The sequence below is a fragment of the Streptomyces termitum genome, assembly GCF_014650175.1.
GTDB classification, from domain to species: Bacteria; Actinomycetota; Actinomycetes; order Streptomycetales; family Streptomycetaceae; genus Streptomyces; species Streptomyces termitum.
In genome coordinates this window covers 56571-112718 of sequence record NZ_BMUL01000009.1, presented here as the reverse complement: position 1 = coordinate 112718, position 56148 = coordinate 56571, and the positions used below count along the sequence as shown (strand labels likewise).

Here is a 56148-nt window from a genome sequence, read left to right as displayed (position 1 = left end):
GTCCTCGCCGCCTGCGGGGTGGACGGCTCCACGCCGGCCGCCGCCGGGGCCGCGCTGGCCGCCCGCCGGGCCTCGCTCGCCGGGCGGCTGGTGCCGCCGTGCGTGGTGGTGGACGGTCCGCGCGGGCCGCTGCCCCGGCTGCCCCGGGGCGCCCGCGCGGAGGTGCTGTGCGCCGACGGGCGGCGGCGGGGCCTGGCGGACGGGCCGCTGCCGGCCGGCACGCACGCGCTGGCGGTGGAGGCCGGCGGGCGGCGGGAGACGGCGGTGCTGCTGGTCGCGCCGGAGCCGCCCGCGCCCGCCCCGTACTCCTGGGGGCTCCTGGTCCAGCTGTACTTCCTGCTGTCCCGCCGCTCCTGGGGCATGGGCGACCTGGGCGACCTGGCCGGGCTGGCCTCCTGGGCGGGGCGGCTGGGCGCCGACTTCGTGCAGCTGGGACCGCTGCACGCGATGGAGCCGGGGCGGCTGCCCGACCCCTCGCCGTACCGGCCGAGCAGCCGCCGCTTCCCCGATCCGATGCACGTGCGGGTCGGGGACGTACCGGAGCACGCGGGTCTCGCGGACGGGCCGCTGGCCCTGGTCCGGCGGCTGGCCGGCCGCGCCGAGGCGCTCAACGCCGCCGTCCTGGAGGGGCGGGCGCTGATCCGGCGGGAGGAGGTGCGGGCGCTGAAGCTGCGGGCGCTGCGCGAGGTGTACGAGGTGCCGCGCACCCCGGAGCGGGAGGCCGCGTTCGCCGCCCACACCGCCCGGGAGGGCGCGGACCTCACCGACTTCGCCACCTGGTGCGCGCTGGCCGAGGTGCACGGTCCGGCGTGGCGGTCCTGGCCGGCCGGGCTGCGCGATCCGCGCTCGGCGGAGGTCGCCCGCGCCCGGCGGACGCTGGCCGACCGGGTCGGCTTCCACCGCTGGCTCGCCTGGATCACCGACGAGCAGCTGGCCGGCGCCCAGCGGGCCGCCGAGGAGGCGGGCATGCGGATCGGCCTGGTGCACGACCTGGCGGTCGGGGTGGCCCCGGAGGGGGCGGACGCCTGGGCGCTGCGGCACTGCCTCGCCGAGGGCATGTCGGTGGGCGCGCCGCCGGACGACTTCAATCCGGCGGGGCAGGACTGGAACCAGCCGCCGTGGCGGCCGGACGCGCTGGCCGCCGAGGGGTACCGGCCGTTCGCGGCGCTGCTGCGAGCCGGGCTGCGGCACGCGGGGGCGCTCCGCGTCGACCACGTGATGGGCCTGTTCCGGCTCTGGTGGGTGCCCGAGGGCCGCCCGCCGTCGGAGGGGACCTACGTGCGCTACGACGGGGCGGCGATGCTGGCCGTCCTCGCGGCGGAGGCCGCCGCCGCCGGGGCGCTGGTGATCGGCGAGGACCTGGGCACGGTCGAGGCGGGCGTCCGCGAGGCGCTGGCCGGGCGGGGCGTGCTGGGGACGGCCGTGCAGCGCTTCGAGTACGAGGGCGGTTCCGAGGGCCGGCTCGGCCCGCTGCCGCCGGAGAAGTGGCGGGAGCACTGCCTGGCCACCCTCACCACCCACGACCTGCCGAGCACGGCCGCCTGGCTCGGCGGGGAGCACGTCGAACTCCGCGACCGGCTGGGGCTGCTGACCCGGCCGGTGGCGCAGGAGCGGGCGGAGGCGGCGCGCGAGCGGGACGGCTGGCTGGCCGAGCTGACCCGGCTCGGGCTGCTGCCGGACCCGGCGGGCGAGACCGCCGCCCTCTACGCGTACCTGGGCCGGACCCCGGCCCGCATGATCGGGGTCTGGCTGCCGGACCTGACGGGGGACCTGCGCCCGCAGAACCTGCCGGGCACGGCGGGTCCGCACCCCAACTGGTGTCTGCCGGTCGCCGACGGGGAGGGACGGCCCGTCCCCCTGGAGGAGCTGACCGGGGCACCGCTCGCCCATCACCTGGCCGAGGCGTTCGCCGGTCGGCCGGAAGCACACCGAGACATCGAGGAGAGGCATGCCTAGCCGGGTTCTTGCTGACGGGGAACGCCTGCCGGGCGTCCGGGAGGACGCCGACGGTTTCAGTCTGCTCGCGCCGGACGGCACCGCGTACCGGGCGGAGCTGATCTCCGGGGTGCTCTCCCCGGAGAATCCCGCGCTGGCGCGGGCGATCGGCGGACGGCGGGTGGTGGCCTTCACCGGGCCGACCGTCGGCGGTCTGTACGGGGAGGCGCTGCGGCACTATCTGGAGGCGCGGCTCGCGCCGGGCACGTGGACGCTGCACACGGTGCCGACCGGGGAGCGGAACAAGACGCTGGCGGCGGCCGAGCGGGTCTGCGCGCTGGCCAAGGCCGACGGGCTCGACCGGCACGGGGTGATGCTGGCCCTCGGCGGCGGGATCGTCGCGGACGTGGTCGGCTTCGCGGCGTCGATGTACGCGCGGGGCGTCCGGCACGTCCGGATCAACACCACGCTGGTCGGCCAGGTGGATGTGGGCGTGGGGGTGAAGACGGGGGTGAACGCGCTGCGCACGAAGAACATGTTCGGCGCCTACCACCCCTCGCACGCCTCGCTGAGCGATCCCGCCTTCCTGGCCACGCTGCCGGTGCGGGAGGTCCGCTGCGGTCTGGCCGAGATCGTGAAGATGGCGGTGATCCTGGACGAGGGGCTGTTCGCGACCCTGGAGCGGTATCCGGACGCCTTCCGGTCCGGCGGGGTGCCGACGCCGCCCGAGGTGGAGACGTACGTGCTGCGCACCTCGATGCGGCTGATGATGGAGGAGCTCTGCCCGAACCTGCGGGAGAAGGAGCTGGCCCGTCTGGTGGACTTCGGGCACACCTTCAGCCCGGTGATCGAGACGGCCGGCGACCACCGGCTCGAACACGGCGAGGCGGTCTCCGTCGACATGGCGCTGTCGGCCTGTCTGGCGCTGCGGCTGGGGCTGCTCGACGAGGCGTCGTGCGAGCGGATCGTCGCCCTCCTGGCCCGGATCGGGCTGCCGGTCCTCGACGCGGCGACCTGTGTGCCGGAGCTGATGACCCGGGCCCTGGAGGAGTCGTGGGAGCGGCGGGGCCGGCGGCTGCACCTGGTGGTGCCGGCGGCGGTGGGCAAGGCGGTCTTCGTGGACGAGCTGGCGGACGTGCCGGCCGGGGTGCTGCGGGACGCGCTGGCCGACCTGGCGCGGCGCGCGGAGCGGCTCGGCGCCGAGGGGGTGCGGGGATGAGCGGCGGTGCGCGGCCGGTGGTGAACCTGGCGGAGCTGTTCGTCCCGAAGGAGCGCGACCACGGCGGTCGGGGCACGATCCTCGCCCATCGGATCCTGGCCCGGGGCGACGGGAGCCCGGGGGCGTCCTTCATCGACCTGGCGGTGCTGCCGCCGGGCACGTCCATCGGCCGGCACCGGCACGGCCGGGACCGGGAGACGTACGTGGTGCTGAGCGGCAGCGGCGTGATGCACCGGGACGGGGCCGAGTTCCGGGTGTCGGCCGGGGACGTGGTGGTGAACGAGCCGTACGGCGAGCACGGTCTGAGCAACGACTCCGGGGCCGACCTGGCGCTGCTCGTCTTCGAGGAGGAGGTGCCCGATGGGGCTGCCGGGGCGTGACGGCGGTCCGGCGCGGGCCGGGCGGCGGATCACCGTGATGGACGTCGGGGGGACGACGCTGCGCGTCGGCACCTTCGACGCCGGGGCGGGCGGCCTGCTGCCCGGGGTGCGGCGCACCCCGGTGGACGGCCTGGCCCGCTTCCCGGGCGAGCCGGTGGAGGCGCTCCAGCGGCGGGTGGTGGAGCAGATCGCGCGCGAGGCCGGCCGGCCCGGGGTCGCGGGGGCGGACGGGCTGTGCGTCGCCTTCGCCGGTCCGGTGGACCGGGACGGGGCGGTGCGGGGCGCGCCGACGGTGTGGGGCGGGGGCGGCGGGGTGCTGCCGCTGCGGGAGCTGCTGGCGGCCCGGCTGCCGGTGCCGGTGCTCGTCGTCAACGACCTGACGGCGGCGGCCTGGCGGTACGGGGCGGCGTCCCCGGAGCCGTTCTGCCTGCTGACGATCAGTTCGGGCATCGGGAACAAGGTGTTCCGGGGCGGCGAGGTGCTCCTCGACGACGAGGGGCACGGCGGGGAGCTGGGTCACTGGACCTACGACCGGTCGCCGGACGCGCCGCGGTGCGACTGCGGCGGGCGGGGCCATCTGGGGGCGCTCGCCTCGGGGCGGGGGGTGCTGGCCGCCGTGCGGCGGGCCGCGCTGGCCGATCCGGCCGGGTACGCGCGCTCGGCGCTGGGCGGTCTGCCGGAGCCGGGCAATCCGGCGATCGCGGCGGCGGTCCGGGCCGGGGACCCGTTCGCCACGGAGGTGCTGCGGGGCACGCTGGTGCCGCTGGCGGCGGCGATCGGCGGGGTGTTCGCCTCGATCGGGATCCGCCGGTACGTGCTGATGGGCGGCTTCGCCCTGGCGGTCGGCGAGCGGTACCGGGAACTGCTGGCGGCGGAGCTGGTCCGGCAGGGCTGCTTCGGCCTGACGGACGCGGAGGCCGGGGCGATGGTGGTGCTCGGCGCGGACGACGACGACCACGGGCTGATCGGCGCGGGTCTGCTGATGGACCGCCGGCTGGGCGCGGCGGCGCGGGAGGTGGCGGTCTGATGGGGGCGCGGACGGCGGCGGGCGGGCCGGTGCTGGTGGTCGGGAGCGGTTTCGTCGGCACGGAGACCGCCCGGCGGCTGGCCGGGGAGGGCCGGGCGGTGACGCTGGCCTCGCGCGGCCGGCCGGCGAGCCCGCCGGAGGCGTACGGGGCGGGGTGGACGGCCCTGGACGCCACCGATCCGGCGGCCTGCGCGCGGGTGGTGGCGGAGGTCCGGCCGCGTGCGGTGGTCCTGGTGCACGGGCCGTCGGACGTGACCTGGTGCGAGGCGCATCCGGTGGAGGCGGCGCGGGCGCACGCGGCGGCGACGGCGTCGTTCGCCGCGCTGCCGGGGCTGGACCGGCTGGTGATGATCTCGACGGACAACGTCTTCGACGGGGTCGCTCCGGTGTGCGTGGAGGAGAGTCCGACGGCTCCGGCGAACGCGTACGGGGCGGCGAAGCTGCGGGCGGAGGAGCTGCTGCTCGCCCGCGCGGTGTCCCCGGCGACGGTGCTGCGGGTCAGTCTGGTGTACGGCCACGAGCCGGCGGACGCCGGGAAGTGGCTGAACTTCTTCGCGTCCTGCGCGCACCGGCTGCTGCGGGGCGAGCCGGTGGAGGCCCCGGACGATCAGTGGACGACGCCGGTCCCGGTGGCCGATGTGGCGGCGGTGACCGCGCTGCTGCTGCGGCCGGGCGCGGCGGTGCCGGAGCTGCTGCACCTGGGGGGTCCCGAGCGGGTCTCCCGGGCCGGGTGGGCGCGGGAGATCGCGCGGGCCCTGGGCGTCCCGGAGGAGCTGGTGCGGCCGGTGCCCCGGGCCTCGGGCCGGTACGCCTCCCGGCCGGAGAACACCTGTCTGGCGAGTACGCGGCTGGGCGCGATGCCGGGGATGGAGGCGGTGGCGCTCCGGGGGGTCGCGGCGGCGGCCCGGGAGCTGGCCGGGGCGTTCGGCCGGGGCTGAGCGCGGGCCGTCGGCGCCCCCGGTCAGCGCAGGGCGGCGCCGACGGCCCGGTGGACGGCGCGGGCGAGCCGGGCGCCCCAGAGGGAGCGGGGGCCGGCGAAGGCGTCGGCGGGGCCGCCGGGCCGGGGGGCGCGGGCGAGGACGCAGACGGCGTCGGTGGGGGTGCCCGAGCAGTCGTGGCCGGCGTCGAGGAGGGCCTGGACCTTGGCCTCGGTGGCGGTGGCGACGGCGTTGACGAGGGCCGCGTCGGTGAGCGGCGCGGGGACGGTGACGACGATGTTGATGGTGCCGGGCGGCGGGGGCGCGGGGAGCGCGGGTCCGGGGGCGGCGGCCCAGCCCCGTACCTCGATCCCGGCGGTGGCGACGGCGGTGACGCCGCCGTCGGTGCCGGTGCCGGGTCGGGCGACCTCGGCCGCGGTCATCAGGCCGACGCCGGGCCCGTCGAGTCCGGCGGCGGCGGCGAGGTCGGCGAGGTGCCGCTCGGGGTCGGTGCGGGTGTAGCCGTGGGCGACCTGGGCGTTGACGACCCAGTGGCGGGGGCCGATGCCGCCGCCGAGGACGGCGCTGCTGGCGGCGCGCCAGCCGGGTCCGGTCCGCCAGAGCAGGGCGCCGAGCCGCAGCCCGTCCTCGTCGCGTTCCAGCAGCAGCGGCGGGGACGGTTCCACCAGGACGGTCACGGGCGGCTGCTCCTCGTTCGGCGGTGCGTCCCGGTGATCCTACGGGGCGGCCCGCGGCGGCCTGTGCTCCGGTACGGCGGCGGCGCCGAGGACCAGGCCGACCGCGATGGCGGTGACGACGAGGACGAGTTCGAGCAGGTCGGTGAAGCCGTCGACGACGTGGCCGCCGGCCAGGGTGGTCAGTCCGCGCATGCCGAGCGAGCCGACGGTGAGGGTGAAGAAGCCGGGCAGGACGAGGATCAGCCGGGGCGGCCGGTCCGGTCCCCGGGACAGCAGCGTCGCGGCGGCGGCGAGGACCGCCGCCGCGACGAAGGTGCCGCCGGTCTCCCCGATCAGCTTGGTGGCCGCCGACTGCACGCCGACCGTCAGGTAGACGAGGGCGAGCAGCGGGAGGAGGAAGCGGCGGGGGATGGCGAAGGCGAGGACGGTCCCGGCGGTGAAGACCGTCCAGGAGGCGAAAAAAAGCCACCGGGGCAGGTCGGCCTCGGCCGCCGTGTCGAAGAGGGCGCCGGTGGGGGTGCCGGTGACGTAGGCCCCGAGGAGGACGCCGACGCAGAGCTGGACCAGCAGGAAGACCGCGTACACCAGCCGGACCGCGCCGGTGGTGAGGAGTCCGGCGCCGAGTTCGGCGGCGGCGGCGCTGAGGTAGTCGCCGGGGACGAAGAAGAACAGCGCGGGCAGCATCAGGAGCACCGGTCCGCCGCGCGCCGGGTCGTCGGCGAGGAGGGCGAGGGTGACGACGGAGACCGTCACCGAGGCGACCAGGGGCAGGACCAGGGCGAGCCGGGGGCGGCGGTCGGCGGCGACCGCGAGGGCGGCGGTGAGCGTGGCGAGGAGGGCGGTGGCGGCCAGCTCGTAGCGGGTGGGCTGCATCAGCGGGGCGAAGCCCAGCGAGAAGAGCACGATCCCCGCCATCTTCAGCCACCACGGGTACGGGGCGGGGGCCGCCTCGATCCGGTCGAGGCGGGCGTTGGCCTCCGCGGCCCCGGCCCGGCCCGCGCACACGTCGGCGACGAGGGGTTTCAGGGCGGCGATCCGGTCGAGCCGGGCCACCTCGGGGACGGCGTGCACGAGGACGGTCCGGGTCCGCCCGTCCGGCAGGGCGACGGAGAGGGTGGCGGTGTCCATCACGAGGAGGAGCTCCACGTCGGCGCCCAGGGCGCGGCCGGCCGCCATGACCTCGCGCGCGATCAGTTCGGCGCCCTCGCCGGAGGTCCGCAGCAGCAGTCCGGTCAGCCGGGCCAGGAACCCGCAGACGGCGTCGTCCCCGCCGGTTCCCGGTCCCCCGGGCTCCTCCCGCTCCTCCCGCTCCTCCGGTCCCCCGGGTTCCCCCACGGGTCGTGCCACGGCCGCCTCCTCGGGAGCAGGGTGACGAGCGCCCAGCATCTCCCGTCCGGCCGCGCCCGGCATCCGGCGCGGTCCGCCGGGGGCGCCGACCGCGCCCGTGTCACCCGGACGGCCGCCGCCGCCCTGCGTCCGGGCTCGCCGTCGCGGAGGCTGGGGCGGATCCCGCCGTATCCCCGCTCCCCCCGGGAGGGCCCGTGGCATCGATGGACGTCCCCGCCGATCTGCCGAAACCCCGCGCCGCGGCGCGGCCCGCGACCGCGCCACCCACGATCACCTGGGTGACGCTGGCGCTGATGACCACCGCGTCGGTGGCCAGCCTGCGCGCCGCGCCGACGATGGCCGTGTACGGCCTCGCCTGCGTCTTCCTCTACCTGGTGCCGGCCATCGTCTTCCTGCTGCCGACGGCCCTGGTCTCGGCCGAGCTGGCCTCCGGCTGGTCCGGCGGCGTCTACCGGTGGGTGGCCGAGGGTCTGTCGAAGCCGCTGGGCTTCCTCGCGGTGTGGTGCCAGTTCGCGATGACGATCTTCTACTACCCGAGCCTGCTGGCCTTCGTCGCCTCGACGATCGCCTTCGTGATCGATCCCTCGCTCGCCTCGAACGGCCTCTACACGGCCATCGTGATCATGGTCCTGTACTGGACCGGCGTCTGGGTCTCCTCGCGCGGCACGAAGGCGCTGGCGGGCCTGTCCAGCTGGGGCCTGATCATCGGCACGCTGGTGCCCGGCACGGTCCTGGTCGTGCTCGGCATGGTCTTCCTCGGCCAGGGCAACCCCTCGGCGGCCCCGATGGACGGCAGCCACCTGCTCCCGCAGTGGACCGGCCTGGCGAGCCTGGTGCTGATCGTCAACAACTTCCTGTCGTACTCGGGCATGGAGATGAACGCGGTGCACGTCTCCTCGCTGAAGAACCCGGCGAAGGAGTACCCGAAGTCGATGTTCCTGGCGATGGGCCTGGTGCTGCTGATCTTCATCCTGCCCGCGCTCGCCATCAGCTGGGTCGTCCCGGCGGACCAGCTGAGCCTGACGGCCGGCGTGATGCAGGCGTTCGACGCGTTCTTCTCGTACTTCGACGTGGGCTGGATGACGCCGATCGCGGCGATCATGCTGATCTCCGCCTCGCTCGGCGGCATGCTGACCTGGCTGGCGGGCCCGTCGAAGGGCCTGCTGGAGATCTCCCGCAGCGAGGGCTACCTGCCGCCGTTCCTTCAGAAGCTCAACAAGTTCGGCATCCAGCAGAACATCCTGGTCACGCAGGGCGTGGTGACCTCGGTCATCGCCCTCGGCTACGCGCTGCTCCCGAACGTCTCCAGCGTGTACTGGATCTTCTCGACCATCACCACGCAGGTGTACCTGATCGTCTACCTGCTGATGTTCGTCGCGGCGATGCGGCTGCGGAAGCTCAGGCCGGACCACCCGCGCGGCTACCGGGCGCCCGCCCTCGGCCTGATCTGCACGGTGGGCCTGCTGGCCTCGCTCGCGGCCATGTTCATCGGCTTCGTGCCGCCCTCGCAGTTCGGCAGCGGCAGCGTCTGGTCGTACATCCTCATCGTCGGCGGCGGCCTGGTGATCCTCGGCCTGCTCATCCCGTGGGCCTTCCTGAAGCTCCGGAAGCCGCAGTGGCGGACGGCCGCCGCCGGGACCGAGGAGGACTCCGCATGAGCCCGACCCGTTTCGCCTCCGAGCACAAGTGGATCTACTGGGGCGCGATCGCGATCCTGCTGGGGCTGGTGATCACCGGTCTGATCCGGTACAGCGGCTTCAAGCGGACCCAGGAGAGCTCCCGGAAGGCCGACCAGCTCAGCCAGGAGCTGGTCAGGGCCGGCTATTCCGCGCCCGACAAGGACACCGTCGAGCGGCTGCTCGGCACCGACGGCGGCCAGGTCTGCGAGTCCCCCGGCAACGCCCTGAAGAAGGCGCTCTACCGGATCGACCAGCTCTCCAACGGCGCCACCGGCCCCGGGAGCCGCCCGGTCATCGCCGACACGAAGGCCGTCGAGGCCGAGCGGATCGTGCTCCAGGTCTACTGCCCCGACCAGGTCCCGGCCTTCGACCAGGCGGTCGAGGACCTCAAGACCGACGACACCGTACGGCGCTGAGCCGCGGGCGTCACGGCGCGTCGGGAGCGGTGTGGACCGGGAAGCTGAAGGTGCGGCCCTGCTGCTTCAGCCAGGGCAGCACCTCCCGCAGCGCGGTCACGCTCTGCGAGCGGTCGCCGCCGCCGTCGTGGAAGAGGATCGTCGGACCGTTGGACAGCTCGTTCTTGACGGTCCGGACGATCGCGTCGGAACCGGGCCGCTCGAAGTCCTTGGTGTCCACGTTCCAGCCCAGCGGCCGCATCCCGGCGGCGGCGGCGATCCGCCGGCTGTCGGGGGTGAACGCCCCGCCGGGGGCCCGGTAGTACAGCACCGGGGCGCCGTCGGCCGCGTCCTCGATCAGCTTCACCGCGTCGAGGATCTGCGTCTTCTGGTACGCCACGGGCTTGCGGTCCATCGTCGTGTCGTGGGTCATGGTGTGGTCGCAGAGCCGGTGCCCCTCGGCCACCACGCGCTTCACCAGGTCCGGGTACCGCTGCGCCTGCGGCCCGACCATGCAGAAGACGGCCTTGACGTCGTTCTCCTTGAGGATGTCGAGCATCTTCGGCGTCCACCGCGGGTCCGGCCCGTCGTCGATGGTGATGTTGACGGCCCGTCCGCCCGCCTCGGCCGCGTGCGCGATGCCCTCGGGGACCTTGACGGTCGGCTTCGCGGGCCGGTCCGCCCCGCCCTGCTGCTGACCCGGCATCTGCTGGCCGCCCGCCGCTCCCGGCGGGGCGGCCTCCTCACCGCTGCCCACCAGCGCCGTCGCCCCCCATGCCGCCAGACTCAGTCCGACCGCCGATGCCAACACGGCCACGTGCGCGGTGTACTTGCCCCTCAGGCGCATGTGCCCCTCCGATCTCGCGTTCCCTGTCCGGCCCGCACGGCCCCCTCCGGGTCCGTGCGCGGCCACCGGGAGGGAGGACGAACAACACCTCGAACAGGTTTCACTCTTTCGGTGGATGTGACAGAGCTACTGTTCTGCTGCGATTCCGCTGCCGTACGGATGGTGCGCCGGACGGGGTTCCGGTGCAGACTGTGCACCACACTGGTCGAGTTCCCGTATGGAGGCCGGAAAGAGTGAGTGGCGGCAGCGGCGGACGGCGCCTGACCGGCAGGGTCTCGGCCGGACGGACCACGGCGGTGTACCGGTCCGCGGCGGTCCGCGCGCGGCGGCGGCGCGCCGCCGGGGGCGTTCCGCTCGACCGGCATTCCACCGGCGGCCGGCTCGCCTGGCTCAACGCCGCCGGCACCCGCATCGGCACCACCCTGGACCTGGAGCTGACCGCGCGGGAGCTGGCCGAGTTCACCGTGCCCTCCTTCGCCGACGGCGCGGCCGTCGACATCCTGGAGAGCGTGCTGCGTGGCGAGGAGGGCTCGCGCTGGACCGGCAGCGGGGTGCCCCCGATGCGGGCGGTGGCGCTGTCCTCGGTGGAGAGCATGGCCGCCCTGGAGCCGGTGCCGGTCGGCGAGACCTTCGTCCGCGACCAGACGTGGCACGAGACGCTGCTGCACCAGTACTGCCTGCGGCAGGGCAAGCCGGTCCTGGTCGCCCGGATGCGCGAGGGCGACTTCGAACGGGTCTCGCCCTCCGCGAGCGGCGCGGCGAAGATGCGCGCCCTGGGCGTCCACAGCTATCTGGCGGTGCCGCTGATCGCCCGCGGGCTGCTGCTCGGCAGCGCCGACTTCGTCCGGGGGCCGGGCAGCCCGCCGTTCTCCTCCACCGACCTGGCCCTGGCCGAGCAGCTCGCCTCCCGGGCCGCCGTCTTCATCGACAACGCCCGGCTGTACGGCCGGGAGCGCGAGCACGTCGTCACCCTCCAGCGCAGCCTGCTGCCCCGCGCCACCCCGGTGACCCCCGGTCTGCGGGTGCGGGCCGAGTACGCCCCCTCGGCGGCGCGGAACGCGGTGGGCGGCGACTGGTACGACGTCATGTCCCTGCCGGGCGGCCGTACGGCCCTGATGGCGGGCGACGTGATGGGCCACGGACTGCCCGCCGCCGCCACCATGGGCCGGCTGCGGGCCGTCGCCCGGACCCTGATGACCCTCGACATGGCGCCGGAGCGGGTCCTCGCCCGGCTCGACCTCGCCACCCGCGACCTGGAGGACGACCAGGTCGCCACCTTCCTCTGCGCGGTGTACGACCCGGCGGACGGGCGCTGCACCCTGGCCGGTGCCGGGCACCTGCCGCCGCTGCTGCTGGACGGGCGGGGCGGGGCCGAGTTCGTCGCGCTGCCGGCCGGGGCGCCGCTGGGCGCCGGTGTGATCCCGTACGACCCGGTGACGGTGACCGTCCCCGAGGGCGGCGGGCTCGTGCTGTACACCGACGGCCTGGTGAAGGACCGGGGCGCGGACCTGGAGGAGCAGCTGGGGCTGCTGCGGTCGGCGGTGCGGGAGCTGCCGCCGGGCTCCCTGGAGGGCGGCGGGCTGATCGCGGCGGCCCCGGCGGGACCGGGCCGCTTCGACGAGGCGGTGCTGCTCACCGCGCGGACGGTACCGCTGGAGCCGGGGACCGGGCTGCGGGTGTGGCCGCTGTCCGGGGACGGCCGGGCCGCCTCCGAGGCCCGCCGGCTGGTCACCCGGCAGCTCGCCGAGTGGGGCCTGGACGACCTCGCGGACGTGTGCGAGCTGGTGGTGTCCGAGCTGGTCGGCAACGCCCTGCGGTACGGCAACGGCCCCGGCGAGCTGCGGCTGCTGCGCGGCGAGCGGCTGGTGGTCGAGGTGTCGGACACCGGCCCCGACCTGCCGCAGATCCAGCACGCCGACCTGAGCGACGAGGGCGGCCGGGGGCTCCAGCTGGTCAACATGCTCTGCCGCCGGTGGGGCTCCTGCCGCACCTCCGGCGGCAAGGTGGTGTGGGCCGAGCAGAACCTCCCCTCCTGACGCGTCCGGCGGGACCGGGGCCGTACGTCACCGGCGGCCGGGACGTACGGCCCTGCCGTCCGTCCGTCCGGCTCGGGCAGGGTGGCCGGTGAAGGCAGCCGCGATCCGACCGAGGGAGAGTCATGTCCGCGGACCCCACCGTGCCCGTCCGCCCCTCCGGCCCCGCCGCCCGCTCCGCGCACCGCGCGGAGCTCCGGTACGCGATCGGGCGGGTGCTGCCCTTCCTGGTGATCGTGCTCGCGACCCTCGCGGACCTGCTGACCTCTCCGGAGGAGCGGTTCGACCGCTTCCTCATCGCCGCGCCCGCGCTCGCCGCCGCCACCTGGTCCGCCTTCGGGACGGTCCTGATCGGCTCGCTGGCCATGGCGACCACGGCGCTGCTCACCGTCCGCGACGGCAATCCGTACCCCACCCTGGTCGCCGGGCAGGCGGTGCTGGCCGTCGTCATCCTCGCGGCGGGCGTCTCCAGCCACGCCCGGCAGCGCCGCGAGGAGGAGCTGCGCCGGATCAGCGCGGTCGCGGAGGCCGCCCAGTCGGCGGTGCTGCGCCCGCCGCCCGCCCGGCTCGGCACGGTGGGGCTGCGGCTGCTGTACGAGGCGTCCGACGAGGGCGCGCACGTCGGCGGCGACTTCTACAAGGCGCTGAAGGTGCCCGGCGCGGTCCGGATCGTGGTCGGCGACGTCCAGGGCAAGGGGCTGCCGGCGGTCGAGGCGGCGTCGGTGCTGCTCGGCTCCTTCCGGGAGGCCGCGTACACGGCGCCGGACCTGCCCGCGCTCGCCCGGCGGCTGGAGACCAGCATGGCGCGGTACGCGGAGCGGGCGCCGGAGTCGGAGGGGGCGGACCGGTTCGCGACGGTGCTGCTGGCCGAGGTCCCCGACGACCGGCCGGTGATCCGGCTGCTCAGCTGCGGGCATCCGGCGCCGCTGGTGCAGCGGGGCCGGACGGTGTCGGCGGTCGAGCTCTCCGCGCCGTCGGTGCCGGTGCACCTGCCGGTGCCGGTGGACGCGGCGTTCACCGTGGAGGAGGTGCCGTTCGGGGCCGGGGACCGGCTGCTGATGGTCACCGACGGCGTCACCGAGACCCGGGACGGCGGCGGGGCGTTCTATCCGCTGGAGCAGCGGCTGCGGGACTGGGCCGGGGAGCCGGCCGACCTCATCCCGGGCCTGCTGCGGGAGGACCTGGAGCGGTTCGGCGCCCACGGCCTGGACGACGACACCACGGCCCTGCTGGTGGTGCGGGAGGCGGTCGGGGCCCCGGCGGACCGGACCCCGGCGCCGCGGACGGCCGCCGTCCGGTCCGCCGGGGCCCCGTGCTAAGAAGGTCCGATGACGCTCACACGGGGGCTGCGGGTACGCCTGGCGGTCGATCTGAGGGTGGCCGGCGCGGTCACCGTGGCCGGCGACCCGGCCGGGGCTCCGGCGGAGGTGGCCGGGGCGCTGCTGCTGGGCGCCGGGGCGGAGGGGGTCGTGGAGCGGGTCGACGCGCCGGACGAGCCGGTGCCGGACCCGGAGGCGGCCGAGTACGAGCGGCTGTCCTCGCTGCTGGAATCCTTCGGCGCCCAGATGCCGGCGGCGAGCCGGGAGCGGCTGGCGGAGCAGGTGCGGGCGCTGGAGCCGGCGTGGGCCGCGTTCCGCGCGCGGCGGCCGGTCGTCACGGCCCGGGTCCGGCTCGACGGCGGCCTGGTCCTCGACCGGGTGCGCGAGGACGTCCTCTCCCCCGTGTGACCTTCCCCGGTACGGCTGCCGGGGGCGGCGCGGTCCGGGTCAGTACCGGCCGCCGCCGCCCGTGCGGTTGCCGCGCCCGCCGCCCCGGCGGCCCCGGCGGGGCGGGCGCGCGGCCCCGGGCTCGGCGGCACCCGCGTCCTCCGGGGAGGAGAACAGCGCGGGCACGGCGGGGGTAGGGGCGGCGCCACCCGGCGCGGTCCTCGGCTCCGGCACCCGCTCGGGGCGGGGCCCGGCGGGGTCGGCCGCGCGGGCCACGACCCGGGCGTGGGTGATCAGCGGGGCGCAGCCCGCGCAGATCTCGGCGAGCGTCCACACCTCGCCGATCGCCGGATTGTGGATGAGGACGAGCAGGGTCCGCCCCGCGCAGAGGGCGCGGGCCCGGTGGTGCCGGCATCCGGCGCCGCCGCAGGCGCAGGCGGCGTTCGGGCGCGGGGTCGCCAGGCGGGCGTGGGCCCGTACGTGCTCGGCGGCGAAGGCCCGCAGCGCGCGGACGTCCTTGGAGCGCTCGGGCATGCGGCAGCCGGGGGTCGTACAGCTGACCCGCGCCGAGTGGTCGGGGTGGCCGGTGAGGCGAATCGTCCAGGTCCTGCCTGGCACACGGGGTCCGAGAGGCATGCTCAAGGCGCACGGGTCCGTTCGGGAGAGGGGGTGTTCGCTCTCTGTTTACCCCGAAGCCCGGGCTCCGACGCGTCCCCCCGACCCGTGTCCCGTTCCTTCCGGTCCCCGCCTCCGCCGGACAGTCCCTAGCCCTGGTCCTCGTCCTCGCCGCGCCGGATGGAGCGGGCGACCAGGACGGCGCCCCAGATGCCGAGCACGCTGATGGGCCAGTAGAAGTGGAACTCGCCGTCGCGGATGCCGTTCACGCCCCAGATCGCGGTCAGGATGACGGCGACGGAGGCCCAGCGGCGCCATTCGGCGAGCCGGGAGGCCCGCCGTCCCCGGGCCAGCTCCTCGCGTCCCGGCCGCAGGGCGGGCAGGTCGGCGGTGAGGACGGCGAGGTCGGCGGCGGTGCGGGCGCGCAGGGCGGCCTCGGTCCGTTCGGCGTGTTCCTGCGGGTCGAGGCGGCCCTCGGCGAGGGCGGCGGCGAGAACGCCGAGGGCGACGTCCCGCTCCCGGTCGGAGACGCGCAGGGCGGGCTTCGCCTCCTCCGCCTTCCGCTCGGGCTTCTTGCCGAAGTCCACGGGCCGGTCGGCCGGCTGGTCGGGCAGGTGCTCCATGGCGCGTTCCCCCATCTCGTCCACTCACTTTAGAATACGACCGTATCCCGGAAATGTGGAGGGTGACGATGCCCAGGAGCGTCGACCGGCCGGAGCAGCGCCGCCAGATCGGGGCCGCCCTGCTCCGCCTCGCCGCCGAGGAGGGGCTGTCCCGGGTCAGCGTGCGCACCGTGGCGGCGGCCAGCGGCCGCTCCCCCGGCGCCGTCCAGAAGTACTTCCGCACCAAGGAGGAGCTGCTGCTGTTCGCCGCGAAGCTCGCCGGGGAGCGGACCGAGCGGCGGATCGCCTCGGTGGACCCCGGCCTGCCGCCGCGCGAGACGCTGCGCGCGCTGCTGCTCACCACCCTGCCGCTGGACGAGGAGCGGCGCGCCGAGGCCACCGCCCAGCTGTCCTTCGCCGTCCACGCCGCCCACCACCCCCGGCTCGCCGAGACGCGGCGGCGGATCGACCGGGAGGTGCGCGAGGCGCTGGCCCGGCGGCTCGGCGCGGCGGGCTGCCCCGAGCCCGGGGCCACCGCCGACGCGCTGATCGCGGTGAGCGACGGGCTCGCCCTGCGCCTGCTCTACGCCCCCGGGGAGCGCGCGGCCCTGCTCGCCGCGCTGGACCGGGCGGTGGACGCGCTCACGGCCCGGCCGGCAGGGAGTTGAGCAGTCCGTCCAGCGGGGCGGGCACGGGGGCGGTGCCGAGGCCCTCGACGAGGACCCGGCCGTAGCGGATCTTCCGTCCCGAGGTGGTGCCGAGGAAGCGGCGCATGCGCTGCCGGGGGCCGCGGTCCCGCTGGGCCGGCTGGTGCAGGAAGGTCCGCAGAGCGCGCCCCTCCCCCTGGGCCTCGACCAGCTCCTCGACCCGGGGCACGCCGAGGGCCCGGATCAGCTCGTCCTCCAGGTCGGCGACGCAGACGAAGAAGGCGTCCGGGTCGGCCCCGGCGCGGGCCAGGCCCTGGGCGTAGTGGTCGCGCTCGGCCTCGTCGCAGAGGCCGGTGAGGCGCAGTCCGAGGCCGGGCGGGCCGAGCAGCCGGGCGTGGCGGGCGGCGTTGGTGGCGCCGTCCATCGACAGGACGCAGACGCCCTCGGCGGCGAGGTCCCGGCCGCGCCGGGCGGCCAGCGCCTCGACGGCGGCGACGTCGCTGCGTCCTTCGAGGAGCACCGCGGTGCGCACGGGCAGGCGGGCGGCCAGGTCGCGGGCGGGGCCGCCGGGTCCGCCGGCCGCCCATGCCGCGACCGCGGCCCGGAATTCGTCCATGTCGGTCATGGCAGGAGTCTGGGGGTCCGGCGGTCCGGGCGACAGCGGTTTTCCGCGCCGGGGCGGGCGGGTCAGTAGCGCAGGGCGGTGCCGACCGAGGGGGTGACGGTGCCGGAGAGCTTGTGGGTGCTGCGGGCGGTGCCGTCCTTGCTCTGGCCGCCCGGCACGTCGGAGACGGTGACGACGACGGTGTCGAGCAGTTTCCCGTCGCCGTCCTTGAACTCGACCTGGACCGCGAAGGACCGGGTGGAGCCGTCGGTGTTGCGGACGGTGAGCGGGACGGTGGTGCGGCCGTCGGCGTCGGTGGCGGCGTCGCCCAGCTTCACCTCGTCGCGGGCGTCGACGCCGTCCTTGATCTCGGAGAGCTGCTTCTCCGCCTTGTCGGCGGCCTCGGAGGCGGCGTCCGAGACGCCCTGCGCGGCGGAGGCGGCGGCGGACGCGGCCTCGCTGGCCGCGCCCGAGACCGGGTTGTCCCCGTCGTCCGAGCAGCCGGCCGTCCCCATCAGGACGGCTCCCGCCAGCAGTCCGCCGGCGGCGGTCCGTGCCCAGCTTCCGGTCATGTCGTCGCTCCCTCGCGCCCGGGTGGTGGTCCGCGCCCAGTCAACGGCGGCGGTCCGCGCGCCGCACGCCGGGCGGGGCCGTTCGGCGGAGGTGCCGCTCAGCCCGCGAGGGCGCGGGCGGCCGGGCGGTCGGGCGGGGCGGGGGCGGGGCCGACGACGGTGAGGGGGATGCGGACGTTCTCGCAGAAGCGGCGGACCCGGGAGAGCACGCTGAGGGAGGCGGGCGAGGGGTCGGCGGTGGAGAGCTGGACCCGGACGAGCCGGGGGCGGTGCGCGTGGGCGAGGTGCTGGGCCTCCAGGTCGGCCGCGGAGCGGCTGGTGAGCGCGAGGTCGCCGGGGAGGGACAGGTGGAGGACGCCCTCCTCGAAGGCGTGACCGATGAGCATGGCCGCCTCCCTTCCGTCGTGCGCCGCCCCGCCGGCCCGGGTGGGGCGGCGGGGCGGCCGGTTTCCGTCAAGGCGTGGTGCCGGGCGCGCTGGGTCCAGGCTGGCAGACGCGCAGCGTGTTCGCACCCGCACGGTGCGCGGCCCGTGCGGCGGGATCAGCGCGGCGGGCCGGTGCGACGGGGTCAGTGCGACAGGGTGGCCTCCGGTCCGGTGCGGTCCTCGGGGGTGCCGTCGAGGAAGCCGCCGGACTGGTGCCGCCACAGCTTGGCGTAGGCGCCGTCGGCGGTGAGCAGTTCCTGGTGGCTGCCCTGTTCGACGATCCGGCCCCGGTCGAGGACGACGAGCCGGTCCATGCCGGCCACGGTGCTGAGCCGGTGGGCGACGACGAGGGCGGTGCGGTCCTCCATGAGCCGCCACAGGGCGTCCTGGACGAGGAGTTCGCTCTCGGAATCGAGGGCGCTGGTGGCCTCGTCGAGGAGGAGGATCGGCGCGTCGCGCAGGATGGCGCGGGCGAGCGCGACGCGCTGCCGCTGGCCGCCGGAGAGCTTGACGCCGCGCTCGCCGACGAGGGTGTCGAAGCCCTCGGGGAGGGCGTCGGCGAACTCAGTGACGTGGGCGGCCTCGGCGGCCCGCCGGATGTCGGCCTCGGTGGCGTCGGGCCGGGCGAAGGCGATGTTCTCCCGCAGGGTGCGGTGGAACATGGCCGGATCCTGCGGTACGTAGCCGATCAGGCTCCTCAGGTCGCCCTGGCGCAGCCGGCTGATGTCCTGGCCGCCGACGAGGATGCGGCCGCCGTCGATGTCGGCCATCCGCAGCAGCAGCCGGGTCAGGGTGGTCTTGCCGCCGCCGGAGCGGCCGACGAAGCCGATCCGGGTGCCGGCGGGCACGTCCAGGTCGAGGCCCTCGAAGAGGGGGGCGGAGCCCTTGTGGGCGAAGCTCACCTTCTCGAAGCGGACCTCGCCGCTGCGGCCGCTCAGCGGTTCGGGCTCGGGCGGGTCGAGCACGGCGGGCGGTTCGAGGAGGAGTTCGGTGAACTGGGCCGCCTCGGTGACGGAGCTCTCCAGCCGCCGGTAGATCTGGTTGAACTCGAACATGATGCGGGTGGCGTTGGCGTAGTACGTGAAGGCCACGACGACCGCCTCGACGCCCCGGTCCCCCGCGCCGAGGAGCAGCGCGAGGATCAGGCCGAGCACGTTGGTGAGGACGGAGAGCGGGGCGATGACCGTGTCGATGCGGAGGTTGCCGTAGTCCCAGGAGCGCAGGCTGATCCGGCGCGACTCGGCGATCCGCGTCCGGTGCTCGGCGGCCTCGCGCCGCTCGGCGGCGAAGGCGCGGACGGTGTCCATGTTCGTCAGCACGTCGGCGATGTGGCCGGAGACGCGGGCGATGGCCTGTTCGCGTTCGGCGACGATGAGCCGGCGGCGGCGGATGAGCGGCAGCACCACCACGGCGGTGAAGACGATCATCACGAGCAGTCCGGCGACGAGCAGTGGGTCGTACTGCCACAGGACGACGGAGGCGAAGAGCAGGGGGACGACGCTGCCGACGATCTGGAAGGTCAGCGTGTCGACGACGTCCTCGAACCGCTGGGAGAAGCTGATGACCCGCTTGGTGAGGGAGCCGGCGAAGTTGTCGTGGAAGAAGGAGGTGTCCTTGGCGAGGAGTTCGTCCATGCCGCGGACGTAGAGGTGCTCGATCCCGTAGGCGTCGAGCCGGTTGAGGCAGTGGAGGCCGATCCGCCAGAGGACCTCGCCGAGGAGCAGGACGCCGGCGAGGACGAGGGCGTGCGGCATGATCTCGGGGAGCGTGGTGCCGCCGCCCCCGGCGACCCGGCCGACGAGCCGGGCGACGACGAGCGGGGCGAGGTACAGGATGCAGATGTTGCCGAGGGCGGGCAGGAGCAGGGCCGGTACCGCCGTCCGCCGCAGCCGGGCCAGTTCTCCCCCGTAGTAGCGCAGGGCGAGCCGGACGGGGCCCCGGCCCGGCCCGCCGCGTCGTTCCGAGATAGCCATAGGACCTTCCGTCGCCTCGCTGGTACGTACGGTGACGGAGTGTGGCGCAGGGTAGCAGTACGGGTCCAAGGGTTTTCCGGCCTTTCCCGGCCGTCCCTGGCGTGTCCGCCGCGCTTCCGGGGCCTTGGGCGGGGCCGGTCAGCCGCGCTTCCGGGGCCTTGGGCCGGGCCGGTCAGCCGTGCTTCCAGGGCCTTGGGCCGGGCCGGTCAGCCGCGCGGGGCGGCGGCGAAGGCGGTGAGTTCGCGCGCGACCCGCTCGGGGTCCTCCCCGTACAGGAGGTGGCCCGCGCCCTCGTGGACGAGGAGGCGGGAGTCGGGGACGGCGTCGAGGATCAGCTGCTGGTCGGCGCGGGTGAGGAGCGGGTCGCGGTCGCCCCAGACGACGAGGGTGGGGACGAGGATGCCGGTCAGGGTGGCCGCGAGGTCGGTCTCCAGGAGCCCGCGCAGGGTCTCGCGCCAGACCCGGGCGGGCAGCTTCATGCTCTCCTCGACGAGGGTCTCCAGGTGGCCGGGGGCGACCCGGCCGGCCAGCGGGCCGCGGACGAAGCCCTCGACGAACGCCCGGTCGACGGGGTCCTCCAGGGTCCGGACGGTCTCCCACAGGGCGGTGGCGGCGGGCTTGTCGGCGAGCAGGGCCGGGGTGCCGAGGAGGACGAGTCCGGCGACCCGGTCGGGCCGGCGGCCGGCCACGAGGCGGGCCGGGACGCCGCCGCTCGATCCGCCGACGAGGACGGCCCGCTCGATGCCGAGGTGGTCGAGGAGGGCGACGAGGTCGTCGGCGAAGTCCTCGGGGAGGTAGCCCTCCTCGGGGGCGTCCGCGTCGCCGTGGCCGCGCTGGGTGGGGGCGTAGGCGCGGACCGCGGCGGGCAGCGCGCGCAGCACCGGTTCGAAGGCCCACCAGGAGTCGGCGTAGCCGTGGACGAGGACGAGCGGCGGCCCGTCGCCGGACCGGCCGGTCCGCGCGTAGGGGAGGTCGGGGCGCCCGCCGCCGAGGACGGCGCGGTGCGCGGTGACGCCGGCCATCGGGACCCTCGCCTTCCTCGTCCCCCCGCGTGCTTCTACGGACCGCGGACCTCCTCAGCGTAGGGAGCCCTTTCCGGGGGCTCAACAGGAGCGCTTCCTTCTGTGTCAAAAGGCTTTTCCGGGGATTTCCGCGCGGCCCGGTCCTGCGTGTTCGCGTGGCCGGACGGACCGGGGTGCGCGACCATACGGACGCGTCGTCACGGAAATCCCGGCCGACGGCGGGAAAGACCGAGCACACAGGAAGAAGGCCGTACGTGACCGGCAGTGAGAGCGAGAACCCCGCGATTCCTTCCCCCAGCCCCGTGCCGACCCGTCCCCGCACCAACCGGGACTGGTGGCCGAACCAGCTGGACCTCCAGGTGCTCCATCGGAACGACCCCCAGGCCGATCCGCTGGACGAGGGCTTCGACTATCCGAAGGAGTTCGCGAAGCTCGACGTCGAGGAGCTGAAGCGGGACGTCATCGCCGTGATGACGGATTCGCAGGAATGGTGGCCGGCCGACTACGGGCACTACGGTCCGCTTTTCATCCGGATGAGCTGGCATTCGGCGGGGACGTATCGCATCGCCGACGGCCGGGGCGGCGGCGGGCGCGGCGCGCAGCGATTCGCGCCGCTGAACAGCTGGCCGGACAATGCGAGCCTGGACAAGGCGCGCAGGCTGCTGTGGCCGGTCAAGCAGAAGTACGGGCAGAAGATCTCCTGGGCCGATCTGCTGGTTTTCGCGGGAAACTGCGCGATGGAATCCATGGGGTTCAGGACCTTCGGATTCGGATTCGGCCGGGAGGACGTCTGGGAGCCGGAGGAGATCTTCTGGGGCCCGGAGGACACCTGGCTGGGCGACGAGCGCTACAGCGGCGACCGGGAGCTGTCGGGGCCGCTCGGCGCGGTCCAGATGGGCCTCATCTACGTCAACCCGGAGGGCCCGAACGGCAACCCGGACCCGCTCGCGGCGGCCCGCGACATCCGCGAGACCTTCGGCCGGATGGCGATGGACGACGAGGAGACGGCCGCGCTCATCATCGGCGGCCACACCTTCGGCAAGTGCCACGGCGCCGTGGACCCGGAGTACATCGGCCCGGAGCCGGAGGCGGCCCCGATCGAGCAGCAGGGCCTGGGCTGGCGGAACCGGCACGGCTCCGGCGTCGGCGGCGACGCGCTCACCAGCGGCCTGGAGGGCGCCTGGACCGACCATCCCACCCGGTGGGACAACGGCTTCCTGGACAACCTCTTCGGGTACGAGTGGGAGCTGACCACCTCGCCCGCCGGCGCCCACCAGTGGAAGCCCACCGACCCGGCCGCCGGGGACGCCGTCCCGGACGCGCACGACCCGTCGAAGCGGCACGCCCCGATGATGCTGACGACCGACCTGGCGCTGCGGATGGACCCGGTGTACGGGCCGATCGCGCGCCGCTTCCACGAGCACCCGGACCAGCTGGCGGACGCGTACGCCCGCGCCTGGTACAAGCTGCTGCACCGGGACATGGGCCCGCTGTCGCGCTACCTCGGCCCGTGGGTGCCGGAGCCGCAGCTGTGGCAGGACCCGGTGCCGCCGGTCGACCACCCGCTGGTCTCGGAGGCGGACGCCGCGGCCCTGAAGGAGCGGATCCTCGCCTCGGGCCTGACGGTGCCGCAGCTGGTGACGACCGCCTGGGCGGCGGCGGCGAGCTTCCGGGGCACCGACAGGCGGGGCGGGGCGAACGGGGCGCGGCTGCGGCTCGCCCCGCAGAAGGACTGGGAGGTCAACGACCTGCCGGAGGTGGCGGGGACGATCGCGGCCCTGGACTCTATCCGGGCGGAGTTCGCCGCCGGGCGGAGCGACGGCACGCGGATCTCGCTGGCCGACCTGATCGTGCTGGGCGGCTGCGCGGCGGTGGAGCGGGCGGCGGCGGAGGCGGGGCACCCGGTGGCGGTGCCGTTCGCCCCGGGCCGTACCGACGCCTCGCAGGAGGAGACGGACGTGGAGTCGTTCGCGGTCCTGGAGCCGCGCGCCGACGGCTTCCGCAACTATCTGCGGGGCGGCGAGAAACTGTCGCCGGAGACGCTGCTGCTGGACCGGGCGAGCATGCTGACGCTGACGGCGCCGGAGATGACGGCGCTGGTCGGCGGCATGCGAGCACTCGGCACCGGGCACGGCGGGGTCCGCCACGGCGTGTTCACCGACCGGCCCGGGGTCCTGACCAACGACTTCTTCGTCCACCTGCTGGACATGGGCACCGAGTGGCGGGTCTCGGAGCGCGACGAGAACGTCTACGAGGGCCGGGACCGGGCCACCGGCGAGCCCCGGTGGACGGCGACCGCCGTCGACCTGGTCTTCGGTTCGCACGCGCAGCTGCGGGCCCTGTCGGAGGTGTACGCCTCCCGGGACGGCGGCGGGAAGTTCGTCCGCGACTTCGCGGCCGCGTGGCGGAAGGTGATGGAGCTGGACCGGTACGACCTGCGCTGATCCCGTACGGCTCCGATCCGCTCCGCGCGGAACCGGCGCCCGGACGGCCACGTGGTGACCGTCCGGGCGCCGGTGCGTCGCGGAGGGGTGGGCTCAGGTGGAGACGGCGGGGAGGAGGCCGGTGACGGGCGCCGCCAGGTCGGTGAGCTGGTGGAGCTGGCGGAGCTCGTTGACCCTGCTCAGTCCGGTGAGCTGCTCGCGGACGCCGGGGTAGTCGGCCCGCGCGTCCTCGGGCATGCCGGAGGTGGCGAGGGAGTCGAGCTCGGAGAGCGGGCTGATCGGCTGGCCGAGCGGTCCCGCGGGGGCCGCGACGGCCTGGGAGGCGGCGCCGCCGACGCACACGAAGGCGGCGGCGACGGCGAGGACCGAGGAGATACGTCGAGATGAGGTCACGCCCCCTCAACGGAGCCCCCCGCCATGGGGACACGCCGCACCCGCCCGCGTCCTCCGAACGGGCCACCGGCGCGACGTGCCGGCGGGCGGGAGGGGCGGCCGGGGAGCCGGGTGGGGCCGATGGGGCGGGAGGAGCGGGAGGGGCCGGGCCGGGCGGGAACTCCCGTTCACCGGGCACCCCGTTCAGGTGGTCTCCGCGCACGGCCCTTCCTCGGGGGCGGTGGGCCGCCCCTAGGGTCGTGTGCGCCGTTCGGGCCGGTGAGAGGGGCTTTCCGGGCCCCGGTCGGGTCCCGGGCCCGCGTGACGCGTGACGAACGGGTGGATCCACCGGAAGCAGCCTTCCTCGGAGGTGCGTCATGTCCGAAAGAACCGACAGCCGTCGGCCCCGCGCGGCCTTCCGCCGCGGAGTCGTCCTCCTCGCGGCGGGCGCGGCGCTCGCCGCCTCCCTGCCGGCCGTCTCCGCCGCCGCGCCGACCGCGGCGGGTCGGGGTCCGGCCGTCCGTCCCGCCGCGGCGGCCGCCGAGCCGGAGCCCGCCGGGGCGCCGGTCTCCAGCGTCGCCGCCGACGGGACGGTGACCCTCTTCGCCCGCGCCGGCGACGGCATGGTGCACCGGCGGGTGCGGGACCGGACGGACGGCCGCTGGGGCGCCTGGACGAACACCGAGGGGGCGGTGGTGGGCGATCCGGTGACCGCCCTCAACCTCGACAAGCGGCCGTCCGTCTTCGTCCGCCGGGCCGACGGGCACCTCTGGTACCAGAAGCAGGCGGTGGACGGCGCGTGGGCGGCCTGGGCCGACTTCGGCGCCCCGCCGGGCACGACGGTGGCCGGGGCGCCGGTGGTCGTCGCCGACGACAACACCCTCGAAACCGCCGCCCCGAACGGCGACGGCGTCATCGCGGGCAACACCGACGGACGGCTGGAGCTCTTCGTCCGGGGCGCCGACGACCGGCTGTGGCACCGGGCCCAGAGGTCGCCCAACGGCACGGCCTGGAGCGCGTGGGAGGCGCTGCCCGGCACCTGGGCGGGCAGTCCCGCCGCCGTGGTCGGCGGGGACGGCCGCCTCACCGTCTTCGGCCGCAAGTCCGACGGCCGGCTGAAGGTGACCGCCCAGAAGGAGCGCGGCACCTCGCAGAAACCGCTCCCCTCCGACAACTGGTCGTCCTGGAAGGAGATCGGCACCGGCTTCACCGGCAACGTCACGGTGGCCGCCGACAACGGCACGGCCGGTGTCCTGTTCCAGGTCTTCGGCAACAGGAGCGACGGACGGCTGTGGACGCTCACCCAGTCCGCGCCCGGCACCCCCTCGAAACCGGCCGGCGTGTGGGCCGAGGGCAGGGCGCTGGGCCCGAAGGTGCCCGGACGGCCCGTCGTCGCCCGGCACACCGACGGCCGCCTGGCCGTCTTCGGCATCGACACCGGCGACCGCGTCGTCTACCGGACCCAGTCCAGCCCCGCCGGCAAGAACGATCCCAACGGGGTCTGGCTGGCCGGCTGGCAGCCCCTGGAGGGGACGAAGGCCCGCGCGGTCACGGTGGTCTCCGCGCCCCGCGAGGGCTCGCCCGCCTTCGACGTGTTCGCCGTCGGCAAGGACTCCGACACCCTCTACCAGCGGACGCGCCTTGCGGCGGGGAGCTTCGACGGCAGCCGGAAGGACGTCTGGCTCGACTGGACGGACCTCGCGCCCATCGGCTCCGGCGCCTGCTCGGGCCCCGGCTCCCTGGACTGCCTGACCGTCACGAACAGCGGCCTGAACATGGCCCTGGGCCTGGAGCAGGCCCTCAACCCGGAGAGCTACGTCACCCGCGGCCTCGGCGGCGTCCTGCCCTGGCAGAAGTGGGCCCTGCGGCCGACCGACGACACCGGCGGGGCGGTCGCCCTCGTCAACGTGCGGCACGGCACCTGCCTGGACGACGACGGCTCCGTCGTCTTCCCCTTCCACCTGAAGCTGGCCCCCTGCGATCCGTCGCGCGACTCCCAGCAGTGGACCTTGGAGCCGGTCATGCCCGCGAACGCCGACAAGGAGAAGACGGTCCCCACCGACTTCCGCATCCGTCAGCGCGCCGGCTGGCGCCACTGCCTGACCGCCCTGGCCGAGGACGTCTTCCCGCACGTGGCCAAACGGGTCGAACTCATCGCGTGCGACACCGACTCGGACAACGACCACAACACCTGGAAGCTCGGCAACAACGGCAGCATGCCCCCCGACGTCCTGCGCGTCGTCCTCGACCAGGCCGCCAAGTGGTGCGCGCGGCAGACGGACCGGAAGGGCTGCGTCTTCGTCCCCGTCGGCGAGTCCTCCGCCTACCAGGCCGTCCAGGGCTGTGTGGCCGGGCGGGTGCTCTACAACCAGAGCCCCGACCGCGACGCCACGTACACGCTCGGCTGGACCTCCACCACGGGCACCGAGTTCACCTTCGGCGGCAGCCTCGGCTTCGAGGCCGAGGGGCTGAGCGCCGGGTTCAACGCCTCGATGACCTGGCTGCAGCAGGAATCCGTCACCGAGCAGGCCCAGATCCCGGTACCGCCGAAGCAGTTCGGCTGGATCGAGCTCGGTCCGGTCATGCGCGAGACGGCCGGCTACTGGAAGATCCAGCTGGGCGGCACCTGGACCGTCCCGGGCCGCAACGTCTCCTACGCGAAGGACCGCACCGACGGCGTCGAGACCTTCATCTCCACCAGGACCTCGAAGACGCCCCCGTCGAACGGCCACTGCGGCTGACGAACGGCGTCCCGGCCGCGCCGCCTCGCGCAGGCGCGGCCGGGACGCGGCTCAGTGGATCGGGCCGAAGACCTCGGTGCGGTCGAAGTCGGCGTCCATGTCGTCGAGGACCGCGACCAGTTGCTTCTCCTCGTAGGTGAAGTGCGTCTCCATGACCGCCTCGATGCCGTCCAGGTGACGGTGGGCCACCTCGGGGTCGGTCGAGTCGGCCAGGGCCTTGCGCAGTCCGCCGATGAGGTGCTCGATCATGTTGTGGTCCTGGGTCAGCTTCGCGACCACGGGGGCCAGGTCGGGCCGGGCCCGCAGCAGTTCGGGGAAGAGCGAACCGTCCTCGGCGCGGTGGTGGCCGGACAGGGCGGCGCAGAACCCGTGGCAGAACAGCAGCAGGTCGGTGGCGGCGCCGTCGGGGTCGCCGCCGTCGAGGCCCGCCCGCGCCAGAGCCAGCGCGGTGCGCAACTTGCCGTGGACTTCTCTCAGTTCCCTGCCCCAGGCGGTGATCCGGTCAGTCGACAAGGAAGCCCCCCTGCCGCAGCCAGGCCGCGCAGGCGGTGGTCCAGGACGCGGTGTGCGGCACGTGCGCGACGGACGGGTGCGGTGTGTCGCCGTACGCGACGCCGTCGGCCAGGCCGATGCCGTGGCCGCCGTCCGGGTAGACGTGCAGCTCCACGGGCACGCCCGCGGCGGCCAGCGCCCGGGCCCACTCCAGGGCGTTGGGCAGGCCCGGCGGGTCCTGGGCGGTGGCCCAGACGAACGCCGGGCACACCGACGCGTCCACGTGCCGGGCCGGGGACAGCTCGTCCTTGAGGGGCAGCAGGTCGCCGAGCAGGTGCGCGACCACCGGCGGCGGCACCAGGTCGAAGTCGGCCAGCGCGTAGGCGAGGATCCCGAAGTCCGGCCGGGGCGGGTCGGTGACGCCCTCCTCGACGGACAGGACCCGGCCGGTCATGAGCAGGCCGGCGAGGTGTCCGCCCGCGCTCGACCCGATGACGCCGACCGGGCCGACGTCGAGGCCGTGACCGCCGCCGCGGATGTGCTCCAGGGCGGCCCTGGCGTCTTCGAGCGGGGCGGGGAAGCGCTCCGGCAGCAGCCGGTAGGACAGGACGAAGGCGTGGAGGCCGAGACCCGAGAGCCAGCGCGCGTAGCCTTCGCCCTCGTGCGAGGTCAGTTCCCGGAAGCCGCCGCCGGGCAGGACGAGGACGGCGGGCCGGGGTCCGGAGAACCGGTCCTCGGCGGGGTAGAGCGTGATCTTCTGTTCGATCGGGGTGAAAATGGCCGTAGCCACCTTTCGATACCACGCCTCCATGCCTGACGATCGGTCCGCCACCGGCACGCGACGCTGACCGGAACTATAACCACACGGGCGGAAGGGGCTGTTGGATTTTCCCTCCGCCGGAACGGCTCCCGGAAAGGAACTCCGTGACGGATCCGACGCCCGGTCCCCCCAGCCTGATGGGGATCTTCGCGCACCCCGACGACGAGAGCCTGCTCGCGGGCGGGGTGCTCGCCCAGCACGCCGCCGCCGGGGCCCGTACGGCGGTCGTCACCGCCACCTGGGCGCCGGGCAGCCGCCGCGTCCCCGAGCTGGCCGACGCCCTCGCCGTCCTCGGTGCCGGTGCCCCGCGCCTGCTGGGCTACGGCGACGCCCGTGACCCCGAGGCGGCTCCCGGCGGGACCCGCCTGGTCGACGCGCCCCTCGACGAGGCCGTCGGCCGGCTCGTCGCCCACCTGCGCGACTTCAGGCCCGACGTCGTCGTCACGCACGACGCGGTGGGGCAGCTGACGGGCCACCCCGACCACGTACGGACGCACCGGATCGCCCTGCTGGCGACCGAGGCCGCCGGGCACGCGGGGCTGTATCCCGGGGCGGGGCCGCCGTGGCGGCCGTCCGCCCTGTACGCGGCCACCCATTCCCGGTCGGGCACGGGCCCGCTCGGTCCGCTCCTGGAGGCCGTGGGCAAGAGCGTGCTCGCGGTGGACGACGCGTACGTGACCACCCGTGTCGACGTCATGCCGTGGGTCGGCGTGAAGTGGCGGGCGATCCTCGCGCACCGCGGCGAGGTCGCGCGCGAGCGGCCCCTCCCCGGCGTCTACGCCCGCCTCCCGGAGGCCGAACGCCTCCGGATCCTCCGCTTCGAGGAGTTCACCCGGATCGGTCTCGGCCCGGCGCCGGTCGCGCCGGACCGGCTCACCGTCTGACCTCCACCGGCGGTCCGACGTCCGCCCGAACCAGGTTGTTTGATTTTCAACAAACTCTCGGGGGATGATGGCACCGCGCCACGTGACACGCGCGGGGCGCGGGTGAAGGAGCGGACAGTGAGTGACACCGTGCGGGCCTCCGGCGGGCAGCGGATCTATCTCGACAAGCAGAGTCCGGACGCCTACCGGGCCCTCGTCCGGACCGCCGAGGCCGTGCGGACCACCGCCTCCGAGGCCGGTCTCGACCGGATCCTCGTCGAGCTGGTCAACCTCCGGGTCTCCCAGCTCAACGGCTGCGCCTCCTGCCTCGACGTGCACACCCGCGCCGCGCTCCGCGCCGGCGAGACCACCCGCCGGCTCGGCGTGCTCGCCGCCTGGCGGGACACCGAGCTGTTCACCCCGCGCGAGCGGGCCGCCCTCGCCCTCGCCGAGGCCACCACCCACCCGTCGGACGCGGGCGCCCAGGAGCGGGCCTACGCCGAGGCCCGCGAGGTGCTGGACGACGACGCGCTCTCCGCCGTGATCTGGGTCGCCATCGCCATCAACGCCTTCAACCGGGTGTCGATCCTGAGCAAGCACCCCGTACGCGAGGGCTGACCGCGCGCGAGGGCGGCGGGAACGGCGGAGCCCGGACGGCACGGGCCCGGAGGCGTGAGGGCACACGGGCGGGCTGACGGTAAAGTCCTCGGGTCGCCGGGCTCCCCGGCCGCCGCCTCCCGCCCCCTCCGTACGACAAGGTCGCCCTCCCGTGCCTTCCGCCGCCCCCGTCCCCTCCTCCCCCGTGTCCCGGCCGCGCGGCCCGCTGCCCGACTGGCTGCGGGACCCCCGGGTGTGGCGCACCGAGGTGCTGGCGGGGCTGGTCGTCGCGCTGGCGCTGATCCCGGAGGCCATCGCCTTCTCGGTGATCGCCGGCGTCGATCCGGCGCTCGGCCTCTTCGCCTCGTTCACGATGGCCGTCACCACCGCGATCGTCGGCGGGCGGCGGGCGATGATCTCGGCCGCGACGGGCGCCGTCGCGCTGGTGATCGCGCCCGTCAACCGCGAGCACGGCGTGCAGTTCCTCATCGCCACGGTCATCCTGGCCGGCCTCTTCCAGATCGTCCTGGGGCTCGTGGGGGTGGCGAAACTGATGCGGTTCGTGCCGCGTCCGGTCCTCGTCGGCTCCGTCAACTCGCTGGCCGCCCTCGTCTTCCTGGCCCAGCTGCCCGAGACGCGGAACGTGCCGTGGGCGGTGTACGCGCTGATCGCGGCCGGGATCGTGCTGCTGGTCCTCTTCCCGAGGGTGACGAGGGCGGTGCCCGCGCCGCTGGTCACGATCGCCGTCCTGACCCTGGTCACGGTCGCCGCCGGGATCGCGGTGCCGACCGTCGGCGACCGGGGCGCGCTGCCCACGGCGCTGCCGGTGCCGGGCCTGCCCGACGTGCCGCTCACGCTCGGCACGCTGGCGACGATCGCCCCGTACGCCTTCGCCGTCGCCCTCGTCGGGCTCGTGGAGTCGCTGCTCACCGCGAAGCTCGTCGACGACCTGACGGACACCCCGTCGAACAAGACCCGCGAGTCGGTCGGCCAGGGCGTCGCGAACGTCGTCACCGGGCTGCTCGGCGGCATGGGCGGCTGCGCCGTGATCGGCCAGACGATGATGAACGTGAAGGTGGCCGGCGCCCGCACCCGGCTCTCGACCTTCCTCTCCGGCGTGTTCCTGATGGTGCTGTGCATCGTCCTCGGGCCGGTCGTCTCGAAGATCCCGATGGCCGCGCTGGTGGCGGTCATGGTCATCGTGTCGGTCACCGCCTTCGACTGGCGGTCGGTGGCCCCGGCCACCCTGCGGCGGATGCCGGTCGGGGAGACCGTCGTCATGCTGGTCACCCTGGGCTGCGTGCTGGTCTCCCACAACCTCGCCGTCGGCGTCGTCGTCGGCACGGTCCTGGCGGCGGTCGTCTTCGCCGGGCGGGTGGCCCGGCGGACCGAGGTCACCTCGGTCACCGACCCGGACGGCACGACCGTCGTCCACCGGGTCGGCGGCCAGCTGTTCTTCGGCTCGGCCGAGGAGTTCGCCGACCGCTTCGACCACGCGGGCGACCCGGACCGGGTGGTGATCGACCTCTCCGCCGCGCGGGTCTGGGACACCTCCGCCGTCGCCGCCCTGGACGCGGTCGAGGCGGCCTACGCCCGGCACGGCAAGACCGTCGTGTTCACCGGCCTGGACGCCGCCGGGGCCCGGCTGCGCGCCCGGACCGGGACCCACGCCCCCGTCGGCGCGGACACCGGCCTTCCCCCTGAGACCCGGGGCGCGGCCGGGGACACGGACGGGGGTCCGGCGGAGGGCCGGTCCGAGGACGCGTCCGCCGTGTCGGCGCGCTGACATAGTCTTCGCGGCACCGCGCCCACCGACCGGAGGACCGAGAGCATTGACCGCCCCGTCCGCATTCCCGCTGCCCTTCCACACCACCCGCTCCCTGCCGTTCGCGACGCCCCGGACCCTGCGGGAGGTCGAGATGACACGGTGCAGCGCGCACATACGGGAGAAGCCCGGATGGGCCGACAAGGCGCGCGACGCGGGCATCGTGGCCCGGTGGACCCGTGAGGCGCTCGACCAGGGCCTCACCGAGGCGCAGGTCCGCTACGTCCTCGCCGAACTCGCCCACTACGCGGCGCTGCGGGACGGCTCCACCGGCGCCGAGGTGTCCGCCGTCGACGGCGTCTGGCAGTCGGACTCCCTGATCGGCGAGGACCTCGGGGCGCGGCTGCGCGCGGCGGTCCGGGTCCTGGAGGACGTCCCCGAGGAGGAGCGGGACTGGCATCCCGGCTCCGGCGGGCAGGTCCTCGACCTGGTGCACCCCTCGCTGTTCTGCCTGGTGCGGGAGGTGAGCGGGGCGCCCGAGCGGGCCTGGCGGAACCCGACGGACCCCTACACGAAGCACGAGTTCTCGGAGCGCTTCCAGTGGCTCCCCACGGACGTGGACGTCAGCGACGGGGGCGAGGCCGTCTTCGCCTCGTACGTCAACAACGTCCATCCCGAGCGGCACCGCGAGCTGGCCGCCGTCCTGCCGGAGCTGTTCGGGCGGGTGCTCCCGCTGCTGGAGAACGTGCTCACCGACCTGCGCCACCCCCGCCCCCTGCGGATCGAGGCCGATCCGCACGGCTGGTACGGCCCCGAGCCGGAGCACCCGGAGGAGTCGGACCATGCCGACGAGGAGGCCTACGAGGCGGCCGTCGAGGCGTGGGAACTGGCCCAGGACGAGTGGTGGGAGACCCGCGTCCCGATCGTCCCGGACGCCCCGGAGTTCACCGCGCCCGAGGTTCCGACCGGGTCCGACCGGGTCCGACCGGGTCCGCCTGAGCGGGCGCCGCCTCCAGGTCATCGTCAAGCTCGCCACCCTCCACCTGACCCCGGAGCGGCCCGAGTACGCGGGCGGCTCCTGGCACGTCGAGGGCATGCTGAACGAGCGCATCGTCTCGACCTGCCTCTACTACTGGGACAGCGAGAACATCACCGAGAGCCGCCTCGGCTTCCGCGCGGCGCTCGACGACCCGGCCTACGAGCAGAACGACGACGACGGGGTGCGCGAGGTCTACGGTCTGGAGAACGAGGACGCGCTCAACCAGGTGCTGGGGTCGGTGCCCACTCCGGAGGGCCGCTGCCTGGCCTTCCCGAACGTCCTCCAGCACCGCGTCGAGCCGTTCCGGCTCGCGGACCCGAGCCGTCCGGGGCACCGCAAGATCCTCGCGTTCTTCCTCGTCGACCCCGCGCGGAGGATCGTCTCGACCTCCGACGTGCCGCCGCAGCAGCCCTGGGCCGCCACCTCGACCATGACGCCGGAGGAGGCGAAGGGCTACCGCGAGGAGCTCATGAAGGAGCGGAAGTTCTTCGTCGACGAGCACAACGAGAAGCTCTACGAGCGGGAGTTCTCACTCTGCGAGCACTGATCCTTCCCAGGATCACGGGCCCCCTCCGTGAGCACCGCTCCGCTCCGTGACGCACGCTCCGCTCCGCGAGGGGTGCTCTCCTCCAGGCGGGCCGCGACCCGGCGCAGGTGGGCGGCGAAGACCTCGGGGGCGTCCGGGGTGAGGGTGCGGAGGGCCACCATCGCCGTGATGGCGACGTCGCAGAGCTCCGCCTCGACGTCCCGCCAGGTGTGGCTGGTGCCCTTGCGGGGGTTCTGCCCGGTGGCGCCGATGACCGCCTGCGCCGCCTCCCCAACCTCCTCGGAGAGCTTGAGGACGCGCACCAGGATCTCCTGGGAGGGCGGGAGGTCCTGGTGGGCGGCGAGCCGGTCGCGGAGGCGGGTGACGGTGGTCCAGGTGTCGTCGGTCATGACGGCAGCCTGCCAGGCCGGGCGGGGCCGGGGCGTCAGTTCCCGGCCCCGCCGTCCGGAAGGTCCTGCGGGTACCAGCGGAGTTCGACGGCGTTGCCGTCGGGGTCCCGGACGTAGACGGACTCGGCGGGGCGGCGGGGCCGTACCGGCGGCGGGGGTGGCAGGGGTCAGAAGTCGACCGGGTCGCGGACGAGGGGGCAGGTCATGCAGTGGCCGCCGCCGCGTCCGCGGCCGAGTTCGGCGCCGACGATGGTGACGACCTCGATCCCGGCCTTGCGCAGCAGGGTGTTGGTCTGGGTGTTGCGGTCGTAGGTGACGACCACGCCGGGTTCCAGGGCGACGGCGTTGTTGCCGCTGTCCCACTGCTGGCGTTCGGAGGCGTAGACGTCGCCGCCGGTCTCGATGACGCGGAGGCCGGGGAGGCCGAGGGCCTTGGCGACGACGTCGGTGAACGGGGTGTCCCCCTCGTCGGTGATCTCGATGCCGGGGGCGCGGTCGGAGGGCCGCAGCGAGAAGGTGTGCACGGCGCCGACGATCCTCGGGTAGAGGGTGACGACGTCCCGGTCGGCGAAGGTGAAGACGGTGTCCAGGTGCATGGCGGAGCGCAGCTTCGGCATCCCGGCGACGACGACGTGCTCGGCGGCGCCCCGCTCGAAGAGGGCGCGGGCGACCTGGGTGATGGCCTGGCGGGAGGTCCGTTCGCTCATGCCCATGAGGACGACGCCGTTGCCGACGGGCATGATGTCGCCGCCCTCGAAGGTGGCCTGGCCCCAGTCCCGTTCGGGGTCGCCCCACCAGACGGTGGCGTCCTTGTAGTCGGGGTGGTGGGTGTAGACGGCCTTCATGAGGAGGGTCTCGCCGTGCCGGGCGGGCCAGTAGAGCGGGTTGAGGGTGAGGCCGCCGTAGAGCCAGCAGGTGGTGTCGCGGGTGTAGAGGGTGTTGGGCAGCGGCGGCATCAGGTATTCGCGGGCGCCGACGCCCTCGCGGGCGAGGGCGTCGTAGCCGGAGCGGAAGTCCTCGGGCAGGTCGGCGGTGGACAGGCCGCCGATGAGGTGGTCGGTGAGCGCGCGGGGGGCGAGGGAGTCGAGGAAGGCGCGGGTCCCGTCGATGAGGCCGAGGCCGACCTCGTTGGCGATGATCTTGCGGTCGAGGAGCCAGGCCCTGGCCTCGGGGATGGCCATGGTCTCGGTGAGCAGGTTGTGCAGTTCGACGACCTCGATCCCGCGCTGGACCATCTTGTTGACGAAGTCGGCGTGGTCGCGCTGGGCGTTCTCCACCCACATCACGTCGTCGAAGAGGAGGTCGTCGGAGTTGGTGGGGGTGAGCCGCCGGTGGGCGAGGCCCGGGGAGCAGACGAGGACCTTGCGGAGCCGGCCGACCTCGGAGTGGACGCCGAGGGGGGCCGCGGGGGTGTCGGGGGTCATCGGTGGTCTTTCCGGAAGGGGTGGTTCACAGCTCGATCCAGCCGGCGGCGAGGGCGGTGACGCCGAGGGCGGCGCCGGCGACGGAGACGGCGCAGAGGACCGCCTCCCGGGGTGAGAAGACGCGCCGTCCCTGTTCGCGGCGGGCCTGGGCGAAGAGGAGGGTGGCGGGGGCGTAGAGGATCAGGGAGACGAGGACGAACGTGAGGCCGGCCGCGTACAGCAGGAAGGCGGTGTAGAGGGTGGCGAGGCAGGCGACGGCGAGTTCCGTCCGGGTGCTCGTGCCGGTCACCCGGTGCTCCTGGGGCCGCAGCGCGATCTTGAGGGCGAAGGCGGCGGCCAGCAGGAAGGGGATGAGGCTGAGGGCGCTGGTGAGGTCGAGGGCGAAGTTGAAGGCGTCGTCGGAGAAGGCGGTGACGACGAGGACGACCTGGCTGAGCGCGGTGGTGAGGAGGAGGGCGGGGGCGGGGACGTCGTCGGCGGTGGCACGGCCGAGGAAGCGGGGCATGTCCTTGTCCTTCGCGGCGACGAAGAGGACCTCGGCGGCCATCAGGGTCCAGGCGAGGTAGGCGCCGAGGACGGAGACGATCAGTCCGGCGGAGACGAAGACCTTGCCCCAGGTGCCGACGGCGGCCTCCAGGACGCCGGCCATGGAGGGCTGGCGCAGTGCGGCGATCTCGCTCATGGGCAGGATGCCGTACGACACGATGGTGACCGAGGCGAAGACGGCGAAGACGCTGAGGAAGCCGAGGACGGTGGCGCGGCCGACGTCCTCGCGGCGCTTGGCGTGCCGGGAGTAGACGCTGGCGCCCTCGACGCCGAGGAAGACGAAGACGGTGGCGAGCATGGTGCCGCGGACCTGGTCGAACAGCGAGCCGGCGTAGTCGGCGCCGCCGAAGTTGTCGGCGAAGACGGCGGGTTCGAAGCAGAAGAGGGCGAGGAGGACGAAGACCAGGATCGGCACGATCTTGGCGACCGTGACGATCCGGTTGATCGCCGCGGCCTCCTTGACGCCGCGCCGGACGAGGAGGAAGAAGGCCCACAGTCCGGCGGAGGAGAGGACGATCGCGAGGGCGGTGTCGCCGTCGCCGAGGGCGGGGACGAGCGCGCCGAGGGTCGACATGATGAGGACCCAGTAGGTGACGTTGCCGACGCAGGCGCTGGCCCAGTAGCCGAAGGCGGAGAAGAAGCCGAGGTACTCGCCGAAGCCGGCCTTGGCGTAGGCGTAGACGCCGGCGTCCAGGTCGGGGCGGCGGACGGCGAGGGTCTGGAAGACGAAGGCGAGCATCAGCATGCCGAGGCCGGCGACGGCCCAGGCGATGAGGGCGCCCGCGACGCCGGTCTCCTGGGCGAAGCGGCGGGGCAGCGAGAAGACTCCGGCGCCGACCATGGAGCCGACGACCATGGCGGTGAGCGTGAGGAGGCTGAGCTTGGCCGTCGTGGGGGCGGCCCCGGGGGCGGCTCCGGCGCTGGGTTCCGCTGCGGTCATGGCGTACCTCGTCGGCGCGTGGGAGGAGGCGTCGGGCCGCTCAGACTCTAGCCCTGTATGCACCCGTATGACCGATTGATCCGGCCGTACGGGTGAGGCGGGCGGAACGGGCGGTACGGGTACGGGGGCCGCGCACGCGGGAGCGCCCGGCCCCTCCGGTGGGGGGCCGGGCGCTCCGGGGCGGTGCTCCGGGTCAGCGGACCGGGTTCGCGTGGGCGGCCTCGAAGGCGGCGAAGGCCGCCTCCTGGCGCCATTCGAGGGCGGCCTTCCCGCTGCCCTCGACGAGCCGGCGGCAGGAGGTGGAGCGGATCGGGGTGCCGGGCCGCTCGCCCCGGCAGGCCGGGACGGTCCGGTAGCCCTCGGCGGTCGGGTTGCCGCGCCACAGGCTCGCGCCGGGGACGAAGGCGTACTCCAGGGAGGCGCGCGCGAGGTCCTTCAGCTCCGGGTACGACAGGCCGTAGGTGCGGGCCGCGTAGCCGTACTCGTGGGTGATGTCGATGCGGGAGACGCCCGGGTCGTCGGTGGCGAGCACGACCGGGACGCCGTAGGCGCGGTACGTCTCGAAGGGGTGCTCGGCGCCGCGCACGCCCAGGATCTGGGCGTTGCTGGTGAAGGGCACCTCGACGGCGGTCTCGCGGGCGGCCATGGCGCGGGCCGTGCCCTGCCAGTCGTTCTCGTGGACGAGGTCCACGCCGTGGCCGACGCGGTCGGTGCGGGCCACGCCGACGGCCTCGGCGATGTGGAAGGAGAGGTCCTCGGGCTTGACCAGGCCGGGCCACAGCTCGCCCGCGTGCAGGGTGACGTGGGCCCGGGGGTAGACGCCGCGCAGATAGGCGATCATCCGCATCTGGAGGCTGTAGTTCTGCAACGAGCTGTCCCAGTCCTCGGGCTGGACCAGGTTGACCGCGACGAAGCGGTCGTCCCGCTCGGCGAGCCGCAGGCCGAGGGCGATCTGGGTGAAGACGCGCTCGGGGGAGCTGCCGCGCGAGACCTGGGAGATCCAGCGGACGGTGAGGCCGCAGGAGGGCCGCTCGCGCTCGGTGCCGCACCGGGCGGCGCGGCGGAACTCGGCGTCGCCGTCGTCGGCCTCCTTGACCGCCTCCTTCACGAGGGCGTCGAGGCGGCCGCCGTCCGTGAGCTTGCGGTGGAGGGCGGCGAGGTCGGCGTCCCAGCCGACGGCGTCGGCGAGCTTCTTGGCGCCGTCGGAGGCCGGGCTGACCATGGTCTCCAGGTACGACTGGTTCTGCTCGGCGACCTCGTCGGCGAAGGAGGCGAGCAGCTTGCCGCGGTGCCGCCAGGTCACCTCGCCGAACTTGCCGAAGGTGTCGAAGAAGTGGTCGTGGCCGTTGCCGCCGGGCGGGAAGTCCTGCATGGACCAGGCCCGGATCAGGGCGTCGCGGAAGGCCCGGTCGGTGCGGGCGTCGGCGGCCGGGCGGGTGCCGGGGCCGCACGGCGGCGGGACGGCGGTCATGGTGGCGGTCTGGACGCAGAGCCCGTCCTCGGCGGCGAGCCGGATCAGGTACTCGGTGGAGACGGCGCCCGAGAGGTGGTTGTGCAGCTCGCCGCCCTTGGGCATGGAGCGGAAGAACGCGTCGAGCCGGCCCGGCCGTTCGCGTACGGCCTCCAGGTAGGCGTCGGTACGGGCCTCGGCGGGGGTCGGCACCCGGGGCGCGGCGGCGGGCCCGGCGGCCGGCACGATGGCCGGGGCGGAGGCAGGGACGGCGGAGGCGGGGACGGCGGCGCTCAGCGGGAGCAGGCCGAGGGCGGCCACGGCGGCCGGGAGGAGCCGGCGGCGGGTGGCGGATCGGTGGGGCGTAGTCACCCGAGCATGATCGTGATTCCCCCGCGCCCCGGGACCCGCCGAAACGCCCGGCCGGGCCCGACCACCCGACCGGGCGACAGGACACGCCTCGAACGGGTGATCCCTGGGGTCACGTTCGAGTGCACGCCCGGCGGGTCCGGGATGTGACGGGCCGGATCGGCGGCCGGGGCGCCATGGGCCGGTGCCCCGCATATTCCGGTGCGCCGGAGTGGGGGACGGTGGTGGAATCGTCCGATGCGTGCGACGGACGACGAGTGGACGACGGTGGTGGACCGGGGGCGGTTCCCGGACGCGGTGACGCCCTGGGACGACGGGGAGTGGCGGCGGGAGGCGCTCGGCTGGGCCGGGCGCGGGCTCGCCGCGCACGGCCTGGCGGAGACGGGGACGCGGGAGGTGCGGGTGCGCCCGTGGTCGGTCCTGGTGCGCCTGCGCACCGGGCCGGGCGGGCGGGACGCGGCCTGGTTCAAGGCCGGGAACCCGGACAACTCCTTCGAGGCGGGGCTCGCCGGGGCGCTGGCCGACTGGGTGCCCGGGGACGTGATGGCGCCGCTCGCGGTGGACGCGGAGCGGGGCTGGATGCTGCTGCCGGACGGCGGTCCGCTGTTCCGGGACGTCCTGGACGCGGGCGCGGCCGGACCCGCCGAGTGGGCGATGGCGGTGGGGCGGTACGCGCGGGCGCAGCGGCGGCTGGTGCCGTACGCGGACCGGATCGCCGCCCTGGGCGTGCCGGAGGCCAGGACCCGGGACCTGCCGGACCTCTTCGAGTCGCTCGTCACCGGCAATCCGCTGTTCGACGCGGCCGAGCGGGCCCTGCTGCTGGGGCGGCGGGGGCTGCTGGCCGACTGGTGCGCGGAGCTCGACGCGTACGGCGTACCGGACTCGCTCGACCACTGCGACCTGCACGACGGGCAGATCCTCGCCCCGGGCTCCGGCCGGTTCACCTTCTTCGACTGGGGCGACGCCTGTGTGGGGCATCCCTTCGTGAGCCTCCTGGTGCCGGTGCGGGCGGTGGCCGAGCGGTACGGCCCCGGGGCGGTGGCACCGCTGGTGGACGCGTATCTGGAGCCGTGGTCCGGTCTCGGCCCGTCGTCGGCGGAGCTGCGCCGGGCGGCGCTCCTCGCGGTGCGGCTCGCGGCGCTGGGCCGGGCGGGTTCGTGGTTCCGCCTCTTCCCGGGCACGCCGCTCGACGACAGCCGGGAGGCGAGCGCCGCCTGGGTGCGGGAGCTGTTCGCCGCCGACGACGCCTGGTGACGGGGGCCCGTTCCTACGGGCCGACCTCCCGGGCGCACAGGTCCGCCAGGGTCTCGCGGCGGACCAGGAGCCGGGCGGCGCCGTCGCGGACGGCGACGACCGGCGGGCGGCCGACGAGGTTGTACGCGGGTTCCCGTACCGGGGTGGGTTCCCGTACCGGGGCGGGTTCCCGGCTCTCGGTCTTCCCGGCGGGAGCGGCCTCGGGGGCCGTTCCCGGGGCCGTGAGGGTCGGGTCGACGGTCAGGGTGCGGATGCCGAGCGGGCGGGTGAGGGCGCGCAGGGCGGGTTCGGAGAGCGGGATCCACGGCTGGCCGGCGCCGAGGGTCGCGCGGAGCCGTCCGGGGGTGGTGAAGCCGACGGCCGTGCGGGCGCCGACGGGCGTGCGGAAGAGGCGGGCGGTGACGCCGTGGGCTCCCGGCCGGACGGGCACGCAGAGGCGTCCGGCCGGGACCGGTTCCCCGGGCTCGGGTTCGTCGGGGCCGGTAAGCGGGGTGCGGGGCATGGGGGTTCCTTCCCGGTGGGCGGTCCCCGGCGGGGTGCGCGGGGTGCTCCTCCGCAGCCTTGCCCGGTGCGGGGCCCGCCGTCCGCGTCCCTGACGCGGTCCTGACGCCGGGAGGGGCGGGTCTTGACGCGCCGGTCACGCGGGCGGGCCGGGGGCGGTGTCCGAAGGATCTCGACCGGGCGCGCGGGCGAACCTCGGCGGCGAGAGGAGCGCCACCGGCCGGGCTGCCGTACGCGGGGGGGCGCGAGCGGCCCGGACTCCTTCGACCGCTCCGGGCCGACCTCCTGGGCCTTCCGCCGGGCGAACGTGTCGCTGCCGCGCGCCTCGCAGGCGCGGGCCGCCGTCGGCACCCGGCGCGTCCTGGCACTTCGTGTCTCCCTCTCGGGCCGGCCGCGTACCGGCGAACAGCGTTCCGGATACCCACCAGGGGTATGAAGAGCCCAAGGGGATCAAGGTCCCGGCGGGTGCCGCCCGGCACGGCGGCCCGGTGGCACCCCGTGCCTGGCCGACGGGGAGCGGGACGTCGGCTGGACGGAAGCCGGGCCGAGCTGGAAACCTCGGCGGCGGAGGACCCGATCATCACCGGTCCCGCCCGTGCGCCGCCGCGAGGGGAGCGTGGCGCGGACCGTGACCGTCGCGTCCCCGAAGGCGCGTCCGCCGCACCCGCACGCGCCGGTACCGCGAGGAGGAGGACCACCGATGACCGCCGCCCGGGAAGAACGGCTGCCGCTCGACGCCGCCAGCGTCGACAACGCGAGGACGACGCTGCTCCAGCTCCTCGCGCGGGCGGGGGTGTTCTCCGGCGACGCCGAGGAGCTGATCGGGCTCGTCGAGGCGGGCTCGCTCGCCGCCGCCCACCGCGAGCTGGCCGGCACCGGCCGCGAGGCCCCGCCCGGGAGCGGGGAGGCGTACGCGACCGGCTGGCGGGACGGTTCGCGGGCCGTGGCCGAGGGGCTCGCGGGCCTGGCCGACCGGGCACTGCGCGCGGCCGTGGCCGCCGGGCCCGGCGGGGAGCCGGACGCCCGGCCGCCGGTCGGCCGGATGGAGATCGAGCGGGCCAGGGTCGCGGTCGTCCCGCTGTACCTGTCCTTCTCCGAGGAGTCGGAGCTCGACCCCGAGGTCACCGAGCAGGTGCTGGTGGCCGTGCTCGCCACGATGGACGCCCGGGAGCGGGCCGCCTACCCGGGCACGCTGACCGCGTTCGCCGCCGGGCACCAAGGCCGTCTGGAGCGGTTGTACGCCGCGTACGGACCGGGCGGTCCGGTCGCCATCCACGGCCGCTACACCCTGGTCCACTCCCCCACCGGCCTCGCCGTCCTGGAACGGCTGGCCGCCCGGCCCGGGGAGCTGCGGGCGGAGTGGGACGCGGCCGAGCTGCCGCCGGCCTGGCTGGACGGGCTCACCCGGGCCTGGGACGCGGGCGCCTGACGGCCCGTCCCCGTCGTCCCGTCACTTCCCGGCGGCGGTGGGCACCGCCGGGAGGGCGTGGAGGCGTACGGGGTGGGGGCCGGCCGCCGTGTGGCGTTCGGCCCAGGCGGTCACCGCGGAGCGGCAGGCGTGGTCGAGGTGGTGCAGGCCCGACAGGTCGACCTCGACGGGCCGGTCGCGGGGCAGCGCCTCCAGGGCGTCGAGGAGCTTGGGCAGCCGCAGGAAGGTGGCGCCGCCGCTGACCCGGACCCGGAGCACCCCGCCGGGGACCGGACGGCCCCCGCCGTCCGCCGGGACCGGCTCGTCGGCGCGGTCCACCCGGAGGTGCGACGCCTCCCACGCGGCCTTCGCGACGGAGAGGCCCAGGCCGATCAGCACCCCCTCGAACATGCCGACCGCCACGATCGCCGCCGCCGTCGCCGCGAGGACCGCCGCCTCGCCCCGGTGCCCGCGCCAGAGCGCGGCGATCCCCCGGAAGGGGATGAGCTTCCAGCCCGCGTGCACGAGGATCCCGGCCAGCGCCGGCAGCGGCACGTACGCGAGCACCCCCGGCAGCAGCGCGGCGAAGACCAGCAGCCACACGCCGTGCAGCAGCCGGGCGGCGCGGGTGCGGGCACCGGCCCGGACGTTGGCGGAGCTGCGCACGATGACGGCGGTCAGCGGGAGCGCGCCGAGAAGCCCGCAGAGCGTGTTGCCGACGCCCTGGGCGATCAGTTCGCGGTCGTACTCGGTGGGCGGGCCGTCGTGCATCCGGTCGACGGCCGCCGCGCCGAACAGCGACTCGGCGGAGGCGATGAGCGCGAAGGCGAGGACGGTACCGAGGACGGCGGGCTCGGCCAGCGACCCGAGGGCGGCGGTGTCCGGCGGGCGGACCGCGTCGAGGACGCCGTCGATCCGGACCGTCGCGACGGGCAGCCCCGCCGCGGCGGTCACGAGCGCCGCGAGGACGACCGCGACGAGCGCGCCCGGGACCGCGCCGGCCCGGCCCGGCAGCCGCCGCCAGCCCGCGATCACCAGGACCGTGCCGGCGGCGAGGGCCGCGGAGGCGGCGGCGCCGGGGTCCGCGAGCGCCCCCGCGAGGGCGGCGGGCAGCCCGGCCAGCCGGGCCGGACCGCCGTCGGGGGCGTCGGTCCCGGCGGCGGTGTAGAGCTGGCTCGCGATGATCACCAGGCCGATCCCGGCGAGCATGCCCTCGACGACCGAGAGGGAGATCGCCCGGAACCAGCGGCCCCAGCGCAGCGCGCCGAGCACCGTCTGGAGCAGCCCGGCGGCCAGCACGACGGCGCCGAGCCCGGCCACGCCGAGGTTCCGCACCGTCTCCAGGACGAGGACGGTGAGTCCGGCGGCCGGTCCGGAGACCTGGAAGGTGCTGCCGCGCATGGCGCCGGTGACGAGCCCGCCGACGATGCCGGTGATCAGGCCCAGTTCGGCGGGGACGCCGGAGGCGACGGCCACGCCGACGCAGAGCGGCAGGGCGACGAGGAAGACGACGACGGAGGCGGCGAAGTCCTGGCGGAGGTGGGGCGGCGGAAAGAAGGAGGACATGCGGAAGGACCCCTCACGAGCGGGACGGACGGGTGGCGGACGTGCGCGGGGAGGGAAGCGGTGGCCGCAGGCTAGTGGCCGGGAGGGGGTCGGCCCGGCGGCCCCGGGCCCGGGTCGGCCGGAAGCACGCGGTACGTGACGCGAACCGCCGTCGAACGGGCGCGGGGGCGCACCGGCACGACCGGCGCGTCGGACGCGGGCGCCGCTCACGCACGCGCCCGGGGGCGCGCCGGAAGCACCTCGGGGCGCGCGGGGCCGGGAGGCGGGCGTACGGACAACGGGCGCGCGGAAAGCAGGGAGCGGGGAAAGCAGGCGCGGGACGGCCGGGGCGGGCGGAAGCCGGGGGCCGCGGGTCCGGGGGGCGTACGGGCCCGGAGCGGGTGGGGTGGCCGGGGAGAGCGGGACGCGTGGGGCCCGGGGGTGCGTGGGGACCGGGGGACGTATGGGGTCTAGGAGGCGTGTGGGGTCCGGGAGACGTGTGAGGCTGATCTCGGTGGGTGGACCCGGTCGCGCGTGGGGGGTGGGCCGCGCATAAAGTGACGGCATGCCCCGTACTTCTCCGGCCATCGCCCTCGACGCCCTTCTCGACGGCAACCGCCGCTTCGTCTCGGGCACGCCCGAACACCCCAACCAGGACGCCGCCCGGCGGACCGAGCTCGCCCCCGGCCAGGACCCGTTCGCGGTGATCCTCGGCTGCTCCGACTCCCGGCTCGCCGCCGAGATCATCTTCGACCGGGGGCTCGGCGACCTGTTCGTCGTCCGCACCGCCGGTCACGTCCTCGGCCCCGAGGTCCTCGGCAGCGTCGAGTACGGCACGAGCATCCTCGGCGCGCGGCTGGTCGTGGTCCTCGGCCACGACTCCTGCGGCGCGGTCGCCGCGGCCCGCGCGGCCGTCGAGGAGGGCTTCGCGGCCGGCGGCTTCGTGCGGGACGTGGTGGAGCGGGTGACGCCGAGCATACTGGCGGCCCGGTCGGCCGGTCTGACCGCCGACAGCGACATCATCGACGAGCACATCCGGCACACCGCCGATCTGCTCCTGGACCGTTCCCGGGTGCTGTCCGAGCAGGTCGCGGCGGGCGAGGTCGCCGTGGTCGGCCTCGGCTACGAGCTGGCCGGGGGCCGCGCCCGGCTGGTGGCCACGCACGGTGTCGTGGCCGAGGAGGGAACCCCGGCGTGACGGTCCGCTTCGACTGCGCCGACCCGGCGGCCCGCGCGGCGGGCCTCGGGGAGGCCGCCGCCGCGGTGCGCCGCGGCGAGCTGGTGGTCCTGCCCACGGACACCGTGTACGGGGTCGCGGCGGACGCCTTCGACCCGAAGGCGGTCGCCGCGCTGCTGGCCGCGAAGGGCCGGGGCCGGCACAAGCCCTCCCCCGTCCTGGTCGACTCGGCCGCCTCCCTCGCCGAACTGACGGACGAACTGCCGGACGCGGCGCGGGCCCTGATCGAGGCGTTCTGGCCGGGCGGCCTGACCCTGGTGGTCCGGCACCGGGCGTCGCTGGACTGGGACCTGGGCGAGACCGGCGGCACCGTCGCGGTGCGCATGCCGGATCATCCGCTGACGCTCGAACTGCTCGCCTCCACCGGCCCGTCGGCGGTGTCCAGCGCCAATCTGACCGACCGTCCGTCGCCGCAGGACTGCGACGCGGCCCAGGGGATGCTGGGCGACGCGGTCGCGGTCTACCTGGACGGCGGCCGGACGCCCGGCGCGGTGTCGTCCTCGATCGTCGACCTGAGCGGCGAGGTCCCGCTGCTGGTCCGCGACGGCGTGCTGCCGGTGGACGAACTGCGCGCCCTCGTCCCGGACCTCGTCGTCCGCTGACGCCTCTTCACCCCTCTCTTCCGCCCCGCCCCGGGCCGTACGGAATTTCCGTTGCCCGGGGCCGGGGCGGCGACTAGCGTCGGCCGCATCGACGTGTAGCTCAGCAGGAGAGCGCCGGGCTTCCTACCCGGAGGACGCGGGGGCAGGACCCGCCACGTCGGCTCATGGACAAGCACGCTGATCAGCAGCCTTCGACGCCCCCGTTCCCCTCTCCCTCCGTCTCCGGCGCCTACGCCCACGGGCAGTTGGCGCGGGCCTTCGTCACCTCCCTCACCCACGCCGACCCGGACACCCGGCGGCGCGCCGAGGACCGGGTGCGCGGCTGGCGGGAGGTGCTGGCCGGAATGACGTCCGGGGCGCTGCGCGTGGGGTCGCGCACTCCGGTGGACGGGCTGCCCGCGTGGGTGACGCCCGAGGTGCTGCACGGCGGTTTCGCCACCGGCTCCGCGCGGGCCGGGGGTCCGCTCCTGGCGTACGAGACCGAGGCGGCGCGCCGCGCCGGGGTGCCGGCCGAGCGGGCGGCGCTGTTCGCGCACCATCTGACGGAGCCGGGGCTCGCCGCGCTGTGGGAGCTGATCGACTCGGGCCGGTACGAGGTGGTGGTGCCGGAGGAGGCGGCGCTGCTCACGGTGGCCTGGCTGGTGCGGGCGGGCGAGACGGAGGCCGCGCTCGAACTCGTCGGGACCCTGCGGCCGTTCGCGGACCGGCTGCGGTTCCTGCCCCGGCCGGTGGACCGTCCGGCGCCGGAGGCCGGGGCGGTGCACCGGCGCACGGTGGGACAGGCACGGGCCGAACTGGCGGCCCGGCGGCCGAAGGAGGCGGTGGAGGCGCAGCGCGAGGCGCTCGCGGTGTGGCTGCCGTTCGCGGACGAACTCCTCTCCCACTGGCTTGAGTTCACCGGCTCGGAGGGGCTGGTGCCGCCGGGCGCGCGGCCCGCGCCCGGCTGGTCGGCGCGCGGCCGGACCCTGCTGGAGCGGTACGAGGCGCTGGCCGGGGAGCACCGGCTGACGCGGCGGCACCGGGATCCGAAGGGCAACGAGGGCATTCTGCGCGGGGCGTTGGAGGAGCTGGTGGCCGGCCGGGCGCTGGACGCGCGGCGCGCGGGCCTGGTGCGGGTGGCGGTCGCGGGGATGGTGCGCAAGCGGGGCCTGCCGGGTTCGGCGCGGCACACCGCGCTGCGGGCCGGTCAGGCGGCGCAGGCGGCGCTGCCCGCGCACCACGCGCTGGCGGCGGTGGTCGCGGAGCGGTTCGCCGGGCTGCCGCAGGAGGCGGGCGTGGCGGACGTGGACGCGCTCACGGGGCCGGTGACGGCGGCCGAGGGCCGGCGGACCGGGCTGCCCGAGGGGGCCGGTGTGCCTCCGGCGGTGCGGCGGGTGGCGGAGTCCGCGCGCAGCGCGCCGCTGGGCGTGCTCGTCGCGGACGGGGCGGTGCCGTCGGCGGAGGCGATGGCCGCGCTGGTGCCGCAGCTGGTCGCGGCCGAGCGGGCCGCGTTCTACCGGGACCCGGGGCTGCGGGAGCTGATGGCGGCGAACTACCGGGCGTTCCGCAACCGGCGTTCGCTGCTGCTGCTCGATCTCGCGCGGCAGGTGGGTCCGGAGGAGCTGCCGTGGGTGCGGGCGGTGGCCCGGCACGCGGACGGCGGCGACGCGGCCCGCCGGTCGGCGGGCGCGGCGGCGCGGACGCTGGCGCGGACGGCGGTGGAGCACTTCCCCGGCACCCTGCCGCCCAATCCGCTGGTGCGCGAACTGGGCGCGCTGCTGCGGGTGTCGGGCCTGGACGCGCCGCTGGTGGAGGAGCTGGCGGCGGACATCTTCATGGGCCGGTTCAGCCCGAAGTTCCTCGCCTCGGCGGGGATCGCGGCCGAACTCCTGGGCGGCGGTTCGCTGTACGAGCGGTACTACGGCATCGACTACGCGGCGGTGCGCGCGCTGGCCCGGGAGGGCGCGGGCCGGCGGGCGGCCGGGGAGGGCGCGGCGCTCGCCGGGTTCGCCCTGCTGTGCCGGGAGCGGGCGGGCGAGGAGGCGGGGTACGGCTCCGTCGCCGCGAACGGCATGGTGATCGAGCAGGCGCAGATCCTCACCACGCACAATCTGGCGACGCTGGTCGGGCGGGTCGGGGTGGCGCCCGGCGACGGCTGGGCAGAGGCGGCCGTGCGGTCGTACGGCACGGTCCACCGGCTGACGGAGCGGGCGGGGCACGCCCTGTATCCGCTGCGGTCGGTGAAGGACGCGGCGTACGCGTGGCGGCAGATGGTCTTCTACCTGTCGCTGTGCGACGAGCGGGAGCGGGCGGCGGTGCTGGACCGGCTGGCGGCCGGGGCGGCGCGGCGGCCGGTGGTGGCGGCCCGGCTGGCGCCCGCGCTGCTGGGGCTGCGGCACGTCGCCGGGGGCGGGACGTTCGACGCGGCGGGGACGGCCCGCGCGGGCCGGGCGCTGCGGCTGACCGGCTGGGCGGTCTCGGGGCACTGGCTGCGGCCCGCGCCCTGGAAGTGACGGCGCGGCCGTGCCCCGGCGCCCTGTGAGGGGACGCCGGGGCCGGGCGGCCCGGTTCCTTCTGGTTCCTTCTGGTTCGGTCCGGTTACGGGACCAGGCGGAGCAGGCGGTTCGGGGAGCCGGAGCCGGGGTTGGTGACCTTGTTCGGGGTGGCGCCGTTCACGAGGGCGGTCGCGACCTGGGCCGGGGTCGCCGCGGGGTGGCCGGCGAGGTAGACGGCGGCGGCGCCTGCGACGTGCGGGGTGGCCATGGAGGTGCCGGAGATGGTGTGGGTGGCGGTGTCGGAGGTGTTCCAGCCCGCGGTGATGGAGACGCCGGGGGCGAAGAGGTCCACCACGGCGCCGTAGTTGGACCAGCTCGCCTTGGTGTCGGTCTTGTCGGTGGCGCCGACGGTGAGGGCCTCGGTGACCCGGGCGGGCGAGGAGTTCTTGGCGTTGACGCCGGAGTTCCCGGCGGCGACGGCGTAGGTGACGCCGTCGGCGATGGAGCGCTTGACCGCGTTGTCGAGGGTGGTGGAGGCGCCGCCGCCGAGCGAGAGGTTGGCGACGGCGGGGGTGCCGGCGGCGTGGTGGGCGGTGACCCAGTCGATGCCGGCGACGACGCCCGCGGTCGTACCGGAGCCGTTGTCGTCCAGGACGCGGACGGCGACGACCTTGGCGGCCTTGGCGACGCCGTAGGTGGAGCCGGCGATGGTGGTGGCGACGTGGGTGCCGTGGCCGTTGCCGTCCTGGGCGACGGTGTCGCCCTCGACGGCGTCGTAGCCGTTGACGGCCCGGCCGCCGAGTTCGGCGTGGCCGATCCGGACGCCGGTGTCGATGACGTAGGCGGTGACGCCGGCGCCCGCGCTGTCCGGGTAGGTGTAGGTGCCGGAGAGCGGGAGGGCGGCCTGGTCGATGCGGTCGAGGCCCCAGGGCGCGTCGGTCTGGGTGGCGTCGGCGCGGACGGTCCGGTTCTGCTCGACGGTGGCCACGGCCGGGTCGGCGGCGAGGCGGCGGGCGGCGGCGTCGTCGAGGGTGGCGGTGTAGCCGTTGAGGGCCGCGCCGAAGGTCTTGCCGACCTTGCCGCCGTAACCGGCTATCAGGCCGCGGCCCCTGGCCGAGCCGGCGGCGAAGCCGGCGTCCTGCTTGAGGGTGACGAGGTAGCTGCCGGGGATCGCGTCGGCGGTTCCGGCGGCGAGGACGACGCCCTCGGCGGGGGCCGGGGCGGCGGCCTGCGCGGGGGCGACGGCGAGACCGGTGGCGAGGGCCGCGACGGTGGCTGCGGAGGCGATCAGGGTCCGGCGGGCGGGGCGGGACTTCGGCAGTGCCATGGTGAGGGTTCCTCCTCGTGGCGGCGCGCCCTGGGCGGCGCGCTTCGGGGGGTCCGCGTGCGGTCGCACGCACCGCCGGGAGGGGGGTCCCCGATCCGGCGTGAGCAGCAGCCTGGGCGCCACGGACCGGACAGTTCAAGGAAGTTGACCGCTTGTCATGCATCTGCCATACAGCGGACACGCAGAGTCCCCCGATCCCCCGTCGAACCCCCATGAACCGCCCCACCGCTCCCCCGCCGCCCGGCCGTCGCCTTCCGGCCACCGGACGGCAGGGTCCGGCCATCGGACGGACGGGGTTCCCGCACCGGCCCCGGTCCCGCACCGGGCGGGACCGCCCCCGGGACACCGCTCCGGTCGCGAGGTGTCCACGTCTCGGGACGGGTGACCGGTCCGTGGACCGCCGTGCGCGGAGGCGGGCTCTCGGGTGAGGATGCGGTGACGGCCGCCCCCCGGCCGGGAGCGAGGAGAGACGGCGATGACCATCGAGTGGCGTTACACCATCCACCCCGGCCTCGGCGTGCTCTCGCTGGCCGGGTTCCTCGGCCAGGAGGCCGTGGGGCGCTTCCACGGCGCCGTCGGATGGGCGCTCGCCCGGGGCACCGGGCCCGTCGTGCTGGACCTGACGGGGCTGCGTGGCTGGTCGGCCGGAGGGCGTACCGCCGTCTCCGAGGCCGCGCTGCGGCTCGCCGCCGAGGGGCGCGGGCTCGAACTCGCCGCCGTGCCCCCGAGCGGGCCGCAGTTCGCCGACGGGATCCTCGTCGGCGAGGGGCGGCTCGTGATCGCGGTGCACGGGGACCTCGCCGCCGCGCTCGCCGCCCACCGCGATCCGGGCGTCGAGGAACGCGAATGGCGCAGCGACGCCTGGCCCGGGAACGGCTGACGGGCGGGGCCGGTCAGCTGCCGAAGCCGAGGCCGAGCCGGTCGAGGGTGCGCAGCCACAGGTCGCGGCGGCCCTCGTTGCGGTCGGCCCGGGTGAGCGAGCGCTGGGTGAGGCCGATGCCGATCGAGCGGACCGGCTCGGGCGGGAAGGGCAGCGGCTTGCGACGCACCAGGTCGAGCGCGGTGCGCTCGGTGCGGTCGCCGGCCAGCAGGTCGAGCATCACCTCGGCCCCGAAGCGGGTGGCGCCGACGCCGAGGCCGGTGAAGCCGGCCGCGTAGGCGACCTTGCCCCGGTGACTGGTGTCGAAGAAGACGCAGAAGCGGGTGCTGGTGTCGATGGCGCCGCCCCAGGCGTGGCTGAAGCGGACGCCCTCCAGCTGGGGGAAGGTCCGGAAGAAGTTCCGGGCGAGGGTGGCGAAGGTCTCGGGGCGCCGGTAGTCCTCGGCGCGGACCCGGCCCGCGTAGTGGTGGACGACGTCGTAGCCGCCCCACAGGATGCGGTGGTCGGTGGAGATCCGGACGTAGTGGAAGTGGTTGGCGGGGTCGGACCAGCCCTGGCGGTTCTTCCAGCCGACGGAGGCCAGCCGCTCCTCGCTCAGCGGTTCCGTCATCAGCGCGTAGTCGTAGACGGGGACCGTGTAGGGGCGGTGGCGGCGCAGCAGCGACGGGAAGGCGTTGGTGGCGAGGGCGGCCCGGCGGGCGGTGATCCGGCCGTAGGGGGTGCGGACGGCGACGACGGCGCCGTGCTCGTCGAGGGAGAGGCCGGGGGTGTGCTCGTGGACGCGGACCCCGAGGTCGAGGCAGGCCCGCTTCAGGCCCCAGGCGAGGCGGGCCGGGTTGACCATGGCGGTGTCGCTCCGGTTCCACAGGCCGCCGAGGAAGGTCGGGGAGTCGATCTCGGCGCGGACCCCGGCGGCGTCGAGGAGCGTGGTGTCGGCGCCGTACCGGGCGGCGGTCTCGGCCTCCTCGGCGAGCCAGGCCACCTGGTGGGGTTCGGTGGCGACGGTGAGGGAGCCGGTGCGCTCCCAGTCGCAGTCGATGCCGTACCGCTCGACGGCCTCCTCCATGGCCCGGAGGTTCTCGCGGCCGAGGCGTTCGAGGGTGCCGATCTGGTCGGGCCAGCGGTCGAGGCCGTTGCCGAGGCCGTGGGTGAGGCTGGATTCGCAGAAGCCGCCGTTGCGGCCGGAGGCGGCGTGGCCGACGGTGTCGGCCTCGATGAGGACGACGTCGGCGGAGGGATCGCGCTCCTTGGCGACGAGCGCGGTCCACAGACCGGCGTAGCCGCCGCCGACGACGAGCAGGTCGCAGGTGGTGCCGCCGACGAGGGCGGGGGTGGCGCGGGGGCGGCGCGGGTCGTCGAGCCAGAACGGGGTCGGATCGGCGTCCCGCAGCGAGAGCAGGGGGTCCATGGATGTCCTCCGGGTCGCGGAGGAGCCCGGTCGCGGGGCTCCTTGACGAGGTGCCGCCCATGAGACCCGGCGGCGCGCCACAAGGTCAATGGTGTTGACATAAGGGGTACGGGACCGGCCCCCGCGACCGGAAGGCGAGTCGGCCGCGGGGTCCCGCCGGGCGCCTTCGCGTGGTCCCGTCGGGTTCCGTCCTCGCGCGGTCCCGTCGCGCGCCGTCGGCCGTTCCCGTACGGCTCAGGCGGATTCGAGGACCGGGCGGACCTCGACGGTCTCCGGGGTGGGCAGGCTCGCGGCCGGCGCGAGGGCCTCCTCACGGTCGGCGACCTCCACCAGGAACCAGCCGCCGAGCGTCTCCTCCCCCGCGTGCACGGGACCCTCCACGACCGTCCGCGTCCCGTCCGCCCCGGCCCGCACCGTCGCCGGGGCCGTCCGCCCGGTCTCCAGCGCGTCGCCCCCGACCAGCTTCCCGGCCCCGGCAAGAGCGCCGATCCAGCCCTCGTACTCCTTGCGGTACGCGGCCCGGTCGGCCCGGATCAGACGGCGCGACGCGTCCGTCTCGAAGACGACGAGTGCGTATGTCACGAGGAACCTCCTTTCGTCAGAAAGCCGTTGAGGAGAGGTGAGGGAGGGTCAGGGGGTGATGCGGGCGAGTGCGCCGGTCTCCAGGGCGGTCCACAGGGCGCCGTCGGGGCCGGTGGTGATGCCGTGCGGTTCGGAGCCGGGGGTGGGCAGGTCGTGGGTGGTGATACGGCCGTCGGGGGTGAGCGCGCCGACCCGGTTGCCCGCCCATTCGGTGAACCAGGCGGTGCCGTCGGCGGTGACGGTGACGGCGTGCGGCCGGGCGGCGCGGTCGGGCAGCGGGAACTCGGTGACGTGCCCGTCGGGGGTGACGCGGCCGATCTGGCCGGCGCCGATCTCGGTGAACCACAGGGCGCCGTCGGGGGCCGTGGCGATCCCCACCGGCGCCGCGCCCTTGGTCGGCAGGGGGTGGAGGACGACCGTGCCGGACGGGTCGATCCGGCCGACGGCGTCGGCCTGGTTGAGGGTGAACCACAGGCCGCCGTCGTGGCCCGCGGTGATCGCGGACGGGAACGCGCCCTCGACGGGCAGTGGGAACTCGGTGACGTCGCCGCCGGTGGTGATCCGGCCGATCCGGCCGGCGGCGGTCTCGGTGAACCACAGCGCGCCGTCGGGTCCGGCCGCGATGCCGAACGGCCCCCGGCCGGAGCCGGGCAGGCCGAACTCGGTGACGGTGCCGTCGGTGGTGATCCGGCCGATCCGGTCCGCCCGGTACTCGGTGAACCACAGGGCGCCGTCCGGTCCGGTGGTGATCACGGTCGGCCCGCAGCCGGGGTCGAGCCGGTGCTCGGTCGGCCGCCCGCCGGGGACGAGCCGGCCGATCCGGCCGCCGTGGACGAGGGTGAACCACAGGGCGCCGTCCGGGCCCGTGGTGAGGGCGTAGGGTCCGGCCGCGCCGTCGGCCACCGGGTGCTCCTCGACGGTCGCGGGGGTGCCGGAGGTCTGGGGGGTCAAGGGGTCTCCTTCGGATCGTGCGCGGTGAGGGTGGGTCACATCTTGTACCAGGCAAGGATCATGGGGTGCTCGCGGTCCGCCGGGAGCCGTTCGCGGGCTTCCCGGTGACCGGTTCGGCGGGGTGCGGCGGGGCTCCGGCGGATCGCGTCAGCCACAGGCCGGTGAGGACGGCGGCGGCCAGGGGGACGGCCCCGGTCAGCGGGGACAGGGTCAGGGCGGACAGGACGGTGCCCGGGACGGCGGGGGCGGGGTTGGCGGGGTCGCGGGACTCGTCGAGGGAGCGCAGGCCGACCAGCAGCAGGGCCGCGCCGATGGGCAGGTTGACCAGGAAGGCGGTGGGCCGGCCGAAGGCTTCGGTCAGGACGCCGCCCGCGCGGGCCGTGCGGCGGCGGGCGGGCCGCGCGTCAGCCGCGCGCGTCCGGGTGCAGGGCCGCCACCGCCGCCAGCATCAGCTCCAGCGCGAAGGGGTAGCCGCTGTCGCGCATGTCGGCCGCGAGGAGCGGGAAGGTCGCGGCGACGTGCGGGTGGCTGTCCGCCGGGAGGCGGCCGTAGACCTCGCGCCAGACCTCGGTGTCCGCCTCGGCCGCCGCCGGGGGCAGGGCGGCCGCCGCCGCGTCCTGGGCGGCGAAGGCGAGGGCCTGGTCGACGAAGGCGTGGTAGATCCGGACCGCGAGCGGGTCGGGGAAGCCGCCGTCCCGGAGGATGCCGAGGATGGTCTCGACGGCCCGCGTCTCGTGCGGCCGGCCGGTGGTGCGGTGGGCGGCGAGCAGCGCGGCCTGCGGCTGCGACAGGTAGGAGCCGTGGATGCGCAGCCCCATGGCGCGCAGGTCGGCCCGCCACTCGCCGGTGGCCCGCCAGCCGTCCTGGGCGCGGCCGATGAGCTCGTCGGCGAGCGCCAGGAGGAGGGCGTCGGTGTTGCGGAAGTAGCGGTAGAGGGCGCTGGGATCGGCGCCGAGGGCCGCGCCGAGGCGCCGTACGGAGAGGGCGTCGGCACCGTGCTCGCCGACCAGGCGCAGCGCGGTGTCGACGATGAGCCGTTCGGAGAGGACGGCGCCCTGCTTGGTCGGCCGGCGCCGCCGCCTGCCGTCTTCGGGTACGACGCGTGCGGACATGGCCGGGACCTTACGTCAACACCATTGACGTGTAAACGGCCCGCGGGCTTCCATGGCGCCGACGTCCGGAGCCCGGCGCCGGCACCGCTCCGGCGGGCCGCGGCCCGTGACGGTCCCGTCCGCCCCGCGCCCGTCCGGCGCGTCCGCACGCAAGGGAGCCGCCCGCATGCCCCAGGCCGATCTCGTCTTCACCCGAGGCCCCGTCCTCACCCTGGATCCGGCGCGGAGCCGGGCCACCTCGCTCGCCGTGACCGGCGAGCGGATCACGGCTGTCGGCCACGACGAGGTGCGCGAGCTGATCGGGCCGGGCACCGAGGTGGTGGACCTGACGGGGAAGCTGCTGCTGCCCGGCTTCCAGGACGCGCACGTCCACGCGGTGGGCGGAGGCAGCGAGTTGGCCGAGTGCGACCTCACCGAGAGCGTCGACGTCGCCGCGTACCTGGAGCGGATCCGGGAGTACGCCGAGGCCCACCCCGAGCGGGAGTGGATCACCGGCGGCGGCTGGTCGATGGAGAGCTTCGAGGGCGGTCTGCCGACCCGCCGGCTGTTGGACTCGGTGGTGCCGGACCGGCCGGTGCTGCTGTCCAACCGCGACCACCACGGCGCCTGGGCGAACACCCGGGCGCTGGAGCTGGCCGGGCTGACCGCCGCCACGCCGGACCCGGCGGACGGGCGGATCGAGCGGGAGGCGGACGGCACGCCGAGCGGCATGCTCCAGGAGGGCGCGACCGGTCTGGTCTCGCGGCTGGTGCCGGCGAGCACGGCGGAGGGCCGGCTCGCGGGACTGCTGCGGGCGCAGCGGCTGCTGCACTCGCTGGGCATCACCGGCTGGCAGGACGCCCTGCTCGGCTCCTTCAACGGCATGAACGACCCGTCCGACGCGTACCTGACGGCGGCGAAGGACGGTTCGCTGACCGCCCGGGTGACCGGCGCGCTGTGGTGGGACCGGGAGCGGGGCGCCGAACAGATCCCCGAACTGGTCGCCCGGCGCGAGGAGTTGGCCTCGGGACGGTTCCGGGCCGGCTCGGTGAAGATCATGCAGGACGGGATCGCGGAGAACTTCACCGCCGCGATGACCACCCCCTACCTCGACGGCTGCGGCTGCGCGACCGGCAACTCCGGGCTCAGCTTCGTCGACCCCGAGGCGCTGCGCGGCCACGTCGCCGCGCTGGACGCGCTCGACTTCCAGGTGCACTTCCACGCGCTCGGCGACCGGGCCGTGCGGGAGGCGCTGGACGCGGTCGAGGCGGCCGTCGCCGCCAACGGGCGGCGGGGCAACCGCCACCACCTCGCCCACCTCCAGGTGGTGCACCCCGACGACGTGGCGCGCTTCGCCGCGCTCGGCGCCATCGCCAACATCCAGCCGCTGTGGGCGGCGCACGAGCCGCAGATGGACGAGCTGACGATCCCCTTCCTGGGGGCGGAGCGGGCCGCCTGGCAGTACCCGTTCGGCTCGCTGCTGCGGTCCGGGGCGACCCTGGCGGCGGGCAGCGACTGGCCGGTCTCCAGCCCGGACCCGCTCGAAGGGATCCACGTGGCCGTGAACCGGCGCGACCCGGCCTCCCCGGACGAGAAGGTCTTCTACCCGGAGGAGCGCATCGACCTGCTCTCCGCCCTCACCGCCTACACCGCCGGGTCGGCGCACGTGAACGGCCACGACGACGCGGGCAGCCTGCTCCCCGGCCACCTCGCCGACCTGGTCGTGCTCGACCGGGACGTGCTGGCCGCGCCGCCGGAGGAGATCGCCGAGGCGCGGGTGGAGCGGACGTACGTCGGCGGCCGGCTGGTCCACGGCGACTGACCGGCCGCACCGGTACGGCTCCCCCAAGGGGCCGCGCCACCGCCGGAACCGCTCCCCCGGGAACCGCGCCGCCGGTACGGCTCCCCCAGGGGCCGCGCCTTCGTCCGTACGGCTCCCCGCAGGGGCCGCGCCGCCGCCGGTACGGCTCCTACGGGGACCGTACCGACGACGCCCGGACGTCGAGCCGGACCGGGACGAGCGCCCCGGCGGTCTCCCGCTCGCCCTGTTCGAGCACGGCGACGAGGTGGGCGACGCCCGCCTCGGCGACCGCGTCGGGGCGCAGGCTCAGGGTCGTCACCGGCGGCGCGGTGTGCACGGCGGTCTCGTCCTCGCTGACGCAGGCGAGGAGGAGGTCGCCGGGGACGTGGTAGCCGGTGCGGCGGGCCGCTTCGAGCACGAGCGGCGGGCTGGCCTCGGCGACCACGAACAGGGCGTCGGGGCGGTCCGGTCCGCCGGTCAGGGCGGTCTCCACGGCCCGGATCACCGGCCCGTTTCCGGCCTCCGGGACCCGTACCGCCCGCTCCGGCACCCCGTGCGCGGCGCACCACGCGCGGTGCGCCGCCGTCACCTCGCGGTGGAAGCGGGTGGTGCTGTCGGGGAGGACGACGACGGGCCCGCGGGCGCCCTGGGCGTGGAAGTGGTCCAGGGTCCGGCCGACGGCGTCGGCCGCGTCGACGTCCACCCAGTGGGCGCCCTCCCGGCCCTCCACGGACCGGTCGCTGAAGACCGGGATGCGGGCCGCGAGCAGGTCCTCGACGATCCGGTCGTCGGCGACCGGGTCGGCGACGACCACGGCGTCGAGGGGCAGTGCCGCCCACTCGCTCTGGAGCGATCCGGCGGGCAGCAGCACCACCGCGTAGCCGCGGGCGAGCGCGGTGGCGGCGGTGGCCCCGGTGAGCCGGGCGAAGTACGGCGACTCCAGGAAGGTCCAGGGGGTGTCGGCCAGCTCCCCGACGACGTAGCCGATCAGCCGGGCCCGTCCCGCGCGCAGCTGGCGCGCGGTGGCGTTGGGCCGGTAGCCCATGCGGCGGGCGGTCTCGCGGGCCTTCTCCCGGACCTCGGGGGAGAGCCGGCCGGTGCCGTTCAGGGCCGCCGAGACGGTGGTCTTGGAGAGGCCGGCCTCGCGGGCGACGTCGACGAGGCGGACCCGCGGGGCGGGCGGCGCGGGCCGGGCGGGCGGTCCGCCGCGCCCGGGGACGTACGTGTGCCCGGGCGCGGGTCCGGTGCGCCCCCGGGCCGCTCCGCCATGCTCTGAAGCTTCGCTCATGGGAGGGATGCTGCCACCCCTCCCACCTGTGCGAAACCGTTCCCGCAAAGTTCTCCCAACCCTTGTGCGGGAACGTTCCCGCATCAATACTCGCTCCATCCCCCAGCGCCCGTCACGACACCCGTAAAGGGGTGGGTCTGCATGCGCATGCCCAGATTCATCACGTTCGCCTGTACCGCCGCCCTCGCGGCATCCCTCGCCGCCTGCTCCGGGGCCACCCAGCCCCGCGCCGGCACCGGCGGCGGCGCGGGCTACGAGGTCACCCCGACCTCGCCGCCCGCCCAGGGACCCCTGGACTCCTTCACCTGGTCCCTGTACGCCGAGCCGTACACCCTCGACTACGCCCTCGCGTACGACT

Annotated in this window: 49 protein-coding genes, 1 tRNA gene and 1 pseudogene (2 of these 51 running past the window's edge); 26 read left to right on the top strand and 25 right to left on the bottom strand. The window is 75.5% G+C overall.

All coding sequences use genetic code 11. The annotated features are described in order from the left end of the window. The 5 genes in view from malQ to IE219_RS18520 are tightly spaced (each overlapping or abutting the next) and all read left to right on the top strand, a layout consistent with a single transcriptional unit that may run on beyond the window. On the top strand, positions 1 to 1956 hold the 3' portion of the coding sequence (gene malQ / locus IE219_RS18540; RefSeq protein ID WP_189978769.1) for a 4-alpha-glucanotransferase. Its footprint begins 105 nt before the window's first position; the window shows 1956 of its 2061 coding nt (coding positions 106–2061); its start codon lies beyond the left edge, outside the window; its stop codon occupies positions 1954 to 1956. Next, positions 1949 to 3154, top strand: a complete 1206-nt coding sequence (locus tag IE219_RS18535) for a sedoheptulose 7-phosphate cyclase (RefSeq protein WP_189978767.1) — start codon at positions 1949 to 1951, stop codon at positions 3152 to 3154. The genes malQ and IE219_RS18535 overlap by 8 nt, the downstream gene beginning before the upstream one ends. Then, positions 3151 to 3534: a cupin domain-containing protein gene (locus IE219_RS18530; protein ID WP_189978765.1), complete on the top strand. Its 384-nt coding sequence runs from the start codon at positions 3151 to 3153 to the stop codon at positions 3532 to 3534. The genes IE219_RS18535 and IE219_RS18530 overlap by 4 nt, the downstream gene beginning before the upstream one ends. After that, positions 3515 to 4561, top strand: coding sequence for an ROK family protein (locus tag IE219_RS18525; RefSeq protein ID WP_189978763.1), 1047 nt, complete (start codon positions 3515 to 3517; stop codon positions 4559 to 4561). The genes IE219_RS18530 and IE219_RS18525 overlap by 20 nt, the downstream gene beginning before the upstream one ends. After that, the gene (locus tag IE219_RS18520) at positions 4561 to 5499 is read left to right on the top strand and encodes an SDR family oxidoreductase (protein ID WP_189978761.1); all 939 of its coding nucleotides are present in this window, start codon (positions 4561 to 4563) and stop codon (positions 5497 to 5499) included. Before IE219_RS18525 ends, IE219_RS18520 begins: the two co-directional genes overlap by 1 nt. Positions 5500 to 5522: 23 nt before the next feature. Here IE219_RS18520 and IE219_RS18515 read toward each other — a convergent pair whose 3' ends face one another. Next, positions 5523 to 6176 carry an adenosylcobinamide amidohydrolase gene (locus tag IE219_RS18515; protein ID WP_189978760.1) on the bottom strand — a complete coding sequence of 218 codons (654 nt, stop codon included), beginning with the start codon at positions 6174 to 6176 and terminating at the stop codon, positions 5523 to 5525. 39 nt (positions 6177 to 6215) lie between these two features. Beyond that, complete coding sequence (locus IE219_RS18510; protein WP_229849848.1) at positions 6216 to 7523, bottom strand: threonine/serine exporter family protein; 1308 nt, start codon at positions 7521 to 7523, stop codon at positions 6216 to 6218. 194 nt (positions 7524 to 7717) lie between these two features. Between IE219_RS18510 and gadC the strand changes: the two genes are divergently transcribed. Continuing rightward, a complete protein-coding gene (gene gadC / locus IE219_RS18505; protein ID WP_189978757.1) occupies positions 7718 to 9181 on the top strand; it encodes a glutamate/gamma-aminobutyrate antiporter GadC in 1464 nt (487 codons plus the stop codon). Beyond that, positions 9178 to 9618 (top strand): hypothetical protein, encoded by a 441-nt coding sequence (locus tag IE219_RS18500; RefSeq protein ID WP_189978755.1) that lies wholly within the window; start codon positions 9178 to 9180, stop codon positions 9616 to 9618. The genes gadC and IE219_RS18500 overlap by 4 nt, the downstream gene beginning before the upstream one ends. A 10-nt stretch (positions 9619 to 9628) precedes the next feature. On the opposite strand, the gene IE219_RS18495 is transcribed toward IE219_RS18500, so the two are convergent. After that, the gene (locus tag IE219_RS18495; protein ID WP_189978754.1) at positions 9629 to 10444 is read right to left on the bottom strand and encodes a polysaccharide deacetylase family protein; all 816 of its coding nucleotides are present in this window, start codon (positions 10442 to 10444) and stop codon (positions 9629 to 9631) included. A gap of 233 nt (positions 10445 to 10677) precedes the next feature. Between IE219_RS18495 and IE219_RS18490 the strand changes: the two genes are divergently transcribed. From IE219_RS18490 to IE219_RS18480, 3 genes are all read left to right on the top strand, one after another. Then, positions 10678 to 12480: an ATP-binding SpoIIE family protein phosphatase gene (locus IE219_RS18490; protein ID WP_189978752.1), complete on the top strand. Its 1803-nt coding sequence runs from the start codon at positions 10678 to 10680 to the stop codon at positions 12478 to 12480. Positions 12481 to 12602: 122 nt separating this feature from the next. Next, on the top strand, positions 12603 to 13796 hold the full coding sequence (locus tag IE219_RS18485) for a PP2C family protein-serine/threonine phosphatase (RefSeq protein ID WP_189978749.1): 1194 nt from the start codon (positions 12603 to 12605) through the stop codon (positions 13794 to 13796). Between the two features lie 9 nt (positions 13797 to 13805). After that, positions 13806 to 14204 (top strand): hypothetical protein, encoded by a 399-nt coding sequence (locus tag IE219_RS18480; protein WP_189978747.1) that lies wholly within the window; start codon positions 13806 to 13808, stop codon positions 14202 to 14204. Between the two features lie 39 nt (positions 14205 to 14243). Here IE219_RS18480 and IE219_RS18475 read toward each other — a convergent pair whose 3' ends face one another. Together IE219_RS18475 and IE219_RS18470 are read right to left on the bottom strand one after the other, a co-directional pair. Continuing rightward, the gene (locus tag IE219_RS18475; RefSeq protein WP_229849847.1) at positions 14244 to 14801 is read right to left on the bottom strand and encodes a hypothetical protein; all 558 of its coding nucleotides are present in this window, start codon (positions 14799 to 14801) and stop codon (positions 14244 to 14246) included. Positions 14802 to 14947: 146 nt separating this feature from the next. Next, the gene (locus IE219_RS18470) at positions 14948 to 15436 is read right to left on the bottom strand and encodes a DUF1707 SHOCT-like domain-containing protein (RefSeq protein WP_229849870.1); all 489 of its coding nucleotides are present in this window, start codon (positions 15434 to 15436) and stop codon (positions 14948 to 14950) included. 53 nt (positions 15437 to 15489) lie between these two features. Between IE219_RS18470 and IE219_RS18465 the strand changes: the two genes are divergently transcribed. Further along, complete coding sequence (locus tag IE219_RS18465) at positions 15490 to 16068, top strand: TetR/AcrR family transcriptional regulator (protein WP_189978745.1); 579 nt, start codon at positions 15490 to 15492, stop codon at positions 16066 to 16068. Here IE219_RS18465 and IE219_RS18460 read toward each other — a convergent pair. The 5 genes from IE219_RS18460 to IE219_RS18440 all read right to left on the bottom strand — a co-directional run bounded on the left by IE219_RS18460 (position 16043) and on the right by IE219_RS18440 (position 20643). After that, the gene (locus IE219_RS18460) at positions 16043 to 16672 is read right to left on the bottom strand and encodes a TOPRIM nucleotidyl transferase/hydrolase domain-containing protein (protein WP_189978743.1); all 630 of its coding nucleotides are present in this window, start codon (positions 16670 to 16672) and stop codon (positions 16043 to 16045) included. The two genes, IE219_RS18465 and IE219_RS18460, sit on opposite strands and share 26 nt — an antisense overlap. A gap of 62 nt (positions 16673 to 16734) precedes the next feature. Beyond that, entirely contained in the window at positions 16735 to 17223 is a 489-nt protein-coding gene (locus tag IE219_RS18455; protein WP_229849846.1) for a hypothetical protein, read from the bottom strand. Between the two features lie 98 nt (positions 17224 to 17321). Next, complete coding sequence (locus IE219_RS18450; RefSeq protein WP_189978741.1) at positions 17322 to 17609, bottom strand: hypothetical protein; 288 nt, start codon at positions 17607 to 17609, stop codon at positions 17322 to 17324. A gap of 182 nt (positions 17610 to 17791) precedes the next feature. Further along, positions 17792 to 19621, bottom strand: coding sequence for an ABC transporter ATP-binding protein (locus tag IE219_RS18445; protein ID WP_189978739.1), 1830 nt, complete (start codon positions 19619 to 19621; stop codon positions 17792 to 17794). A 206-nt stretch (positions 19622 to 19827) separates the two neighbouring features. Then, the gene (locus IE219_RS18440) at positions 19828 to 20643 is read right to left on the bottom strand and encodes an alpha/beta fold hydrolase (protein ID WP_189978736.1); all 816 of its coding nucleotides are present in this window, start codon (positions 20641 to 20643) and stop codon (positions 19828 to 19830) included. A gap of 254 nt (positions 20644 to 20897) precedes the next feature. Between IE219_RS18440 and katG the strand changes: the two genes are divergently transcribed. Next, complete coding sequence (gene katG, locus IE219_RS18435) at positions 20898 to 23087, top strand: catalase/peroxidase HPI (RefSeq protein WP_189978733.1); 2190 nt, start codon at positions 20898 to 20900, stop codon at positions 23085 to 23087. 93 nt (positions 23088 to 23180) lie between these two features. Here the strand turns inward: katG and IE219_RS18430 are convergent, their stop codons facing one another. Then, complete coding sequence (locus tag IE219_RS18430) at positions 23181 to 23480, bottom strand: hypothetical protein (protein WP_189978731.1); 300 nt, start codon at positions 23478 to 23480, stop codon at positions 23181 to 23183. Between the two features lie 356 nt (positions 23481 to 23836). Between IE219_RS18430 and IE219_RS18425 the strand changes: the two genes are divergently transcribed. Continuing rightward, the gene (locus IE219_RS18425) at positions 23837 to 26200 is read left to right on the top strand and encodes a DUF8189 domain-containing protein (RefSeq protein WP_229849845.1); all 2364 of its coding nucleotides are present in this window, start codon (positions 23837 to 23839) and stop codon (positions 26198 to 26200) included. A gap of 51 nt (positions 26201 to 26251) precedes the next feature. On the opposite strand, the gene IE219_RS18420 is transcribed toward IE219_RS18425, so the two are convergent. Then, on the bottom strand, positions 26252 to 26713 hold the full coding sequence (locus tag IE219_RS18420) for a hemerythrin domain-containing protein (protein ID WP_189978730.1): 462 nt from the start codon (positions 26711 to 26713) through the stop codon (positions 26252 to 26254). Next, positions 26703 to 27482 (bottom strand): alpha/beta hydrolase, encoded by a 780-nt coding sequence (locus IE219_RS18415; protein WP_229849844.1) that lies wholly within the window; start codon positions 27480 to 27482, stop codon positions 26703 to 26705. Before IE219_RS18415 ends, IE219_RS18420 begins: the two co-directional genes overlap by 11 nt. A gap of 167 nt (positions 27483 to 27649) precedes the next feature. Here IE219_RS18415 and IE219_RS18410 point away from each other — a divergent pair, with 167 nt between their 5' ends. From IE219_RS18410 to IE219_RS18395, 4 genes and pseudogenes are all read left to right on the top strand, one after another. Further along, positions 27650 to 28396 (top strand): PIG-L deacetylase family protein, encoded by a 747-nt coding sequence (locus IE219_RS18410; RefSeq protein WP_189979118.1) that lies wholly within the window; start codon positions 27650 to 27652, stop codon positions 28394 to 28396. Positions 28397 to 28513: 117 nt separating this feature from the next. Then, positions 28514 to 28993, top strand: a complete 480-nt coding sequence (locus IE219_RS18405; RefSeq protein WP_189978726.1) for a carboxymuconolactone decarboxylase family protein — start codon at positions 28514 to 28516, stop codon at positions 28991 to 28993. A 151-nt stretch (positions 28994 to 29144) separates the two neighbouring features. Further along, positions 29145 to 30758: a SulP family inorganic anion transporter gene (locus IE219_RS18400; RefSeq protein ID WP_189978725.1), complete on the top strand. Its 1614-nt coding sequence runs from the start codon at positions 29145 to 29147 to the stop codon at positions 30756 to 30758. 46 nt (positions 30759 to 30804) lie between these two features. Beyond that, positions 30805 to 32323: pseudogene (locus IE219_RS18395) on the top strand (DUF4246 domain-containing protein). Here IE219_RS18395 and IE219_RS18390 read toward each other — a convergent pair. The 4 genes from IE219_RS18390 to IE219_RS18375 form a co-directional block, all read right to left on the bottom strand. Beyond that, positions 32290 to 32712: a MazG-like family protein gene (locus IE219_RS18390; protein WP_229849843.1), complete on the bottom strand. Its 423-nt coding sequence runs from the start codon at positions 32710 to 32712 to the stop codon at positions 32290 to 32292. The pseudogene IE219_RS18395 and the gene IE219_RS18390 sit on opposite strands and share 34 nt — an antisense overlap. 167 nt (positions 32713 to 32879) lie before the next feature. Continuing rightward, positions 32880 to 34136, bottom strand: a complete 1257-nt coding sequence (locus tag IE219_RS18385; protein ID WP_189978723.1) for an arginine deiminase — start codon at positions 34134 to 34136, stop codon at positions 32880 to 32882. A 25-nt stretch (positions 34137 to 34161) separates the two neighbouring features. After that, the gene (locus IE219_RS18380) at positions 34162 to 35622 is read right to left on the bottom strand and encodes a basic amino acid/polyamine antiporter (RefSeq protein WP_189978721.1); all 1461 of its coding nucleotides are present in this window, start codon (positions 35620 to 35622) and stop codon (positions 34162 to 34164) included. 193 nt (positions 35623 to 35815) lie between these two features. Further along, positions 35816 to 37444 (bottom strand): adenosine deaminase family protein, encoded by a 1629-nt coding sequence (locus tag IE219_RS18375; protein WP_229849842.1) that lies wholly within the window; start codon positions 37442 to 37444, stop codon positions 35816 to 35818. Between the two features lie 234 nt (positions 37445 to 37678). On the opposite strand from IE219_RS18375, the gene IE219_RS18370 reads away from it, so the two are divergent. Continuing rightward, the gene (locus IE219_RS18370) at positions 37679 to 38695 is read left to right on the top strand and encodes a phosphotransferase (protein WP_189978717.1); all 1017 of its coding nucleotides are present in this window, start codon (positions 37679 to 37681) and stop codon (positions 38693 to 38695) included. A gap of 13 nt (positions 38696 to 38708) precedes the next feature. On the opposite strand, the gene IE219_RS32565 is transcribed toward IE219_RS18370, so the two are convergent. Then, complete coding sequence (locus IE219_RS32565; RefSeq protein WP_189978716.1) at positions 38709 to 39197, bottom strand: SAV_915 family protein; 489 nt, start codon at positions 39195 to 39197, stop codon at positions 38709 to 38711. A gap of 699 nt (positions 39198 to 39896) precedes the next feature. Here IE219_RS32565 and IE219_RS18360 point away from each other — a divergent pair. Beyond that, positions 39897 to 40625: a hypothetical protein gene (locus IE219_RS18360; protein ID WP_189978714.1), complete on the top strand. Its 729-nt coding sequence runs from the start codon at positions 39897 to 39899 to the stop codon at positions 40623 to 40625. A gap of 21 nt (positions 40626 to 40646) precedes the next feature. On the opposite strand, the gene IE219_RS18355 is transcribed toward IE219_RS18360, so the two are convergent. Continuing rightward, positions 40647 to 42170, bottom strand: coding sequence for a SulP family inorganic anion transporter (locus IE219_RS18355; RefSeq protein ID WP_189978712.1), 1524 nt, complete (start codon positions 42168 to 42170; stop codon positions 40647 to 40649). A 544-nt stretch (positions 42171 to 42714) separates the two neighbouring features. Here IE219_RS18355 and IE219_RS18350 point away from each other — a divergent pair. From IE219_RS18350 to IE219_RS18335, 4 genes are all read left to right on the top strand, one after another. After that, positions 42715 to 43347: a carbonic anhydrase gene (locus tag IE219_RS18350; protein WP_189978710.1), complete on the top strand. Its 633-nt coding sequence runs from the start codon at positions 42715 to 42717 to the stop codon at positions 43345 to 43347. Beyond that, positions 43344 to 43988 carry an L-threonylcarbamoyladenylate synthase gene (locus IE219_RS18345; protein WP_189978708.1) on the top strand — a complete coding sequence of 215 codons (645 nt, stop codon included), beginning with the start codon at positions 43344 to 43346 and terminating at the stop codon, positions 43986 to 43988. The genes IE219_RS18350 and IE219_RS18345 overlap by 4 nt, the downstream gene beginning before the upstream one ends. Positions 43989 to 44077: 89 nt before the next feature. Further along, positions 44078 to 44149: transfer RNA gene (locus IE219_RS18340), tRNA-Gly, on the top strand. 3 nt (positions 44150 to 44152) lie between these two features. Continuing rightward, positions 44153 to 46480, top strand: a complete 2328-nt coding sequence (locus IE219_RS18335; RefSeq protein WP_189978706.1) for a hypothetical protein — start codon at positions 44153 to 44155, stop codon at positions 46478 to 46480. Positions 46481 to 46565: 85 nt separating this feature from the next. On the opposite strand, the gene IE219_RS18330 is transcribed toward IE219_RS18335, so the two are convergent. Continuing rightward, positions 46566 to 47789: a S8 family peptidase gene (locus IE219_RS18330; protein ID WP_189978704.1), complete on the bottom strand. Its 1224-nt coding sequence runs from the start codon at positions 47787 to 47789 to the stop codon at positions 46566 to 46568. A gap of 475 nt (positions 47790 to 48264) precedes the next feature. On the opposite strand from IE219_RS18330, the gene IE219_RS18325 reads away from it, so the two are divergent. After that, on the top strand, positions 48265 to 48669 hold the full coding sequence (locus IE219_RS18325) for an STAS domain-containing protein (protein WP_189978702.1): 405 nt from the start codon (positions 48265 to 48267) through the stop codon (positions 48667 to 48669). A gap of 13 nt (positions 48670 to 48682) precedes the next feature. On the opposite strand, the gene IE219_RS18320 is transcribed toward IE219_RS18325, so the two are convergent. From IE219_RS18320 to IE219_RS18305, 4 genes are all read right to left on the bottom strand, one after another. Next, on the bottom strand, positions 48683 to 50077 hold the full coding sequence (locus IE219_RS18320; RefSeq protein WP_189978700.1) for an NAD(P)/FAD-dependent oxidoreductase: 1395 nt from the start codon (positions 50075 to 50077) through the stop codon (positions 48683 to 48685). 234 nt (positions 50078 to 50311) lie between these two features. After that, positions 50312 to 50659 carry a YciI family protein gene (locus IE219_RS18315; protein WP_189978698.1) on the bottom strand — a complete coding sequence of 116 codons (348 nt, stop codon included), beginning with the start codon at positions 50657 to 50659 and terminating at the stop codon, positions 50312 to 50314. A 48-nt stretch (positions 50660 to 50707) separates the two neighbouring features. Beyond that, on the bottom strand, positions 50708 to 51610 hold the full coding sequence (locus tag IE219_RS18310; protein WP_189978696.1) for a Vgb family protein: 903 nt from the start codon (positions 51608 to 51610) through the stop codon (positions 50708 to 50710). Between the two features lie 404 nt (positions 51611 to 52014). Continuing rightward, the gene (locus IE219_RS18305) at positions 52015 to 52722 is read right to left on the bottom strand and encodes a TetR/AcrR family transcriptional regulator (RefSeq protein WP_189978694.1); all 708 of its coding nucleotides are present in this window, start codon (positions 52720 to 52722) and stop codon (positions 52015 to 52017) included. Positions 52723 to 52888: 166 nt separating this feature from the next. On the opposite strand from IE219_RS18305, the gene IE219_RS18300 reads away from it, so the two are divergent. Next, positions 52889 to 54523, top strand: coding sequence for an amidohydrolase (locus tag IE219_RS18300; protein WP_189978692.1), 1635 nt, complete (start codon positions 52889 to 52891; stop codon positions 54521 to 54523). Between the two features lie 148 nt (positions 54524 to 54671). On the opposite strand, the gene IE219_RS18295 is transcribed toward IE219_RS18300, so the two are convergent. Continuing rightward, a complete protein-coding gene (locus IE219_RS18295; RefSeq protein ID WP_189978690.1) occupies positions 54672 to 55790 on the bottom strand; it encodes a LacI family DNA-binding transcriptional regulator in 1119 nt (372 codons plus the stop codon). A 141-nt stretch (positions 55791 to 55931) separates the two neighbouring features. On the opposite strand from IE219_RS18295, the gene IE219_RS18290 reads away from it, so the two are divergent. Then, a protein-coding gene (locus IE219_RS18290; protein WP_189978689.1) for an ABC transporter substrate-binding protein crosses the window boundary here: on the top strand, positions 55932 to 56148 show its beginning. Its footprint extends 1421 nt past the window's final position; only the first 217 of its 1638 coding nucleotides appear in the window; its start codon is at positions 55932 to 55934; the stop codon falls past the right edge of the window.

Bases quoted from the DNA above. Each gene is read 5' to 3' on its own strand.
- IE219_RS18300 (WP_189978692.1), top strand. From the start codon at position 52,889: ATGCCCCAGGCCGATCTCGTCTTCACCCGAGGCCCCGTCCTCACCCTG.
- IE219_RS18380 (WP_189978721.1), bottom strand. From the start codon at position 35,622: ATGACCGCAGCGGAACCCAGCGCCGGAGCCGCCCCCGGGGCCGCCCCC.
- IE219_RS18360 (WP_189978714.1), top strand. From the start codon at position 39,897: ATGACCGCCGCCCGGGAAGAACGGCTGCCGCTCGACGCCGCCAGCGTC.
- IE219_RS18330 (WP_189978704.1), bottom strand. From the start codon at position 47,789: ATGGCACTGCCGAAGTCCCGCCCCGCCCGCCGGACCCTGATCGCCTCC.
- IE219_RS18495 (WP_189978754.1), bottom strand. From the start codon at position 10,444: ATGCGCCTGAGGGGCAAGTACACCGCGCACGTGGCCGTGTTGGCATCG.
- IE219_RS18470 (WP_229849870.1), bottom strand. From the start codon at position 15,436: ATGGGGGAACGCGCCATGGAGCACCTGCCCGACCAGCCGGCCGACCGG.
- IE219_RS18370 (WP_189978717.1), top strand. From the start codon at position 37,679: ATGCGTGCGACGGACGACGAGTGGACGACGGTGGTGGACCGGGGGCGG.
- IE219_RS18440 (WP_189978736.1), bottom strand. From the start codon at position 20,643: ATGGCCGGCGTCACCGCGCACCGCGCCGTCCTCGGCGGCGGGCGCCCC.
- IE219_RS18465 (WP_189978745.1), top strand. From the start codon at position 15,490: ATGCCCAGGAGCGTCGACCGGCCGGAGCAGCGCCGCCAGATCGGGGCC.
- IE219_RS18445 (WP_189978739.1), bottom strand. From the start codon at position 19,621: ATGGCTATCTCGGAACGACGCGGCGGGCCGGGCCGGGGCCCCGTCCGG.
- IE219_RS18320 (WP_189978700.1), bottom strand. From the start codon at position 50,077: ATGGACCCCCTGCTCTCGCTGCGGGACGCCGATCCGACCCCGTTCTGG.
- IE219_RS18390 (WP_229849843.1), bottom strand. From the start codon at position 32,712: ATGACCGACGACACCTGGACCACCGTCACCCGCCTCCGCGACCGGCTC.
- IE219_RS18335 (WP_189978706.1), top strand. From the start codon at position 44,153: ATGGACAAGCACGCTGATCAGCAGCCTTCGACGCCCCCGTTCCCCTCT.
- IE219_RS18410 (WP_189979118.1), top strand. From the start codon at position 27,650: ATGGGGATCTTCGCGCACCCCGACGACGAGAGCCTGCTCGCGGGCGGG.
- IE219_RS18525 (WP_189978763.1), top strand. From the start codon at position 3,515: ATGGGGCTGCCGGGGCGTGACGGCGGTCCGGCGCGGGCCGGGCGGCGG.
- IE219_RS18385 (WP_189978723.1), bottom strand. From the start codon at position 34,136: ATGACCCCCGACACCCCCGCGGCCCCCCTCGGCGTCCACTCCGAGGTC.
- IE219_RS18460 (WP_189978743.1), bottom strand. From the start codon at position 16,672: ATGACCGACATGGACGAATTCCGGGCCGCGGTCGCGGCATGGGCGGCC.
- IE219_RS18355 (WP_189978712.1), bottom strand. From the start codon at position 42,170: ATGTCCTCCTTCTTTCCGCCGCCCCACCTCCGCCAGGACTTCGCCGCC.
- IE219_RS18325 (WP_189978702.1), top strand. From the start codon at position 48,265: ATGACCATCGAGTGGCGTTACACCATCCACCCCGGCCTCGGCGTGCTC.
- IE219_RS18535 (WP_189978767.1), top strand. From the start codon at position 1,949: ATGCCTAGCCGGGTTCTTGCTGACGGGGAACGCCTGCCGGGCGTCCGG.
- IE219_RS18520 (WP_189978761.1), top strand. From the start codon at position 4,561: ATGGGGGCGCGGACGGCGGCGGGCGGGCCGGTGCTGGTGGTCGGGAGC.
- IE219_RS18295 (WP_189978690.1), bottom strand. From the start codon at position 55,790: ATGAGCGAAGCTTCAGAGCATGGCGGAGCGGCCCGGGGGCGCACCGGA.
- IE219_RS18450 (WP_189978741.1), bottom strand. From the start codon at position 17,609: ATGCTCATCGGTCACGCCTTCGAGGAGGGCGTCCTCCACCTGTCCCTC.
- IE219_RS18500 (WP_189978755.1), top strand. From the start codon at position 9,178: ATGAGCCCGACCCGTTTCGCCTCCGAGCACAAGTGGATCTACTGGGGC.
- IE219_RS18305 (WP_189978694.1), bottom strand. From the start codon at position 52,722: ATGTCCGCACGCGTCGTACCCGAAGACGGCAGGCGGCGGCGCCGGCCG.
- IE219_RS18455 (WP_229849846.1), bottom strand. From the start codon at position 17,223: ATGACCGGAAGCTGGGCACGGACCGCCGCCGGCGGACTGCTGGCGGGA.
- IE219_RS18485 (WP_189978749.1), top strand. From the start codon at position 12,603: ATGTCCGCGGACCCCACCGTGCCCGTCCGCCCCTCCGGCCCCGCCGCC.
- IE219_RS18530 (WP_189978765.1), top strand. From the start codon at position 3,151: ATGAGCGGCGGTGCGCGGCCGGTGGTGAACCTGGCGGAGCTGTTCGTC.
- IE219_RS18350 (WP_189978710.1), top strand. From the start codon at position 42,715: ATGCCCCGTACTTCTCCGGCCATCGCCCTCGACGCCCTTCTCGACGGC.
- IE219_RS18425 (WP_229849845.1), top strand. From the start codon at position 23,837: ATGTCCGAAAGAACCGACAGCCGTCGGCCCCGCGCGGCCTTCCGCCGC.
- IE219_RS18480 (WP_189978747.1), top strand. From the start codon at position 13,806: ATGACGCTCACACGGGGGCTGCGGGTACGCCTGGCGGTCGATCTGAGG.
- IE219_RS32565 (WP_189978716.1), bottom strand. From the start codon at position 39,197: ATGCCCCGCACCCCGCTTACCGGCCCCGACGAACCCGAGCCCGGGGAA.